Below are 55,487 nucleotides of genomic sequence, written 5' to 3' on the forward strand. Positions count from 1 at the left end.
TGGCCATACGGAAGGGACTCGAGACGCTACAATACCCAACCCCCACCCCCCCCCCCCCCCCCCCCCCCCCCCCCCCCCCCCCCCCCCCCCCCCCCCCCCCCCCCGCCTTCGGTACGGAAGACCGGAGCCTTACGGGTCAGTGCGCCCCGGTGCCGGTCAGGGAACGGACCTCCAGTTCGGCGTACTTCTTCACGTCCGGCTCCTCCTTGGACAGCAGCGAGCCCAGCCAGCCCAGCAGGAAGCCCAGCGGGATGGAGATCAGACCCGGGTTCTCCAGCGGGAAGAAGTGGAAGTCCACGCCGGGAAACATCGAGGTCGGCTTGCCGGAGACGACCGGCGAGAAGAGCACCAGCAGCACCGAGGAGGCCAGGCCGCCGTAGATGGACCACAGCGCGCCCTGGGTGGTGAACCGTTTCCAGAACAGGCTGTAGAGGATCGTCGGCAGGTTGGCGGAGGCCGCGACGGCGAAGGCGAGGGCCACCAGGCCCGCGACATTCAGGCCGCGCGCGAAGACGCCGAGGACGATGGCGACGGCGCCGATGCCCACGGTCGCCCAGCGGGCCGCGGCCACCTCCTCCTTCTCGGTCGCCTCGCCCCTGCGGATGACGTTGACGTACAGGTCGTGCGCGAAGGAGGAGGACGAGGCGAGGGTGAGCCCGGCGACGACGGCGAGGATGGTCGCGAAGGCCACCGCGGAGATCACCGCGAGCAGGATCGCGCCGCCGGTGGAGTCGGCGCCGCCGCCGATCTCCTGGGCGAGCAGCGGGGCGGCCGTGTTGCCCGCCTTGTTGGACGCGATGATCGTGGCGGGCTTGATCAGGGCGGCGGCGCCGAAGCCCAGTGCGATGGTCATCAGGTAGAAGACGCCGATGATGCCGATCGCCCAGTTCACGGATTTCCGGGCGGCCTTGGCCGTGGGCACGGTGTAGAAGCGGATGAGGATGTGCGGCAGGCCGGCCGTGCCCAGGACCAGCGCGATGCCCAGCGAGATGAAGTCGATCTTCGAGGTGGCGGTGACGCCGTACTTCAGGCCCGGCTCCAGGAAGGCGGCGCCCTTGCCGCTCTCCTCGGCGGCCCTGCCCAGCAGCGTGGAGATGTTGAAGTTGAACTTGAGCATCACCAGGAACGTGATGAGCAGGGTGCCCGCGATCAGCAGGACGGCCTTGACCATCTGCACCCAGGTGGTTCCCTTCATGCCGCCGATGGACACGTAGAGGATCATCACGACGCCGACCAGGACGACGACCAGGATCTTGCCGGTCTCGCTGGTGATGCCGAGCAGCAGCGTGACCAGGGCTCCCGCGCCCGCCATCTGGGCCAGCAGGTAGAAGATCGAGACGATGATCGTCGAGACGCCGGCGGCGGTGCGCACCGGGCGCTGGCGCATCCGGTACGCGAGCACGTCGCCCATGGTGAACCGGCCCGAGTTGCGCAGCGGTTCGGCCACCAGCAGCAGCGCCACGAGCCAGGCGACGAGGAAGCCGATGGAGTACAGGAAGCCGTCGTAGCCGAAGAGGGCGATGGCGCCGGCGATGCCGAGGAAGGACGCGGCGGACATGTAGTCGCCGGAGATCGCCAGGCCGTTCTGGAAGCCGCTGAACTGGCGGCCGCCCGCGTAGAAGTCCTCGGTGCCCTTGGTCTGCCGGCCGGCCCAGACGGTGATGCCCAGCGTCGCGGCGACGAAGACCGCGAACAGGGTGATGATCAGCGCCCGGTGCTCGCCCGCGCCGCCCGCGGCGAGCTGGGCCGCGCCGTCGGCGAGCCGCCCCGTACCGGTGGTGATCCGTTCGGTCGCGCTCATGCGTCACCCTCCACGCGGGACTTGATCGCCTCGGCCTTGGGGTCCAGCTTCGCGGCGGCGTGGCGGGCGTACCACCAGGCGATGACGAAGGTGGTCACGAACTGCGCGATGCCGAGCACGAAGGCGACGTTGACGTGGCCGAAGACCTTGGTGCCCATGAAGCCGCCGGCGTAGCTGGAGAGCAGCACGTACAGCAGGTACCAGAGGATGAAGGCGACGGTGAGCGGAAAGGCGAACGAACGGTGGGACCGGCGCAGTTCGCCGAACTCCCGGCTCGCCTGGACCTCGGTGAAGTCCGGCGGCCGGCGCGGCTCCGGGCCGGTGGGCGGTGGTGCGGTGCTCACGGAATCTCCTGGTGGCGTAGGGGCGGACGACGGAGCCCGGCGATAAAGGGTGCGTAAGTGATCCGGATCACGCATCGTAGAGGGGCGGCATCCGAAGTGACAGAGGTCGGTTGGTTGAATTCGGCAGGAAGCACGGGTGCCGGCCGCCACCGCGGCCGGGCCCGTTCGTTGGGCAAGGTGTGATGTCCACACCGCACACCGAGCCCCCGGGACCGGGCCGCCGCCCGTACGGAACGGTGCGGCTGGCCGCTCCCGTCACGGCGGCCCCGGCCCCCCGGCGGCCCGTACGGACGGCGCCGGGGCGCTGGTACGGCCACCGGCCGGTGCTGGCGCCGCTGAGCCTGGCGGCGCTGCGACGCCAGCCCTGAGGCCGGGCCGTACGCACCGGAACCGTGCGTACCGGTGCCGTGCATACCGGCGTCGGGGCGGCAGCGGGTCAGGTGACCCCGTGACCCGTCCGTGACCCCCGTGCCTGACGGGACGTCAATCCGCGGCTTGTGACAGGTTTTCTCCCTGATCCATTGATGTTCCGTGGTCGACACGGATAACTTCACGGGGACTTGCCGCGCGTGGGGGCCGTTCCCCCGGACGGCGGTATGCACCCGCCCCTGCGCAATCCGCGTACGGGCGGTCTCACGGATGATGTGGAGTACCCATGGCGCATCCCCGATCCAGACGGGTGCGGGCGCTTGCCGTGCCGCTCGGTCTGGCTCTGACGGCATCCCTCGGCTTCCTGCCGGCCGCGGCCACCGCCGCGTCCCAGGACGCGGCCCCGGCGGCCGCCGTCACCGCTGACGGACCGGAGCTCTCGTACGTCGTGAACGCCACGCCGGGCCACGCCTCGGTCGGCCGGGTCACGAAGGCGATCAAGGCGGCCGGCGGCAAGGTGGTCGTCGCCCACGAGAAGATAGGCGTGATCGTCGTCCATTCGGCGAATCCGCTGTTCGCGGCCACGATACGCAAGGCGCCGGGCGTGCAGTCCGCCGGCGCCACCCGTACGACACCGCTCAAGGCGTCCGCCACCACGGACGTCGGCAAGCCCCAGAAGGTCGAGAAGCTCACCGCCGACAAGGCGGCCAAGGCGGCCCGCGTGGCCAACGCCGCGGGCGACGACAAGGAGCCGCTGGAGCCGCTCCAGTGGGACATTCCCGCCATCAAGGCGGACCGGGCCGCGAAGATCGACGAGGGCAGCAAGAAGGTCACCGTCGCGGTCATCGACACCGGTGTGGACGACACCCACCCCGACCTGAAGCCCAACTTCGCCCCCAAGCAGTCGGCGAACTGCGTGGGCGGCGTGGCGGACACCTCACCCGGCGCCTGGCGCCCGTACGACCCGGCCGAGGACTACCACGGCACGCACGTCGCGGGCAGCATCGCCGCCGCGCGCAACGGTGTCGGCGTGGCCGGTGTGGCGCCGGGCGTCAAGCTCTCCGCCATCAAGGTCAGCGAGCCCACGACGAGCCTGTTCTACGCCGAGAGCGTGGTGTGCGCCTTCGTCTTCGCGGCCGACCACGGCGCCAAGGTGACGAACAACAGCTACTACGTCGACCCGTGGATGTTCAACTGCAAGGACGACCTGGACCAGGGCGCCATCGTGGACGCCGTCGGCCGGGCCGCCAAGTACGCCGAGGGCAAGGGCGTGGTGAACGTCGCCGCGGCCGGCAACTCCAACCTGGACCTGGCGGCGGCGCAGCTGACCGACACCTCCAGCCCGAACGACTCGACGCCGGTGACGCGCACCATCGACCCGAAGAAGTGCTGGGACGTGCCGACCCAGCTGCCGGGCACCGTCACGGTCGCCGCGACGGGCGTCAAGAACCTGAAGTCGTACTACTCGAACTACGGCAACGGCGTGATCGACGTGTCGGCGCCCGGCGGCGACTCCCGCCAGGTCCCGGAGCTGCCCGCCAAGAACGGCGGCATCCTGTCCACCATGCCCGGTGGTGACTACGGCTACCTCCAGGGCACCTCGATGGCCAGCCCGCACGTGGCCGGTGTCGTGGCGCTGCTGAAGAGCACCCACCCGAAGTCCAGCCCGCAGGAGATCCAGTGGCTCCTGAAGATGCAGGCCGACAACCCGGGCTGCCCGGCCGCCGACAAGACGTGCACCGGTACGCAGCACGTCAACGGCCACTTCGGTTACGGCATCGTGGACGCGCTGGACGCGGTCCAGGACTGACGCGGCCGACGGACCGGTGACGGTCCGCGGCAGGGGCCGGGCGGTGTGACCGCCCGGCCCCCACGCCGTTTCACCTGCCCAGGTAGGCGGCCAGCCGGTCCGCCCCGCCCGCCCCCTCGGGCGCGGGCCGCTCCGGGGCGAACGAACCGCCCTGCGTACGCGGTGCCGCCCCGTAGATGCCCTGGGCCGCTGCCAGCACCTCGTCGGCGACCTCCGGCGCCAGGTCCGTGGGCGCGCCGAGTGCGCGGGCCAGGTCCCAGCCGTGCGCGAGGAGTTCGACGGCGGCCTGCTGCGCGAAGAGCGCGCCGGGTGCGTCGTACGGGCCGTACGTGCCCTCCAGGATGCCGCTGCCGGTGAAGGCCGCGAGCAGGCCGTCCACCGATTCCCGGAAGGCGGCGGCGTGGTCGTCGTCCAGGTGGTCGGTGTCCGGGTCGGTGCGCGGCGCGTCCCGGGCGATCGAGGTGATCATCAGGTTTTCCCACGTCATGTGGTCGATGAGGTGCCGTACGGTCCAGTCGTCGCACGGCGTGGGCTCCGCCAGCGCTTCCTGCGGTACGGCGTCGACCAGCGCGGTGACATGCGCGGCCACCCGCTCGTACACGTACAGCGCGCGCTGCGCGTCCGGCGCGGGCGGCAGGACGAGGTCTGGGCCAGGCTCCGGATGGGCGCGCAGCGCGGCTGCGGTCCACGCGCCCGCTGCGTCCCAACGGGGCGGCTGGGGGCGGCCGGTGGCGGTGCACATCAGCTGCCAGTACCGCTCGATGTGCGGCTCGGTGGCGGCCTCCAGCTGCTTCAGCAGTCCGCGGCGCGCGCGGGCGCCGTCCCGATCGGGCGGGTCGGCCGTGCCGGCCTGGGTGGGCAGCCAGGCGGCGACCAGTTCGGCCACGACGGGTTCCGCCGCCGGGGAGTCGGCGGCGACACCGGCCGCGAGGGCCGCCTCGCCGCGCTCGCGCATCAGGTGGGCGACGCGTGCCGCGTCCTGCGCGGCCGTCGCGGACGGTACGGCGGGGGTGGTGCGGGCGCTGAATTCGGCCAGCCGCCGCAGCGCGGCCCGCACCTCGGGCCGCTGGACGTGCTCGGCCAGGTCGAGCCAGGCGCCGAGCCGGTCGGGCGCGGGGTCCTCGGGCAGGTCGGGGGTGGCGGCCAGCAGGCCGGCGCGGTAGGCGGGGGCGTCCACGCCGTCGAGGGCGTCGGTGACGAACTCCTCGATGACGCGGCGCCGTTCGGCGGCGGTCAGGCGGGCCAGTCGGTGCACGTCCGGTAGCTCCTCGGCTGCGGTCCCCCGCGCGGCCACCGCCCGCAGCACGGCGCGCCGCAGCCGCAGGGCGCGGATCTGCGCGTCCAGCGCGTCCGCCCAGTGCCGGGCGGTGTCGGCGACGGTGCGTTCGCTGCGCAGTACGGCGCGGATCTCCGCGGTGCCGATGCCGAGTTCGCGCAGGGTGCGCACGGTCTCCAGGCGGGCGGGCGCGTCGGGGCCGTACAGCCGGTAGCCCGCGGGGGTGCGGGCGGCGGGCGGCAGCAGGCCCTCGTCGGACCAGCGCCGGACCGTCTTCACCGTGACCCCGGTGAGCCGGGCCAGCGCGCCGATCGTCAGCAGGCCGCCGCCGTCCTCGTTCATGCCGTCCACTGTCGGGTCTCCCCCGGAGGGAGACTCAAGCCCCGGGACGTGCTCGCCGATCAGGGCTTGACCAGCACCTTCAGTGCGCTGCGGTCGTCCATCGCGCGGTAGCCGTCCGGGACGCCGTCGAGGTCCACCGCCAGGTCGAAGACCGGCGACGGGTCGACGGTGCCGTCCAGGACGTCCGGCAGCAGCTCGGGGATGTACGTACGGACGGGGGCGACGCCGCCGCGTACCGTGATGTTGTTCTGGAACAGCGCCCCCATGTCCAGGCCGTTGCCGCTGCCGTGCGGGACGCCGACCCAGCCGATCGCGCCGCCGGGCCGGGTGATGCCGACGGCGGTGGCCATGGACTGCTCGGTGCCGACGGCCTCGATGACGGCGTGCGCGCCCCGGCCGCCGGTCAGCTCGCGCACCGCCGCCACGGCCGCGTCGCCGCGCTCGGCGACCACGTCGGTGGCCCCGAAGGCGCGGGCGAGGTCGGTACGGGCGGTGTGCCGGCCGAGCGCGATGATCCGTTCGGCGCCCAGCCGCTGCGCGGCGAGCACACCGCACAGGCCGACCGCGCCGTCGCCGACGACCGCGACCGTCGCGCCGGGCCGCACGCCCGCGCCGACCGCCGCGTGGTGGCCGGTGCCGAGCACGTCGGAGAGCGAGAGCAGCGCGGTCAGCAGCCGGTCGTCGCCGGCCGCGTCGGCGGGCAGCTTGACGAGGGTGCCGTCGGCGTACGGGACGCGGACGGCCTCGGCCTGGCCACCGTCCGAGCCGGGCGTGCCGCCCCAGAAGCCGCCGTGTTCGCAGGAGGTCGTCAGGCCCTCGACGCAGAACTCGCACACGCCGTCGGACCAGGTGAAGGGCGCGACGACGAGGTCGCCCGGCCGGAAGCCGGACACCTCGGGGCCGGTCTCCTCGACCGTGCCGAGGAACTCGTGGCCGATCCGCTGTCCGCACTCGCGGTGGGTCTCGCCCCGGTAGGCCCACAGGTCGCTGCCGCAGATGCAGGCCCGCAGCACCCGCACCACCGCGTCCCCCGGTTCCCGGACCGCGGCGTCCGGTACCTCCTCGACGCGGATGTCACGGGGTGCGTGGATGGTGGTGGCGCGCATACGTACATTCCTTGCACTTCAGACGGTTGTACTACGCACCTCACCGTACGCCCGAGTGATACCGGCGACCCGGTCGCGTTCGCCTGCCGCGTACGTACGCCGTACGCCGTCGGCCAGCGCGTACTGGGCCGCCGCATACGTCAGCATCACCCAGAACTGGGCGGCGGGCGGCTGCTGCCAATGGGCCAGACCGGTGGCGAGCAGCGAGTCGGAGAGCAGGAAGAGCAGCCCGCCGAGCGCGGCCCGCGGCCCGAGCCGCAGGGCACCGAAGGCGGTCGCGGTGAGCAGCAGGCTGTACGCGGCGACCGGCGGCCGCAGGTCCGTGGCCAGGTCCGGCCACAGCAGGGCGACGAAGCCGAGCCAGGCGGCCGCGTAGCCGGCGGCGAGCGGTCCGCAGAGCCGGAGCCCGCCGGGGAAGGCGCCGCGCCGGGCGAAGAGCACCAGGTAGCAGACGTGTCCGGCGGCGAAGGAGCCCATGCCGACCAGGAAGAGCCCGTCGTCGCCGGTCTGCAGGAGGGTGTCGCCGCCGCAGCCGAGCAGCAGCGCGACGGCGAGCAGCCGGGGCGCGCCGGCGGCCAGCACGCAGGCGGCCAGCACCGGCATCAGCGCGGGTTTGGTCAGGTGCGCGACGGTGGTCGCGTCGGTGAGCAGGGCTCCGAGGTGGACCAGGGTCAGTGCGGCGAAAGCGCCGAGCAGGACCCGCGCGGTGCGCGCGGCGGTCGTCACGCTACGGGCTCCTTCGGGGTGGAGCCCTTCGAGGCGGAGTCCTTCGAGGCGGGCTTGGCGTTCTTGGCCGCTTTGGGCACCTTGGCGACCTTAGGCGGTTTCACCGTTTTGGGAGGCTTCACGGCTTTGGGCGCCTCGGACGCCTCGGTCCTCCCGGGGGCCTCGCCGCCCACGAGCCCCGCCGGCTGCCATCCCGGTCCCCGGAACACCCGCCCCGCCCGCTCGCTCCAACTGCCCGCGGCCCGTACGTCCCGCGCGATGGCCGCGTACTCGTGGGTGGCGACGCGCAGCGGGTTGAAGGTGTGGATGTTCTTGGTGAGGCCGTACACCGGACGTTCCGTCTCCGGGACGAACGAGCCGAACATCCGGTCCCAAATGATGAGGATGCCGCCGAAGTTGCGGTCCAGGTAGCCGCCCTGGGAGGCGTGGTGCACCCGGTGGTGGGAGGGCGTGTTCAGGACGTACTCGAAGGGCCTGGGCAGCCTGCCGACGCGCTCGGTGTGCACCCAGAACTGGTACACGAGGTTGGCTCCCGAGCAGAACGCGACCGCGGCCGGGTGCACGCCGAGCGCGATCATCGGCACGTAGAACGGCCAGACCGTCCAGGTCGTCCACGGCTGGCGCAGCGCGGTGGTGAAGTTGAACTTCTCGCTGGAGTGGTGCACCACGTGGCACGCCCACAGGACGCGGATGACGTGGTGCCCGCGGTGCGACCAGTAGTAGAAGAAGTCCTGTACGAGCAGCATCAGCGGCAGCGTCCACCACAGGACGGGCACGCGCAGCGGCGTCAGCGTGTAGACGGCCGAGTAGACGGCGACGATCGGGATCTTCCACAGCGCGTCGAAGACCAGGCTGCCCAGCCCCATGCCGACGCTCGTCGCGGCGTCCTTCGCCTCGTATCCGGCGGCGTCCTCGTCGGGATGGAGGCGGTAGCTCACCATCTCCACCACGGTCAGGACGACGAAAGCGGGCACGGACCACAGCACGACATCGGGCAGGTGCGGCATGTCGGCACCATAAAGGCGCCGACGGGGCCCTCGCTAGGGGTTGTTACCGAGAAGTATGTAAGAAGGAGTGTCAGCGACGAGTGCGCGCAGGCTCGTACACGCACAGGCCCGCACGCACACGGACTCGCACATCCCCACTCGCCCGAACCGGACCATTGCGACGTAACGCCACAGGAAGGGCCCGGCGGCAGCACGACACGGGGAGAGGACCGTGTACCGCCGCCTGACCGCGTCCCCCTTTCGGGGCCCAACCGGCGGCGGTCCGCGTGCCGTTCGCGCACGTCCGCACCGGTCCGTACGGTCACGGGCCGGGCCGGGGCGCCCGGCGGTACGGGGAGGGCGGTGGCGCTGTCAGTGGGGGCCCGTATCCTCAGTGACCATGCTCGAAGACCATATGGCAGCAGCCCGCCCGATCACCCCGGCGATCGGGCAGCAGCCGTCCCCTCCGGAGGCGGCCGCCTCCTGGCCGGCCGCGTACCCGAAGGGATACGCGGTCGTCGACGTGGAGACCACCGGCCTGGCCCGCGACGACCGGATAGTCTCCGCCGCCGTGTACCGCCTCGACACCCACGGCGAGGTCGAGGACCACTGGTACACCCTGGTCAACCCGGAGCGGGACCCGGGCCCGGTGTGGATCCACGGTCTGACGAGCGACATGCTCTCCGCCGCGCCGCTCTTCCCGGAGATCGTCCCCGAGCTGTCCGAGCGGCTGGAAGGGCGCGTCCTGGTCGCGCACAACGCGATGTTCGACTGGTCGATGATCGCCCGCGAGTACGCCCGCGCCGAGGCCGAGGCCCCCGTACGGCAGCGGCTGTGCACGATCGCGCTCTCCAAGGAGCTGCGGCTGCCACTGCCCAACCACAAGCTGGAATCCCTCGCCGCGCACTACGGCGTCACCCAGCAGCACGCCCACCACGCACTCGACGACGCCCGCGTGCTGGCCGAGGCGTTCCGCCCCAGTCTGCGGCTGGCCGCCCAGGCCAACCTGCGCCTGCCGCTGCTGGCCTGCCAGCCGCTCACGGAGTGGGCGGACGGCCCGGCGGCGCCCCGGCAGCGGACGGCCGCGTCCGCCTACCGCCCGACGACCTGGCGCCCGTCCCGCAAGCGGCCGGCCTGCCCGTACCCGAACCCGGGCCGGTACGAGCCGGGCGCCCGCCTGATGCAGGGCATGCGGGTGGCGTTCTCCGGTGACACCTCCGTCGACCGTGAGCTGCTGGAGGACCGTGCCATCGAGGCCGGCCTGCACGTGGCCACCAGCGTCTCGCGGCTGACCAGCCTGCTGGTCACCAACGATCCCGACGCGCGGACGTCCAAGACCGCCAAGGCCGCGTCCTTCGGCACGCCGGTGATCGACGAGGCGGCCTTCATGCAGCTCCTCCAGGACGTGGCCCCGGCGCCTGCGTCCGGGTGAAGCCCCACAACACGCCTCCCGCAGGCTCGCCCCACCGCCCGCCGCATGCGCACGCTGTGGCGCATGGCACGTTGTGAGGTCTGCGGAAACGAATACGGCATGACGTTCGAAGTGCACGCACAAGGCGCGGTGCACGTCTTCGACTGCTTCTCCTGCGCCATCCACCGCATGGCGCCGATCTGCGAGCACTGCCGGTGCCAGATCATCGGGCAGGGCGTGGAGGCCGCCGGGCGCTGGTTCTGCGGTGCCCACTGCGCCCGCGCGGAGGGCCAGGCGGGCATCGTCGACCGGGTCTGAGACCGACCCCGCCGCCCGGGTGCCGGATGCCTCGGTTGTACCTTCATGGGGTGTACCGCTTCCTGTTGTCCCGGCAGTGGGTGATCCTCACCCTCGTGGGCCTCGTCCTGATCCCAGTGATGATCAAGCTGGGGTTCTGGCAGTACCACCGCCACCAGCACCGGGTCGCGCAGAACCAGCTCATCGCGGGCAATCTCGCCGCCGACCCGGTACCGGTCACCGACCTGACCGCCCCCGGCCGGACGCTGCCCCGCGACGACATGTGGCGCCGGGTCACCGCCACCGGCACGTACGACACCGAGCACGAGGTCGTGGTCCGCCAGCGGACCGCCGCCGACGAGCAGACCATCGGCTACTACGTACTGACCCCGCTGGTCCTGGACCAGGGACCGCGCAAGGGCGCCGCCGTGCTGGTCAACCGCGGCTGGATCGCCGCCGGCAACGACCTCACCCGCTTCCCCGAGGTGCCCGCCGCCCCCGAGGGCAGGGTCACCGTCACCGGCCGGATGATGGCGGACGAGACCACCGAGGGCAGCGGCATCAAGGACAAGCGCGGCCTGCCCGAGCGCCAGGTCATGCTGATCAACAGCAAGCGGCAGGCCGAGGCCCTGCACCGGCCGGTCCTCGGCGGCTACATCGAGCAGACCGCCCCGAAGCCCGCCGACGGCAAGCCCGAACAGGTGCCCGAGCCGGACCACGACAGCATCGGCCCGCACATGGCCTACGCGGTCCAGTGGTGGCTGTTCGCCGCGGCCGTACCCGTCGGCTGGTTCGTCCTGGTCCGCCGGGAGCGCAAGGACCGGATCGCTGCCGCGAAGGACACCGAAACCGCGGGCGACGGCGGCGGAGACGGCGGCGCAGGCACCGACACCGCGGAATCCACCCCCTCCGGCCCCCTGAGTCGTACAGTCGCCAGCACCGACTAGGGCGTTTCTGATGGATCTCCGTGGAGGACACCGAGCGGCGTTCGGTGCTTGCGCTCGGAGTGCGGTGTGAAGGGTCATGTGGCGGAGCCACCTGTCCCTTCGCGCCGTGCGGCGAGGGTGCGTGCCGGGCGTCGCGAGGCCACGGAGATCCTTCAGAAACGCCCTAGCCGCCGGCCGTTGACGGAAGGGGCGCCGCATGCACGCACCCATCGAGGACTACGCGCTCATCGGCGACCTGCAGACCGCCGCCCTGGTCGGCCGGAACGGCTCGGTCGACTGGCTGTGCCTGCCCCACTTCGACTCCGCCGCCTGCTTCGCGGCGCTCCTCGGCGACCAGGAGAACGGGCACTGGCTGCTCGCCCCCACCGACCCCGACGCCCGGCCCGAACGCTCCTACCGCGGCGACTCCCTCGTCCTGGACACCGTCTGGCACACCGCCACCGGCTCGGTGAAGGTCACCGACTTCATGCCGCAGCGCGACCGCGCGCCCGACGTCATCCGCATCGTGGAGGGCCTGGAGGGCGACGTCCCCCTGCACGGGGTGCTGCGGCTGCGCTTCGACTACGGCCTGATCGTGCCCTGGGTGCGGCACGTCGGCCGGTGCCGGGTCGCGGTGGCCGGGCCCGACTCCGTGTGGCTGCGCACCGAGCCCGAGGTCAAGACGTACGGACAGGGGCTCAGCACCCGCTCGGACTTCGGCGTCGCCGCCGGCGAGCGGGTGGCGTTCATCCTGACCTGGCACCCCTCGCACGAGCCGCGCCCCGCCGAGATCGACCCGTACGAGGCGCTGGAGCACACCCTGGAGGACTGGCAGGCGTGGTCGGCGCACTGCCGTTATGACGGTCCGTACCGCGCGCAAGTGCTGCGCTCACTGATCACGCTCAAGGCCCTGACCTTCGCGCCCACCGGCGGCATCGTCGCGGCGCCCACCACCTCGCTGCCCGAGGAGCTGGGCGGCGTACGCAACTGGGACTACCGTTTCTGCTGGCTGCGCGACGCCACCTTGACCCTCAACTCCCTGGTCACCGCCGGATACACCGAAGAGGCCGCGGCCTGGCGCGACTGGCTGCTGCGCGCGGTGGCCGGAGCTCCCGCCGACCTCCAGATCATGTACGGCCTGGGCGGCGAGCGGCGGCTGCCGGAGACCGAACTGCCGTGGCTCGGCGGTTACGGCGGCTCCCTGCCCGTACGCATCGGCAACGCCGCCGTCGAGCAGCGGCAGCTCGACGTGTACGGCGGGGTGCTGGACTCCTTCCACATCGCGCGCGTCGCGGGCCTGCCGTCCAAGCCGCACGCCTGGAACATCCAGCGCTCGCTGCTGGACTTCCTGGAGTCCCACTGGCGCGAGCCGGACGAGGGGCTGTGGGAGGTGCGCGGGCCCCGCCGGCACTTCGTGCACTCCAAGATCATGGCGTGGGTCGCCGCGGACCGCGCCGTCAAGGCGGTCGAAGCCGACCCGGGCCTGGAGGGGGACGTCGACCGCTGGCGGGCGATGCGCGACGCGGTGCACCGCGAGGTCTGCGACAAGGGCTACGACGCCGGGCGCAACACCTTCACCCAGTCCTACGGCTCGGACCTGCTGGACGCTTCGACGCTGCTGATCCCGCGCCTGGGCTTCCTGCCCGCCGACGACCCGCGGGTGATCGGCACGGTCGATGCGGTCCGCGAGGAACTGGCACACGGCGGGCTGATACGGCGCTACAGCACCGGCACCGCCGCCGTCGACGGGCTGCCGGGCGACGAGGGCACCTTCCTGGTGTGCTCATTCTGGCTGGCCGAGGCCCTGCACCTGACCGGGCGGCGGAAGGAGGCCGGGGAACTGTTCGACCGGCTGCTCCGGCTGCCCAACGACGTGGGGCTGCTGGCCGAGGAGTACGACCCGGTCGCCGGCCGCCAGCTGGGCAACTTCCCGCAGGCGTTCAGTCACGTCGGCCTCATCGGTACCGCCTTCACCATGTTCGGGTGCGACGGGGCAGACTGACCCCCATGGATCTAGGACTCACCGACCGGACCTACATCGTCACCGGCGCCACCCGCGGCCTGGGCTTCGCCACCGCGCGGGAGCTGGTCGCCGACGGTGCGAACGTCGTCCTCAGCGGCCGCGGCGAGGAGAGCGCCCAGGCAGCCGCCGCCTCGCTCGGCGACCGCGCGTACGGCGTCGCCGCGGACAACGCCGACCCCGACGCCGCCGCCCGCCTGGTCGACGCCGCCCGCGCACGCTTCGGCCGCCTGGACGGCATCCTCGTCAGCGTCGGCGGCCCGCCGCCGGGAGCGCCCACCGGCAACACCGACGACCAGTGGCAGGCCGCGTTCGAATCGGTCTTCCTCGGCGCGGTACGGCTCGCCCGCACCGCGTCCGCCGCGCTCGGCGACGGCGGCGCGATCGGCTTCGTCCTGTCCGGCTCGGTCCACGAGCCCATCGACGGCCTGGCCATCTCCAACGGCCTGCGCCCCGGCCTCGCGGGCTACGCCAAGGCACTCGCCGACGAACTGGGCCCGCGCGGCATCCGCGTCTTCGGCGTCCTGCCGGGACGCATCGCCACGGACCGGATGACCCAGCTCGACGCCCTGTCCGGCGCCCCGGAGGAGTCCCGCGCCCGCAACAGCGCCTCCATCCCCCTGCGCCGCTACGGCGAACCGGAGGAGTTCGGCCGTACCGCGGCGTTCCTGCTGTCCCCCGCGGCGTCGTACGTCACGGGGGTGATGGTGCCGGTGGACGGCGGGGCGCGGCGGGGGTTCTGAAGGTGGGGTGCGGGGGCTGCTCCTGCGCGGCAGACGTCACCGGCGCCTGCCCGGGCCCCGCGCCCAGGGACTAACTCACCCGCTCCGCGCGGTGCTTGACCGCCCGCAGCCGTACCTCGGCGGGCAGCTTCTCCAGGCCGGCCGAGGTGCGGGCGTGGGCGATGGCCTCCGAGGAGAGGCGGGCGACCACGGCGCAGGGCTCGGCGTGCGGGGCGAGGGCCAGTCCGGCGCGCAGCCGGGGTTCCGTGCGGCGCCCGGTCAGCCGGACGCGGGCCCGGTCGACCCCGTCCAGCGACTCGGACTCGGCCGTCAGGGCGCTCTCCAACGCCCGGCCGCGCAGCTGGGCGCCCTCGCCGTCGCCGCTGTCCACGAGGATCTCGCGCAGCCGGTGCCGCCGGAACTGGGACAGCAGCCACCACAGCGCCAGCAGGACGAGGACGGCCAGTACCGCGATGACCACCGGCCACCACCAGCCGCTGTCCGTCCAGCGCGTCCGGTCCGCGTCCGTCAGCAGCACGTCGTCGGGACGGGACCAGCGCCAGCCGGACGGCATGCCGAGATTCCACTTGCGCGGCAGGTCGAAGCCGCCGAACAGCACCGTGCCGCCGGCGCCGATCAGGACCAGGCCCGTCAGGCCCAGCAGCACCCGGTTGACCGTTCGCAGCACCTTGCGCATCGCCGTGCTCACCTCTTCGCCGACCGGCGCACCCGCACGGACAGCGCGGGCCGCCGGGCGAGGCCCAGCTGCCGCAGCCCGTCGCCGAGCGCCGTGTCCAGGTCGCTCCGTACCTCGTCCAGTTCGCGGAAGTGCGAGACCGCGCGCGCCTTGGCCCGGCGGCGGCCGACGGCGACCCGTACGGACTGCACGCCCGGCACCTCCATGGCCCGGTCGCGCAGCACCAGCGCGGCCGCGGCGCGGTCCAGGCCGCCGCGTACGTCCGGCGTGGTGCGCCGCATCGGCAGCACGGCGCGCAGGCCGGGCGTGATCGCGAGGATCAGCAGCCAGAGGCCGAGGACCACGGCCACCGCGCCGCCCACCAGGACCCACCCGTCGTCCAGGTGACGGGAGGCCAGCTCCGCGGCGAGGCGTTTGCGCCAGGCCATGGCGGGGCGGTCGGCGCGCACCGCGGCCACGTCGTACAGCAGCAGCCCCGCGGCGCCGAGTACGACGAGCGCGACCAGCGTGGCGGGCACGCGCCGCGCCGCCCAGAAGCGCCGGGCCCGCCCGCCGCCGCCGTCCGTCTCCTCGCAGGGGGGCCGGCCGGTGTCCGCCGAGCCGGTGCGCCCGGAGTCCTCAGCGGAGCCGGAGCCGGGCGGTACCGCCGTGGCGCCCGCCGTCTTGTCGAGGGCGGGCAGCCGCTGGGTGCGCCGCAGATCGGGATCGTCGTCGTTCATCGCACCCTCCCCCGGCCGGACCGCTCCGTCTGGGGCGCGTGCAGCCGCTCGACCTGGACCGCGACCTCGGGCACCGACATGCCGGCCAGTTCCCGCACCCGCTGTGTCACCTGCCGGCGTACGGCGCCGCACTGGGCGCCGATGTCGGAGGGGTAGCCCAGTTCGACGGCCACCCGTACCCGGGCCTCGCCGAAGTCCCGCCGTCCGTCGCGCCGGCGCACCGTCACCGACGCGTGGGCGTCGGTGTGCGCGGCGGACGCGTCGCGCAGGGCCTCGCGCGCGGCCTGCGCGGCGATCTTGGCCACGACCCGGTCCGCGACCCGGGTGGCGCCCCGTTCACCGGCCGGTACGGCCGGCTGGGCGGCGCCGGGTGCCGCGGCCGCGGGGGACACGGTCGCCACCGGGCGTCACCTCCGCCGGTCGTCGCGGTCGCCCGTACGCGTCCGGAAGAACTCGCCGGCCTCCAGATCGCCGTCCACGAACTTCCCGACGATGAATCCGATGGCGCCCAACGCCGCCACCAGTACGAACGCGCCGAAACCGCCGAAGTATCCGGCGAAGCCCAGCGCCATTCCGGCCAACAGACCGACCACGGCCATGCTCATCCCGCGCTTCCCTTCGCTACCACCCCGGCCGGGTCCTGCGGAGCGAAGCCCCGGCGCGATTGTCTTGAAAACCGCCCCCCGGCTCTACTGGAGACGCGGCTCCTGGTCGTCCTCGTCGTCCTCGTCGTCGGGCAGTTTCACATCACTCACCGCGATGTTGACCTCGACGACCTCCAGGCCCGTCATCCGCTCCACGGCGGAGATGACGTTCTCCCGTACCTCCCGGGCGAGATCCGCGATGGACACGCCGTACTCGACGAGGATCTCCAGGTCCAGCGCGGTCTGCACCTCGCCGACCTCGGCCTTGACGCCGCGGGTCACCGACTTGCCGCCGCCGGGCACCCGGTCGCGCATCGCGCCGAGCGTGCGGGCGAAGCCGCTGCCCATCGCGTGCACGCCCATCACGTCGCGGGCGGCCATCCCGGCGATCTTCTCCACGACGCCGTCGGCGATGGTGGTACGCCCGCGGGTCGCGGGGTCGCCGCCGCCCCGCTTGGCCCCCAGCGTCTTGCCCTGCGCGTCTCCGGTCCGCGGCTCGGGCCGGTTACCTTGTTCGCTCTCGGTCATCGCCGATCGTCCCTTTCCGACAGGGGCGGAGCTCGAAGCCGCTCCGATTCCCACCGTAAGTCCGGTTCCCCGGGCCCGCTCCGGGGATGCGGCAGCAGGGTGGACCGATTACCGCCATTCGGGTCCGTGCCCCTGCCGCCCGGCCGGGCGTGCGGCAAGGTGGAAGGACCTTTCAGGAAAGAGGTGACGGCCGGTGGCCGGTGACCAGTTGGTGACGGCGGTACGGCGGCAGCTCGGGCTGGGCCGGCTGCTGCCGCTGGGCGGCCCGGCGGACGGGGCGTGGATCGCCGAACGGGCGGCCGCCGGCGTGCTGCGGGAGGCGGGCGACGCGCTGCCGGGGCTGCGCGTCGGTACGCTCCGGTTGTCCTTGGCGGACGCGGACGCCGCGCCCGAGCCGACGGTCCCGTCGCCGCCGAGCGCGCTGCCACCGGGACCGCTGCTGATCGAGGCGGACTTCGCGGCCACGGCCGGGCGCCCGGTCCCCGCCTCCGCGGGCATGCTGCGCGAAGCGCTGCTGGCGGGCGCGGCGGAGCGGCTGGGCCTGGAGGTGTCCACCGTGGACCTGCGGGTCACCGATCTGCTCGACGAGGGTGAGTGCGGGGAGAGCGGCGGCAAGGGCGAGGACGCGTCCCGGGATGCGTCCCCCGGCAGCACGCCGGGCACGGGCGGAGCCACCGCCGACGACGCCGGTCCCCTGGAGGCGGCCGTACTGCGCGTCCCGGGGGTCGTCGGGCTCGTACCGGCCCTGGGGGCGCTGTCCCGGCCGGTGCGCGAGGAGGACGGGCACGTACTCGTGCAGCTGGCCGCCGCGCCGGACCGGCGGGCGCTGGACGTGGCGCGGGCGGTACGCGGCGCTGTCGAGAGAGCGGCGGACGCCGGGCAGGCGGCGGGCGGGCAGCGGCCCACCGTCGCGGTGCTCGTCGCCGCCCTCGGACCGCCCGCCGCCTCCTGAGGTTGCGCTACGCGGTCACTCGCCCAGGCCCGCCAGGTCCCGCAGGCGGCGTGCCTGCGCGGCACGTTCGGCGGCCCGCTGCTCCTCGTACGTACGGGAAGCGGCGCCCGCCAGCAGGGCCTTGGTCTCGATGACGGCGTCCCGCGGGGCGGCGACGAGGGCCCCCGCCAGGTCCGCGACGGCGCCGTCCAGGTCCGCGGCGGGCACGACGAGGTTGGCCAGGCCGATGCGCTCGGCCTCGTCGGCGTGCACGAAGCGGCCCGTGGCGCAGATCTCCAGCGCGCGGGCGTAACCGACCAGGGAGACCAGGGGGTGGGTGCCGGTCAGGTCCGGCACCAGCCCGAGGCTGGTCTCGCGCATGGCGAACTGCGCGTCGTCGGCGCACACCCGCAGGTCGCAGGCGAGCGCGAGCTGGAAGCCGGCGCCGATCGCATGTCCCTGGACAGCGGCGATGGACACCACGTCGGTCCGCCGCCACCAGGTGAACGCTTCCTGGTACTCGGCGATCGTGGCGTCCAGTTCACTGTCCGGGCCGCGCGCCATGTCGAGGAACGACGGTTCGCCGTCGAAGCCTTCGGGCGTGAACGCCTGCCGGTCCAGGCCGGCGGAGAAGGACTTGCCCTCGCCGCGCAGCACCACGATCCGGACATCACCCGGCACCAGCGATCCGGCCTCGGCCAGCGCCCGCCACATGGCGGGCGACTGCGCGTTGCGTTTGGCCGGTTCGGCGAGGGTCACCGTGGCGATCACGTCGTCCACGGTGAGCCGCACACCGTCCTTGTCGAGCAGAGTCATGGGGCGCCTCCGAGTCAGCCGACCGCACTTGCGTGCTTAAGTGACTGAACAGTAACCACCCGGTCGCCTGCTCGACCGACCGGGTGGCACCGTAGCTCCCGGAGCGGAACGCCTCGGTCAGGCCGAGGCGGCCTTCTTGCCCCTGGTGGCTCCGCCACGACCACGCAGGGTCACACCGGATTCGCTGAGCATCCGGTGCACGAACCCGTAGGAGCGGCCGGTCTCTTCGGCCAGCGCCCGGATGCTCGCTCCGGAGTCGTACTTCTTCTTCAGGTCTGCCGCGAGCTTCTCGCGCGCGGCGCCGGTCACCCGGCTGCCCTTCTTCAGAGTCTCGGCCACCCGTGCCTCCTCGTGGGAAGTGCGCTCTGGACTCTCATGATCACCCCTCCCGGCCTTCCTGGCCACCCATTCAGCAAGGTCCGTGGGACATCCTTTGGCGCTGAAGGCGCCGTATTGACTCTTGGAATTAGGGATTCCGCTCTGAACTCCACTGCTCCATCCCCGGAATTCTCGGCGAACAAGCAGGTCAGAGGGGGCTGGTACGAAATGATGACGGCCGGGCCCACAGGGCCCGGCCGTCACAGGGAGGCTCGCCGATGTACGAGCCGCACTCACTCAGATGATGGATCACCCGTCGGCCGAATGATCCATACGTCCTTGATCCCTCCCGGCCCCGGAACACGTCCGGCGATCCGGCGGGCACGGACGGCGGGCGGCGGACGCGGGAAGGCACGGCCACGAGGCCCCGCCGTGGCCCGGACGCGAGCCTCGGCCGCGCGCCTCAAGCCAGCGCGACGAGGTCCGCGTAGTCCTGGCCCCACAGGTCCTCGACACCGTCGGGCAGCAGGATGATGCGCTCCGGCTGGAGGGCGTCCACCGCGCCCTCGTCGTGGGAGACCAGCACCACGGCGCCGGTGAAGGTGTGCAGCGCACCGAGGATCTCCTCGCGGCTGGCCGGGTCGAGGTTGTTGGTCGGCTCGTCCAGGAGCAGCACGTTGGCGGAGGAGACGACCAGGGTGGCCAGCGCCAGCCGGGTCTTCTCACCGCCGGAGAGCACACCCGCGGGCTTGTCGACGTCGTCACCGGAGAACAGGAACGAGCCGAGCGTCTTACGGATGTCGACCAGGTCCATGTCCGGCGCGGCCGAGCGCATGTTCTCCAGGACCGTGCGGTCCGGGTCCAGCGTCTCGTGCTCCTGGGCGTAGTAGCCCAGCTTCAGGCCGTGCCCGGGGCGCACCTCGCCGGTGTCCGGCTTCTCCACGCCCGCCAGCAGCCGCAGCAGCGTCGTCTTGCCCGCGCCGTTCAGGCCGAGGATGACGACCCGGGAGCCCTTGTCGATGGCCAGGTCGACGTCGGTGAAGATCTCCAGCGAGCCGTACGACTTCGACAGGCCCTCGGCGGTCAGCGGCGTCTTGCCGCAGGGCGCGGGGTCCGGGAAGCGCAGCTTGGCGACCTTGTCGGAAGCCCGCACCTCCTCCAGGCCCGCGAGGAGCTTGTCGGCACGCTTGGCCATGTTCTGCGCGGCAACGGTCTTGGTGGCCTTGGCGCGCATCTTGTCGGCCTGCGAGTGCAGCGCGGCGGCCTTCTTCTCGGCGTTGGCGCGCTCGCGCTTGCGGCGCTTCTCGTCGGCCTCGCGCTGCTGCTGGTACAGCTTCCAGCCCATGTTGTAGATGTCGATCTGGGACCGGTTGGCGTCCAGGTAGAACACCTTGTTGACCACGGTCTCGACCAGTTCGACGTCGTGGGAGATCACGATGAAGCCGCCGCGGTACGTCTTGAGGTAGTCGCGCAGCCAGGCGATCGAGTCGGCGTCGAGGTGGTTGGTCGGCTCGTCCAGGAGCAGGGTGTCGGCGTCCGAGAAGAGGATGCGGGCCAGCTCGACGCGGCGCCGCTGACCACCGGAGAGGGTGTGCAGGGGCTGGCCGAGAATCCGGTCCGGCAGGCCCAGGCTGGCCGCGATGGTGGCGGCCTCCGCCTCGGCCGCGTACCCGCCCTTGGTCAGGAACTCCGTCTCCAGGCGCTCGTACTTCTTCATCGCCTTCTCGCGGGTGGCGCCCTTGCCGTTGGACATCCGGTCCTCGTTCTCGCGCATCTTGCGCAGCACCGTGTCCAGGCCACGGGCGGACAGGATGCGGTCGCGGGCGAGCACGTCCAGGTCGCCGGTGCGCGGGTCCTGCGGCAGGTAGCCGACCTCGCCGGAGCGGGTGACCGTGCCGGCGGCCGGGATGCCCTCGCCCGCCAGGACCTTGGTGAGGGTCGTCTTGCCCGCGCCATTGCGGCCGACCAGTCCGATCCGGTCGCCCTTGGCGATACGGAAGGAGGCGGACTCGATGAGGACGCGGGCGCCGGCGCGCAGCTCCAGGCCGGAGGCGGTGATCACGGGGAAAGACTCCAGGGCAGATGAGGACAGCGGAAAGGACGGGGATGATCACAGCCGGGCGGCGCGCCCCGTGCACGGCACAAGCCGGTGCGGACGGGCGGCGGAAGCGGCGTGCGGCGCCGTCTAATGCACGAGGAGAATTGCCATACGGACCAGTCTAGCGGTGACGTGCAACCAGTTTTCGCGGGCTGCCGCCCGGGCCGGCGGCGCGGCGGCAGCGGTGGTTCCCGGCCCGGTCCCGCACGGGGTGGCAGGGCGCGCCGCGACACCTTCGGCTGAGCGGTCCCGCTCGGCTGCCGGGCTGGTCGGAGGGTGTTTCGGGGGCATTGTCAGACCCTGGTGCCACACTGTGATGTGGGTCTCGAAGCGGGGCTCGCAGGATCTGATCGCGGACAAGGGAAGGTGACCGTCATGACCGACGTGACGGCAGGCACGGCAGGGGCACCGACGTTCTGCCCCGCGTTGCAGTACCGCGACGCGAAGGCGGCGATCAAGCAGCTGACGGAGGCCTTCGGCTTCACGCGGACCGCGCTGTACGAGAGCGAGGACGGCGCGGTGCTGCACGCCGAGCTGTCCTTCGGCAACGGCGTGGTGATGCTGGGCTCGAAGGGCACCGGCGGCCCGTACGAGGAAGCGCTCGGGGCCGGCGGCCCGGTCGGGGTGTACGCGACCGTCACCGACCCGGACGCCCACCACCGGCGGGCCGAGCGGGCCGGGGTGGAGATAGTCATGCCGCTCACGGACCAGGACTACGGCTCCCGTGAGTACACGGCCCGCGATCTGGAGGGCAACCTCTGGACCTTCGGGACGTACGCGCCGGCGGTGCCGAAGGGCTGAGCGGGCGCCGAAGGGTCGAGCGGGCGGGGCGCCGGGCTCCGCGACCGGGCCGGGCGCCCGTTCCGGTCGCGGGAGCGTCAGGCGCCGCCGGTGTGCACCTGGAAGGCGGCGCGGCGGACGGCCTTGGCGAGGGCCGGGTCCGGGTGGGCGGCGGCCAGCGCGACCAGCACCTGCACGGTGCGCGGGTGGCCGACGGCCCGTACCTCCTCCAGCAGGCGCGGGATGGAGCCCTGGACGGCCGAGTCGAGGTGGCGGACCAGCAGCTGGCTCTCGCCGTGGTCGGCGACGGCCGCGGCGGTGTCCACCCACAGCCAGGTGGACTCCTCGCGGGTGAGCACGTCCTGCGCGGTCTCCGGGTCGCCGCCCTCGTGCTCGACCAGCCAGAGCAGGGCGTACGGGCGCAGGCCGGGCTCGGCGGCGGCGGCGCGCACGGCCGGCTCGGCGGGCGCGCCGACGGCGCGCAGCGCCTCGAAGGCGAGGCCGCGCAGCAGCGCGTCCTCGCCGCGGGCGACGTCGAGGAGCTCCTCGACCGCGCTGCCCGCGGACCGGGCGGCGAGCCAGGCACGGTATTCGGCGCGCGCCGGGCCCGGGGTCAGCCGGGCGCAGCCGCGCAGCATCGCCTCGGCGGACTGCTCGATGTTGCCCGCGGGGCTCTGCGCGGCGACACAGATCTGCTCCAGCTTGACCCAGACCGACCAGTTGCCGAGGGGGGTGAGCAGGGCTTCGCGTTCGGCGGGCACGCCGGTCCTGGCGCCGTCGCGCACGACGAGCGCCCCCACGGCGGCGAGGCCGTCCAGCGCCCAGTCCAGGAGCGCCGCCAGTGACACCCCCGCGGTGTCACCCGCCGCTCCGGCCCGGTCCGGTCCCGCGTCCGGCCCGGGGCCCGTGTCCGGGTCCGTCGCCGGGTCCATGGCCGCTTTCGGGTGCGCGCCCGACCCCGCATCCGGGCCCGCGTCCGGGCCCGCGTCCGGGCCACGGTCCGGTCCGTACGGCACCTCGCAGCGCTCGGTGCGGAGTTCGGCGACGCGCTGTTCCAGCATGTCCAGCAGGACCGGGAGGCGGACCGGGCCGGCCGACAGGTGCAGCAGGGACAGCAGTTGCGGCACGGCCTCGACGACCTCGGCGACGGCGGTCGGCCCGGCGCCGGGCGGCGCGGGGCGCGCCAGCGACCAGGCGTCGAAGAGCGCGACCCAGCCACGCAGCACGGCGGTGTCGTCGCGCTCCCAGGCGCGCAGCCGCCAGCCGGGGCGGGCCACGCCGCCGTGCAGTTCGACGAGTCCGGCCAGCCGGGCCAGGTCCCAGTCCGTACGGACCTGGTCCGGCGTCAGCCGCAGGTCGCGCGCCGCCTGTTCGACGACGTCCGCCGGGAGGGCGCCGTCCGTACCGGCCCGCAGCCCGGGGCCCGCGCCGTGCTCGCCGTCGGCCCAGCGGGCGAGCCGTACGGCACCGGCGAGGCCGGCGCGGGCCTGGCGCGCCAGTTCCGCGGGCGGCGGGGTGCCCTGTGGCGGCCGGGGCGCCGGGCGGGCGGCCCGGGTACTCACCGCTCGGCGGGCGGCGGCAATCGGTTGACGGGGGACAAGTCGGAGCCGGGAGTCGCGCGGAGTACGGGACGTCACAAGGTGCAGTCTTCCCGCTGACGGCCCGAAAGCCCAATCGGAACGGTCGGTACGTTCCGGCGGCCCGTCGTACAAGGGGCGCACGGGGTGCACGGGGCGGGCCCTAAGGGCGGGTCACCGGGGGCTGTACGGGGAGTGGCCGCAGGCCGTACGAGGGGGTCGTCCCGGGACGTGCGCAGTGCGGCCACCGGCCGTACGGACGGGTCGCCACGGGCCGTCCGGGTGCCGCGGCGCGCAAAGAGAGCGCAGACGGAGCGCGGACAGGCCGCCACAACACGGGCAAGTCGCCATGGCCACGCGGGCGCGAAGCCGCGAGCCATGCGGCGGAAGGCGTGCGGAGCCGGGCCGGAGGGCGCGCGGGGGCGCAGCCGCGAACGGCACCGCGGGAGGCGCACGGAGACAGACCGGAGGGCACGCAGGGCACGAAGCCGCGAACGATGCCGCAGAAAGCGCGCGAAGACGGACCGGAGGCCGCGCAGCCGCGAGCGGCGCCACGGTGGCCGTGCGGAATCGGACCGGAGGCCGCGCAGAGCAGCTCACATGAGAGGTGTGAGGAAGCGGCGCAGCGTCTCCTCGTAGGTGGCCGGGTCGGCGTTCCACATGGCGGCGTGCGGGGCGTGCGGCACAGGGTGAAGCGTGATCAGGTCGGGGCGCCGGGCGGCCAGTTCGCGGGAGGCCGCCCAGGGGGCGAGGGTGTCGTGCGGCCCGTGGATCAGCAGGGTCGGCACGGTGAGCAGTTCCGGGGCCCAGGCTTCGGCCAGCCGTCCGGCGTGCAGCCCGGTACTGCCCTCGGCGGCGCGTACGGCCAGCGGGAGCAGCGGGCGGGGGACGCGGCGGGCGGCGGCCAGGGCGCGGACGGTGGCCTGCCAGTCCAGGACCGGCGAGTCCAGGACGAGGCCGGCGATGCGGTCGCGCAGCGCGGAGCTGGCGGCGGCGTGCAGGGCCATGGACGCGCCGGTGGACCAGCCGTGCAGGACGACGCGTTCGGCACCGTACTGGACGGCGTAGCGGATCGCGGCGTCCACGTCGCGCCATTCGGAGTCGCCGAGGTGGCTGATGCCGTCGGCGGTGTGCGGGGCGCCGACGTCGTTGCGGTAGGCGGGGTCCAGGACGGGCAGCTGCTGGTCGCTGAGGAACGGCATGACCACCATGGGGTGTTCCCGGGTGGTGCCCAGGCCGTGCACGGTGATCACCCAGGTGTTCCGGGCGCCGGGCACGAACCAGGCGGGCAGGGCGCCCAGCTCCCCGGGGATGTCGACGTCGGCGCAGTCGATGTCCAGCGCGTCGCGCGGGTTGCCGATGTGCACCTGAGGGGTCAGGCGCATCCGGGCGCCCGGCTGAAGGGTGCCGTGGGTGACCCGCTCCAGGCGGCGGACGACCGTGTCCGCCGGGTGCGGGAAGCCGTCCAGGAGGGGGCCGACGACGGCGTGGCCGCCCGCGCCGGTGAGGCCGTAGGTGCCGGGCCGCAGCGAGGCGAGGCTGCGGGTGAGGGTGATCCGCCCGGGGCCGGTGGCGTGCACCGTGAGCCGGGGGTCGCCCGGCAGCGGCCGGTCGGGCGCGGGCTTGAGGACCATGTCGCTGGCGTACCGGCCGGCCGCCACCGCGGCCGCGCCGGTACCGATCACCGTGGTGGCGGCTGCTGCCGCGGTACCCAGACGCATCCTCCCCAGTGTGGGCGGGCGTCGCCGCCGCGGCCAGTGGGCGGGAGCGGCCGGGTGACGCCGGGAGCGACGGCGTGATGCGGGGAGCGGCGACGTCATGCCGGGAGCGGCCGGGCGGACCCGGCACGCGCCCGGGCGGGCACGCGGCGGCCGGACGAGCCTCGGCTGCCGTCCCCGGCGCCGTACGGGACCCGGCCGCTGTCCCCGGCGCCGTACGGGACCCGGCCACCGCCCCTCAGTGCCGAACGAGGTCCGACCACCGTTCCCGGCGCCGTACAGGACCCGACCGCCGCCCCGGCGCCGCCCGTCAGCCGCGCTGTCCGTAGCCGCGCAGTCGCTCGCCGGCCGCGTCGAGCTGTTCCGGTGTGAGCAGGGTGGGTTCGCGGCCGGGCAGTGAGTTGGCGGCGAGCCAGACGCGGCACATCCACTCCAGCTGGGCGGTGCGGTCGTACGCCTCGTCAAGGGTGTCGCCGTACACGATGGTGCCGTGGTTCCGCAGGAGGCAGCCGGTGCGGTCGCGCAGGGCGGCGAGCATGTTCCCGGCCAACTCCTCGGTGCCGTAGAGGGCGTAGGGCGCGACGCGGACGGGGCCGCCGAGGGCCGCGGTCATGTAGTGCACCGGCGGGAGTTCGGTGACGAGGGTGGAGACGGCGGTGGCGTGGGCGGCGTGGGTGTGCACGACCGCGGCGGCGCCGGTGGCGCGGTAGACGGCCAGGTGCATGGGGAGTTCGCTGGTGGGCCGCAGCGTGCCGCGGGCCCGGCGGCCTTCGAGGTCCACCGCGGTGAGGTCGCCGGGCCCGAGCCGGTCGTAGCGGACGCCGCTGGGGGTGACCAGCACGAGGTCGCCGACGCGGACGGAGACGTTGCCGGAGGTGCCGACGACGAGTCCGTCGGTGACCGTGCGGCGGGCGGTGGCGACCAGCTCGTCCCAGGCGCGGTCGAGGGCTTCCGGGTCCGTCATGCGTGTGCCTCCGGTGTGCGGTGCGGGCGGGGCCCGGTGGGCGCGCGGACGTGGTGCGCGCGGGGCTGCCGACACCGTACGGGTCTGGCGTGGCGCCGTGGGGCGGACTTCGGCCTTCCGGTATCCGCCATGTCGGACCGGCGGTGTATGGGCAGGGATTGACCGAGCATCGACCGTCTTGTACGTATCACTCGGTACGCTGCCGGAAATTTGTCATGCACGTAGCCATCCGGGGGAACTCCGGGGGGAACCATGGCCCGTGACCGCGATCACCTGCCCGGCCCACAGCACCTGCCCGGCCTGACCGCCGCGCAGCACCCACCCCACCGCCCGCCCGGCCGCCCGCGCCACCTGGCCGCCGGGGCCCTCGCGCTGGGCGTGCTCACCGGCGTCCTGTCCACCGCCCTGCCCGCGGCCCCCGCCGCCGAGGCCGCCGGCAAGCCGGCCGGGCACGACGTCTCCTCGCACCAGGGGAACGTCGACTGGAAGTCCGTACGGGCGAAGGGCGGCCGCTTCGTGTACGTGAAGGCCACCGAGTCGGCCTGGTACCGCAACCCGTACTTCCCCCGGCAGTACCGCGGCGCGCGCAAGGCGGGCCTGCTGCACGGCGCGTACCACTTCGGCGTACCGAACGCGTCCTCCGGCCGCGCGCAGGCCCGGTACTTCCTGCGGCACGGCGGCCGCTGGAAGGCGGACGGCTGGGCGCTGCCGCCGGCGCTCGACCTGGAGCACAACCCGTACGACCGGGAGCACGCCTGTTACGGGATGAGCGGCACCGCGCTGGTCCGGTGGATCCGGGGGTTCAGCAACGAGGTGCTGCGGCAGACCGGGCGGCGGCCGGTGATCTACACGACGGCCCGGTGGTGGAACGGCTGCACCGGTGGCAGCCGGGCGTTCGCCGCCACCCACCCCCTGTGGCTGGCCCACTGGCACAGCACCCCGGGCACGCTGCCCGCCGGCTGGGCGTACCCGAGCATCTGGCAGCACGCCGGGGCCGGGGCGCTGCCCGGCGACCAGAACAAGTGGAACGGCACGGCCGCGGGGCTACGGCGCTTCGCCCGGGGGTGAGGCCCGGCCCGGACGTGCGGAGGCCGGGCGCTGGTGCGCGTGGGACACTCGGTGCTTCCGTGCTGGTGCGGCCGGGAACCGGGTGACGGCAGGGGCGCCTCCGCGCCACCCCTGCGGGGGCGTCACTGCGGCGCCCGCCCCAGTTCACCTTCCGTTCACCCGTCGTCCGTACGGTCCCGAGCGTTACTGACCATCGAACTGATTGCCTGGGTGAATGGAACACATCACGCTTCTCATCGGGATCGTGATCGTCACGGCCTTGGTGTTCGACTTTACGAACGGCTTCCACGACACGGCCAACGCCATGGCCACCACCATTTCCACCGGGGCACTCAAGCCCAAGGCGGCGGTGGCGATGTCGGCGGCCCTCAACCTGCTGGGCGCGTTCCTGTCCGTGGAGGTCGCCAAGACCATCTCCGGCGGGATCATCGACGAGACCGCCGGCATCAGACCAGAGGTGATCTTCGCCGGGCTGGTCGGCGCCATCGTCTGGAACCTGGTCACCTGGCTGGCCGGACTCCCCTCCAGCTCCTCGCACGCCCTCTTCGGCGGCCTGATCGGCGCGACCCTGGTGTCCGTCGGTGCGAGCGGCGTGCACGGCGGCGCCGTGGTCATGAAGGTCCTCATCCCGGCCGTCGCCGCCCCGATCGTGGCCGGTCTGGCCTCGACGGCCGCGACCCGGCTGACCTACCGGCTGGCCCGCAACCGCGCCGAGGAGGACACCGCCAAGGGCTACCGCGCCGGGCAGATCGCCTCGGCCGCGCTGGTCTCCCTCGCCCACGGCACCAACGACGCCCAGAAGACGATGGGTGTGATCACCCTCGCGCTGATCACCGGCGGCGTCGTCGCCCCGCACGCCGACCCGCCACTGTGGGTCATCGCCTCGGCCGGCCTGGCCATCGCGCTCGGCACGTACCTGGGCGGCTGGCGGATCATCCGCACGATGGGCAAGGGCATCACCGACATCCAGCCGCCGCAGGGCTTCGCCGCCCAGACCGGCGCCGCGGCCACCATCCTGGCCTCCTCCCACCTCGGCTTCGCGCTCTCCACCACCCAGGTCTGCTCCGGCGCGGTGATGGGCTCGGGCCTGGGCCGCAAGGGCGGCGTGGTGCGCTGGTCCACGGCGGGCCGGATGGCCGCCGCCTGGGGCCTGACGCTGCCGGCCGCCGGGCTGGTCGCGGCGGGCGCCGCGCTCCTGGCCGGCCAGGGCGACTGGGGCATCGCGACCGTCGCCGTCCTGGCGCTCGCCGTCTGCGGCGTGATCTGGGCGGCCTCCCGGCGCAAGCCGGTGGACCACACCAACGTCAACGAGGGCCCGGCGGCGGAGCCCGCGGGTGTCGTCACCACCGCCCTGCAGGCCGTCTCCCCGCCGCCCGCGGGTCCGGTCGCGACCGGGCAGCCCGTGCCGGCCGCCGCCACGATCCCGGCGCCCGCGGTGGCCGGAGCGCCGCTCGCGAACCCGGTCGGCGCCGCCCCGGTGATCGCCGACCCGGTGACCGCCCACCCGCACGAGACGCACGCCCAGCGCCGCGCCAAGGCCGGCTCGGCCGTCGGCTGACCCGGCCGCAGGCTCCCACGGAGGAACGAGAACGCAATGAGCATCGACTGGGCAGCCCTCGGCCAGGTCTTCGGCGTCACGCTGTTCGTGACGGTCGGGATCGTAGGCCTGTTCACCCTCGGCATCGTCGGCACGTCCCGCAAGCCGCGGCAGGAGGGCACGCCGGTGACCGCCGGCGGGCCCGACGCGCCCGGCGGGGCGGCGCGGGCCGGGGCGTACGTCTGCTTCGCGCTGTGCGCGGCGGCCGTGGCGTACGGGATCTATCTGATCGTCGCCGCCTGAGACACGGCACGGCGCTCCGGGGCGCCCGGTGGCCGTGGCATCCCCGCCACGGCCACCGGGCGCCCCTTCGCCGTGTCCCGGCCACCGGACGCTGTCGCCGTCTCCCCGGTGCCGCGCGCCTGTGGCCTTGGACACAGCCGCCGCCACCGGCCCGCGCCGCAGGTCAAGCGCGAGTTGACGGGCTTCGCGGAGCGTGGTGGACTGCCGGAGCCAATCGGCGACAGATGAGGAAGTCCGGTGAGAATCCGGCGCGGTCCCGCCACTGTCACCGGGGAGCGCCCCTCCACCAAGGGCCACGGTCCGCGTCCCGCGACGCAGGTTCCCGTACGGACTGGAAGGCCGGGGGAAGCGCCGATCCGGGGAGCCAGGAGACTCTCGTCGCCGTATCCGTCGAACCAGGGCGCGGACCCTGAGTGAGGACCTACCGCCATGCCCGGCCGCAGTGCGAGATCTGCTGGACGTACCCCCACACTGCCCCTCCGAGGCGCGACGGCGGTCTGATCCGATGCGTGCCGAACACGCCGGCTACGCGTGCGGCGCGGCCCTCGGCTTCCTCGGCGACCTGGTCGTGGGCGATCCCCGGCGCGGTCACCCCGTGGCCGCCTTCGGGCGGGCCGCGGCCGCCGTGGAAAGCCGCCTGTGGCGCGACGACCGCCGTCGCGGCGCCCTGCACACCGCGCTGCTCGTGGGCGGCACCGCCGCCGGTGCCGCGCTGCTGGATCGCGCCGTGCGCCGCTCCCCCGCCGCCTTCCCCGCCTCCGTCGCGCTGAGCGCCGCCGCCACCTGGGCGGTCCTGGGCGGCACCTCGCTGGGCCGCGAGGCGCGGGCCGTCGGCGGTGCGCTCGCGGCGGGCGACCTGGACGTGGCGCGCGAGCGGCTGCCGCACCTGTGCGGGCGCGACCCGCAGGCCCTGGACGGGCAGCAGATGGCGCGCGCGGTGGTCGAGTCCGTCGCCGAGAACACCTCGGACGCGGTGGTCGGCGCCCTGGTGTGGGGCGCGGCCGCCGGTGTGCCGGGGCTGCTGGCCTTCCGGGCCGTCAACACGCTGGACGCGATGGTCGGGCACAAGTCGCCGCGCCACCGCCGCTTCGGGTGGGCTTCGGCCCGGCTCGACGACGTGGCGGGTTTTCCCGGCTCCCGGCTGACCGCCGCGCTGGCGGTGCTGGCCGGGCCGGACCGGCGGGGCGCGCTGCGCGCCTGGCGGCAGGACGGTCCGTCCCATCCGAGCCCCAACGCGGGCCCGGTGGAGGCGGCGTTCGCCGGGGCGCTGGGCGTACGGCTGGGCGGCACGCTGGCGTACGGCGGACGGGTCGAGCACCGGCCGGTGCTCAACGGCGACGCCGGGCGGCCCGTCGCGGTGCCGGACATCGAGCGGGCCGTGGCACTGTCACGCCGGGTGAGCGCGCTGGCGCTGGCGGCCACGGTCGCGGGCCGGCTGGCGGTGGGGGCGGTACGGCGGTCCCGTACGGCCGGTGCGGTACGAGGGTCCCGAACGGCCGGGACGGTACGGCGCTCCCGTACGGCCGCGGCGGTACAGCGGTTCCCAACTGCCGGGAGAGCCACATGAGCAGCAACGTACGGACGGCGAGGAGTGCCACGTGAACGGACCGGGTCGAACGCCGCTCGGCGGCGGGCTGCTGGTGGCGGGCACCACGTCCGACGCGGGCAAGAGCGTGGTGACGGCGGGCATCTGCCGCTGGCTGGCGCGCAAGGGCGTCAAGGTGGCGCCCTTCAAGGCGCAGAACATGTCGCTGAACTCGTTCGTGACGCGCGAGGGCGCGGAGATCGGGCGGGCGCAGGCCATGCAGGCCGCCGCGGCGCGCGTCGAACCGAGCGCGCTGATGAATCCGGTGCTGCTGAAGCCGGGCAGTGACCGCAGCAGCCAGGTCGTGCTGATGGGCAAGCCGGTGGGCGAGCTGAGCGCGCGCGGCTACCACGCGGGACGCCAGGAGCAGTTGCTCGGTACGGTCACGGACTGCCTCCAGGAGCTGCGCCGTACGCACGACGCGGTGATCTGCGAGGGCGCCGGCAGCCCCGCGGAGATCAACCTGCGGCGTACCGACATCGTGAACATGGGCATCGCGCGGGCCGCCCGCATCCCGGTCGTGGTGGTCGGCGACATCGACAGGGGCGGCGTGTTCGCCTCGTTCTTCGGCACCACGGCGCTGCTGTCCCGGGAGGACCAGGCGCTGGTCGCGGGCTATCTCGTCAACAAGTTCCGGGGCGATGTGACACTGCTGGAGCCGGGTCTGGACATGCTGAAGGACCTGAGCGGGCGGCCGACCCTCGGGGTGCTGCCGTTCGCACACGGCCTGGGCATCGACGAAGAGGACGGCCTCCGTGTGTCGCTGCGCGGCGCGGTCCGCGAGAGCGTCGTCGCGCCGCCGCACGGCGCCGACGTGCTGCGGGTCGCCGTGGCCGCCGTACCGCTGATGTCGAACTTCACGGACGTGGACGCGCTCGCCGCCGAACCGGGCGTCGTGGTGCGGTTCGTGGACCGGCCCGAGGAACTGGCCGACGCCGACCTCGTCGTGCTGCCCGGCACCCGCGGTACCGTCCGCGCGCTCCAGTGGCTGCGCGAGCGCGGCATCGCGGACGCGGTACGGCGGCGGGCCGCGGAAGGCCGCCCGGTGCTCGGCATCTGCGGCGGCTTCCAGATGCTCGGCGAACGCATCGAGGACGAGGTCGAGTCGAAGGCCGGGACGGTGGACGGGCTGGGCCTGCTGCCCGTACGCGTACGCTTCGCGGCGGACAAGACCCTGGCCCGGCCGTCCGGCGAGGCGCTGGGCGAGCCGGTCGAGGGGTACGAGATCCACCACGGCGTGGCCGAGGTCACCGGCGGGGAGCCCTTCCTGGAGGGCTGCCGCTCCGGGGCGGTCTGGGGCACCCACTGGCACGGCTCGCTGGAGAGCGACGGCTTCCGGCGGGCGTTCCTGCGGCGGGTGGCCGCCGACGCGGGCCGCGCGTTCGTCCCCGCGCCGGACACCAGCTTCGCCGCCCTGCGCGAGGAACAGCTCGACCGGCTCGGCGATCTGATCGAGGAGCACGCGGACACGGAGGCGCTGCTGCGGCTGATCGAGGACGGGGTGCCGCCGGGGCTGCCGTTCGTGCCGCCGGGGGCGCCGCCGATACCGCCGCCGCCCCGCACCCCGGCCGCGCCCGGCGCGGCCTCCCCCACGCCCGCACACCGCACGTCCCTCGAAGGGGGTACTCCTTAATGGCATCGGTCCCTTACCCGTTCACCGCGGTCGTCGGCATGTCCGACATGCGGCTGAGCCTGCTGCTCAACGCCATCTCGCCGGCCATCGGCGGGGTGCTCGTCCGCGGCGAGAAGGGCACCGCGAAGTCGACCATCGTGCGGGGCCTGACCGCGCTGATGCCGGACGTCCCGGTCGTGACCGGCTGCCGCTTCTCCTGCGACCCCGCCGCGCCGGACCCGGCGTGCCCGGACGGCCCGCACGAGGCGGCCGGCGCCGAGGAGCGCCCGGCCCGCATGGTCGAACTGCCCGTCGGCGCCTCCGAGGACCGGCTCGTGGGCGCGCTGGACATCGAGCGGGCCCTGTCGGAGGGCGTGAAGGCGTTCGAGCCGGGCCTGCTGGCGGACGCGCACCGCGGCATCCTGTACGTGGACGAGGTCAACCTCCTCCACGACCACCTCGTGGACCTGCTGCTGGACGCCGCCGCCATGGGCGCCTCGTACGTGGAGCGCGAAGGCGTCTCCGTACGGCACGCCGCGCGCTTCCTTCTCGTCGGCACCATGAACCCCGAAGAGGGCGAACTGCGGCCGCAGTTGCTGGACCGCTTCGGGCTGACGGTGGAGGTCGCCGCGTCCCGCGAGCCGGACCAGCGGGTCGAGGTCGTACGGCGCCGCCTGGCCTACGACGCGGACCCTGCGGGCTTCGCAGCGCGCTGGGCCGCCGAGGAGGGCGAGCTGCGGGAGCGGATCGCCGCCGCGCGGGCGCTGCTGCCCGGCGTGGTCCTCGGGGACGCGGTGCTGCGGCAGATCGCCGCGGTGTGTGCCGCGTTCGAGGTGGACGGTATGCGCGCGGACATCGTGATGGCGCGTACCGCCAGCGCGCTGGCCGCCTGGGCGGGCCGTACGGAGGTCCGCGAGGAGGACGTACGGCAGGCCGCCCTGCTGGCGCTCCCCCACCGGCGCCGCCGCAACCCCTTCGACGCTCCCGGCCTGGACGAGGACAAACTCGACCAGACACTGGAGGAGTTCGCCGCGGACGAGGACGACGACCCGGAACCCGACCCGGACCCGGACGGCGGCCCGGACGACGGCCCCGACGGCCCGGGCGGCGGGCATCCCCCGCAGGACGGCGACGGCGGCACGGACGGCCCGCAGGGAGAAGACGCCCAGGCACCGCACGACCAGCCGCAGCTTCCCGAGCAGTCGCAGGCCCCGGAGGCGGACCCGGCGCCCGCTGACCCGAAGGCGCAGTCCGAGAACGCGGAGGAGAACGCTCCGGGCGAGGGCGGCGAGAAGGCCGCCGTCGGCGCGGGCGAACCGTTCCGCACCCGGCGGCTGGACGTGCCGGGGCTCGGCGAAGGCGCGGACGGCCGCCGTTCGCGGGCCCGTACGGCACACGGCCGCACCACCGGCGCCCGCCGCCCGCAGGGCACCCTGACCAAGCTGCACCTGGCCGCGACCGTGCAGGCCGCGGCCCCGCACCAGGTCGCGCGCGGGCGAAGCGGCCCGGGGCTGGTCGTCCGCCGGGACGACCTGCGCGAGGCGGTGCGCGAGGGCCGCGAGGGCAACCTCGTGCTGTTCGTCGTGGACGCGTCCGGTTCGATGGCGGCGCGCAAGCGGATGAGCGCGGTCAAGGGCGCGGTGCTGTCGCTGCTCCTCGACGCCTACCAGCGGCGCGACAAGATCGGCATGATCACCTTCCGCGGCTCGGCGGCCGAACTGGCGCTGCCGCCCACCTCGTCGGTCGAGGCGGGCGCCGCCCGGCTGGAGACACTGCCCACCGGCGGCCGCACCCCGCTCTCCGCGGGCCTGCTCAAGGCCCACGAAGTGCTGCGCGTGGAACGGCTGCGGGACGCCTCACGCCGGCCGCTGCTGGTGGTCGTCACCGACGGCCGGTCCACCGGCGGCCCCGAGCCCCTGGTGCGCACCTCCCGCGCGGCACGGCTGCTGGGCGCCGAGGGCGTCGCCTCGGTGGTCGTGGACTGCGAGGCGGGTCCGGTGCGGCTGGGCCTGGCGGGCGAGCTGGCCCGGGACCTCCAGGGCACCGCCGTCACCCTCGACGAACTGCGCGCGGACAGCGTCTCCGCGCTCGTCCGCGACGTCCGCGGACAAGGCAGCCACCACACCACTCGAAGGGCCGCGTAATGCCTCAGGGACAGCCGTCCGTCGTCCCCGACGACGGACTCACCACACGCCAGCGCCGCAACCGCCCGCTGGTCCTCGTCCACACCGGCCCCGGCAAGGGCAAGTCCACCGCCGCCTTCGGGCTCGCGCTGCGGGCCTGGAACCAGGGCTGGCCGGTCGGGGTGTTCCAGTTCGTGAAATCGGCGAAGTGGAAGGTGGGTGAGGAGCGCGCGCTGCGGGTACTCGGCGGCACCGGCGAGGGCGGCACGGTCGCCTGGCACAAGATGGGCGAGGGCTGGTCGTGGGTCCAGCGCGACTCCCAGTTCAGCAACGAGGAGGCGGCCCGCGAGGGCTGGGAGCAGGTCAAGCGGGACCTGGCCGCCGAGACGTACAAGCTGTACGTCCTCGACGAGTTCGCCTACCCGATGCACTGGGGATGGGTGGACCCCGCCGAGGTCGTCTCCGTCCTGCGCGACCGCCCGGGCACCCAGCACGTCGTCATCACCGGCCGCAACGCGCCGCAGGAACTGTGCGACTTCGCGGATCTGGTGACCGAGATGACCAAGGTCAAGCACCCGATGGACGCGGGCCAGAAGGGCCAGCGCGGCATCGAGTGGTGACGGCACCACCGGGCACGACGGCAACGAGAACAGCAGGACCAGGAGCAGCCAGACCGTGAGCACGATCCCCCGGCTCGTCATCGCCGCGCCCGCCTCGGGCAGCGGCAAGACGACCGTCGCCACCGGCCTGATGGCGGCCTTCACCGAGGCCGGGCTCACGGTCTCCGCGCACAAGGTGGGTCCGGACTACATCGACCCGGGCTACCACGCCCTGGCCACCGGCCGCCCGGGCCGCAACCTGGACGCGTACCTGTGCGGCCCCGACCAGGTGGCGCCGCTGTTCCTGCACGGATCGGCCGGCGCCGACCTGGCGGTGGTCGAAGGCGTGATGGGGCTGTACGACGGCGCCTCCGGGCTCGGCGAACTGGCCTCCACCGCACAGGTCGCCAAACTGCTGCGGGCACCGGTCGTACTGGTCGTGGACGCCTCGGCACAGTCGAGGTCGGTGGCGGCGCTGGTGCACGGCTTCGCGTCCTGGGACCCGGAAGTACGGCTGGCCGGGGTCATCCTGAACAAGGTCGGCTCGGACCGGCACGAGGAACTGCTGCGCGCGGCGCTCGACGAGGCGGGCGTGCCGGTGCTGGGCGCGCTGCGCCGGGTCCCGCAGGTACGGACGCCGTCGCGGCACCTGGGGCTGATCCCGGTCGCCGAACGGCAGGCCGAGGCGGTGGAATCCGTACGGACACAGGCCGCCCAGGTACGGGAGGGCTGCGACCTCAAGGCACTGCTGGCGCTGGCGCACAGCGCCCCCGAACTGCCCGGCACGGCCTGGGACCCGGCGCTCGCCGTCGCGCGAAGCACTCCGCAGGGTAAGGAACCGGTCCCCGGCAAGCCCGTGATCGCCGTCGCGGGCGGCGCCGCGTTCACCTTCTCCTACGCCGAGCACCCCGAACTGCTGGCGGCCGCCGGAGCCGAGGTGGCCGTCTTCGACCCGCTGCACGACGAGCGGCTGCCCGCCGGGACGCAGGCGCTGGTGATCGGCGGCGGCTTCCCCGAGATGTACGCCGCCGAACTGTCGGCCAACGAGCCGCTGCGCCGGGCCGTGGTGGACCTGGCGGCCTCCGGCGCGCCGGTCGTCGCCGAGTGCGCCGGGCTGCTGTACCTGTCCCGGTCCCTCGACGGCAAGCCGATGTGCGGCGTCCTGCCCGCCGACGCGCGGATGTCGGAGCGGCTCACACTGGGCTACCGGGAGGCGGTGGCGCTGACCGACAACGCCCTTGCCGTGGCAGGCACACGGGTGCGCGGCCACGAGTTCCACCGTACGGTGCTGGAACCGGGCGCGGGCACGTCCCCCGCCTGGGGCATGACCCACCCCGCGCGCCGGGTGGAGGGCCACGTCCAGGACGGGGTGCACGCCTCGTACCTGCACGTCCACTGGGCGGCCGAGCCGTCACTGGCCCGCCGCCTGGCCGCGGGCGCCGCTGCCCGCCCGCCGCTGGAGGCCCACCGTGGCTGACGCCGTACTGGACCACCTGGTCCTCGCCACACCCGATCTGGAGGGCACCGCCGCCGAGGTCGCCGCGCTGACCGGCGTCCGGCCGGTGCCGGGCGGCGGCCACCCGGGCCGCGGCACCCGCAACGCCCTGCTGGGCCTGGGCGACGGCGCCTACCTGGAGATCATCGGCCCGGACCCCGCACAGCCCGCACCCGAGGCGCCGCGCTGGTTCGGCATCGACGCGCTGCACGGCCCCCGGCTGGCCCACTGGGCGGTCCGGGTGCACGGCATCGCCGGGCACGTCGCGCGGGCCCGCGCGCTGGGGTACGACCCGGGCGAGCCGGTGGCGATGTCCCGCCGCACCCCGGACGGCGGCACCCTCTCCTGGACGCTCACGCCCCCGCGGACCGGCGGCGGGCTGGTGCCGTTCCTGCTGGACTGGGGCGACACGCCGCACCCCGCCGCCGCGCCGGGACTCCCGGTCGTACCGCTGCGCTCGTTCTCCGGCACGCACCCCGACCCGTCCACGATCCACGCCGAGCTGGCCGCCCTGGGCGCCACGCTCACCGTCGGGAGAGGCGACGAGCCGGGGCTGACCGCCGTACTGGAAGGCCGCAACGGCCCGGTCTCCGTCGGTGTGGGAGCCGGAACGCCGTGACCGCCGTACCCGGTGCCGTGCACACCCGGCGCACCGGTTCAGCCCGCGAGGCCGACCACCAGCCAGATGAATCCCACGCCCGCCACCGTGCACAGCAGGGTGGACAGCGCGGGATGGTCGTGGTGTGCCTCCGGGAGAATGTCGGAGGTCGCCAGATAGAGCAGAACGCCGCCGAAGAAACCCAGGTAAATCCCGAGCCATTCCTCCGGAAGGGTGAACAGCAGCGTCGACGCCGCGCCGGCCAGCGGGGCGAGCGCGTCCGCGCCGAGCATGGTCAGCGCCCGGTTGCGGGCGTTCCCGTACAGGCTGGTGATCGTGTATGTGTTGAAGCCGTCCGCGAAGTCGTGGGCAATCACGGCGATCGCCACCGCCACCGCCATCTCCCGGCCCACCTGGTACGCCAGGCCGATGGCAAAGCCGTCCATGAAGCTGTGCACCACCATCGCGGCCGCGGCCGTCAGACCGACCTGCGGCACCCGCTCCTCCGGATCCATGCCGTGCGCCGCCTTGCGGACCGCCAGCAGCCGTTCCACCGCGTGCGCGGTCAGGAAACCCAGGACGAAGCAGAGCAGCGCGGCCGGAACACCGTGAACCTCCCCACCCGCCGCCTCCAGCGCCTCGGGCAGCAGGTCGAGACCGACCACGCCCAGCATCAGGCCCCCGGCCAGCCCCAGCACCAGGTGCCGGCGGTCGGTGACCCGATGGGCGACCCAGCCGCCGGCCAGGGTCATCAGGAACGCGCCCAGCGCGATGACCACCGGCACGGTCTCACCCCTTCCCCGGGGTTCCGGCACCCCTCACTCCTGCTTACTGACCGGCCGGACATCCCGCATGTCCAGGGCCCGGGACGGGCCCGGTGAGCGCGGCACCCGTCGTCGTCGGCGTCGGTGCCCGCCGGGGCGTCCCGGCCACCGAGGTACTGGCGCTGGTCATGGACTGTCTCACAGCCGCGGGCCTGGCCCCGGACACGGTCACCGCCCTCGCCACCGTGGACACCAAGGCGGCGGAGCCGGGGCTGACCGAGACGGCCGACCGGCTCGGCGTGCCGCTGCTGACATACCCGGCCGCCGTACTGGCCGCCGTGCCCGTACCCCACCCGTCCGCGGCACCACTGGCCGCCACCGGCACACCGAGCGTCGCGGAAGCCGCCGCGCTGGCGGGCGCCGGCGGCCTCCGTACGGACGGCGTCCCCGATACGGGTGACGGCGCGGCCGACCTCCTCGTCGGCAAACGCACATCCGCGCCCGCGGCCCGGGCCACCTGCGCCGTGGCCCGCGCCCGCGCCTCGCCCCCCCGCTGCACCAAGGAGACCTCGTGACCACCCCGCCGCCCGCCGCTCCCGGCGGCATACCCGGCCCCCACCCGCACGAACCCGACCTGCGCCACCACGGGGACGCCGAAGTGCGCGGCGCGCACGCCGGACTGACCGACCTCGCGGTCAATGTGCGCGCCGGTACACCGCCCGCCTGGCTCAAGGCCCGCATCGCGGCCTCACTGGACGGGCTCGCCGCGTACCCGGACGGCGGCCCGGCGCGCCGGGCGGTGGCGGCACGGCACGGACTCCCGCCGGAGCGGGTGCTGCTGACGGCGGGTGCGGCGGAGGCGTTCGTACTGATCGCCCGTGCCGTACGGGCCCGTCGGCCGCTCGTCGTGCACCCGCAGTTCACCGAGCCGGAGGCGGCACTGCGCGACGCCGGGCACGAAGTGGAGCGGGTACTCCTCACCGAGCGGAACGGCTTCCGGCTGACCCCGGACGCGGTCCCCGAGGAAGCCGACCTGGTCGTCATCGGCAACCCGACCAACCCCACCTCCGTCCTCCACCCCGCCGAGGAGATCGCCCGGCTGGCGCGGCCCGGCCGCACCTTGGTCGTGGACGAGGCGTTCATGGACGCGGTCCCCGGCGAGCACGCGTCACTGGCCTCCCGTACGGACGTACCGGGCCTGGTGGTACTGCGCAGCCTGACCAAGACGTGGGGACTGGCGGGCCTGCGGATCGGGTACGTCCTGGCCGCCCCGGAAACCATCGCGGACCTGGAGCAGGCCCAGCCGCTGTGGCCGGTCTCGGCACCCGCGCTGGCCGCGGCCGAAGCGTGCTGCGAACCCGCGGCGCTGGCGGAGGCGGCGGACGCGGCCCGGCAGATCGCGGCGGACCGGGACCACCTGCTGGCCCGGCTGGCGCAGGTGAACGGACCGGACGGCCAACGGGTCCGCGCCGTGACACCGGCCGAAGGCCCGTTCCTCCTCATCCGGCTGCCGGACGCGGCAGCCGTCCGCACCCGGCTGCGCACGCTGGGCTTCGCGGCCCGGCGCGGCGACACGTTTCCGGGGCTGGGCCCGGAGTGGCTGCGGCTGGCGGTACGGGACCGGTCCACGATGGACCGGTTCACGGAGGCCCTGGAGAAGGCCCTGACGGGCTGATCCGTACCCGGCTCCCGTCCACCATCCGAAACCCGTTGTCCCGTACACGCAGCCCGGCGCTAAGGTGCCGCCGTGCCGACCGAACAGCTGAGCCAGCGCCCCGCACCCGCCGGTGACCTGCCCGCCTCCGACCGGGCGGCGCGGCGGGCCGTGACCGTCTTCCCCCTGCTGGTGATCGCGGCCGGCGTGGCCGGGCTGCTGTGGCCCGCGCCGTTCACGGGCTGGGCGCCCGCGGTGCCGTGGCTGCTCGGCGTGGTGATGTTCTCGATGGGGCTGACGCTGACGCCACCGGACTTCGCGACGGTCGCCAAGCGCCCCTGGGCCGTGGGCCTGGGCCTGGTCGCCCACTACGTGATCATGCCGGGGCTGGGCTGGCTGATCGCGACCCTACTGCACCTGCCGCCGCAGCTCGCGGCCGGAGTCATCCTGGTCGGCTGCGCGCCCAGCGGCACCGCCTCCAACGTCGTGACCTACCTGGCCCGCGGCGACGTCGCACTGTCCGTCTCGGTCGCCACGGTCTCCACCGTCCTCGCACCCCTGATCACGCCACCACTGACGCTGCTGCTCGCCGGGCAGTTCCTGGACGTGGACGCCGGGGTGATGGTGACCGACATCCTCAAGACGGTGCTGCTGCCGGTGCTCGGCGGGCTGGTGGTCCGGCTCGTCGCGGGCCACTGGGTGGACCGGGCGCTGCGCGCACTGCCGTGGCTGTCCGCCGTGACGATCGCGGCGATCGTGCTCGTCGTGGTGTCCGGCAGCGCCGCGCGCATCAAGGACGCCGCGGCCCTGGTCGTCCTCGCCGTCGTCCTGCACAACGGGCTGGGCCTGGCCCTCGGTTACGCGGCGGGCCGGCTGGCCCGGTTGGGCAAACCGGCCGGACGGGCCATGGCCTTCGAAGTCGGCATGCAGAACTCCGGCCTCGCCGCATCCCTGGCCACCGCCCACTTCAGCCCGGCAGCGGCGCTCCCGGCAGCCGTCTTCTCCGTGTGGCACAACATCTCGGGCGCGGTGGTGGCCGCGTGGATGGCACGGGGCGCGCGCCGCGAACGCTGACGATGCCCCGTTCCGGGGCACGCGGCCGGTGGGGGCAGGCGTCCCCACCCACGCACGCGGCAGCCTGACACGTACGGGAGGGTGCGGGACCGGAGGACGAAGTCTGGAGGGCACGGGCCCGCACCCCCGCCGTACCGGGGAGTTTCGACGGCCGGTAGCAGACCAGCCGCCGTGGCCGACTTACTGCCCGTACCGGGCGGCGCTCCCCGTTCCCGGGCACGGGACCGGCCCTCCAGACTCCGTCCTACGGCCCGCCCCCTCCCGCCGTAGGTCGACCGACGGCCGGTGGGGGCAGGCGCCCCCCACCCACATACGTGGCAGCCTGACACGTACGGGAGGGTGCGGGACCGGAGGACGAAGTCCGCAGGGCCCGGGCCCGCGCCCCCGCCGTACCGGTGAGTTTCGACGGCCGGCGGCAGACCAGCCGCCGTGGCCGACTTGCTGCCCGTACCGGGCGGCGCTCCCCGTTCCCGGGTACGGGTCCGGTCCTCCAGACTCCGTCCTACGGCCCGCCCCCTCCCGCCGTAGGGCGACCGACGGCCGGTGGGGGCAGGCGCCCCCCACCCACGCACGCGGCAGCCGAGTACGTACGGGAGGGTCCGGGACCGGAGGACGAAGTCCGCAGGGCCCGGGCCCGCGCCGAACGGGGGTCGCGCCGCCACGGGCGGAAACCGGCTTCAGCCGACGATCCGCCCCCGCAGCACCACCCGCCGCGGCGCCGCCAGCACCCGTACGTCCGTGCGCGGGTCCCCCTCGTAGACGACGAGGTCCGCCGGGGCGCCCTCTTCCAGGCCCGGCCGGCCCAGCCACTTCCGGGCGCCCCATGTCGTCGCCGCGAGTGCGTCCACCGCGGGGATGCCGGCCTTGGTCAGCTCGGCGACCTCCTGCGCGATCAGGCCGTGTGCGAGTGAGCCGCCCGCGTCGGTACCGGCGAAGATGGGCACCCCGGCGTCGTACGCCGCGCGTACGGTGTCGTAGCGGCGCTCGTGCAGGCTGCGCATGTGGCTCGCCCAGGCGGGGAACTTCTTCTCACCACCGGCCGCCAGCGTCGGGAAGGTCGCGATGTTCACGAGGGTGGGGACGATCGCGACGCCGCGCTCGGCGAAGAGCGGGATGGTCTCCTCGGTGAGGCCGGTGGCGTGTTCGATGCAGTCGATGCCCGCTTCGACCAGTGGGGCGAGGGTTTCCTCGGCGAAGCAGTGGGCCGTGACCCGGGCCCCGAGGCGGTGTGCTTCGGCGATGGCCGCCTCGACGGCGCCGCGCGGCCAGCAGGCTCCCAGGTCGCCGGTCTCGCGGTCGATCCAGTCGCCGACCAGCTTGACCCAGCCGTCGCCGCGCCGGGCCTCCCGCGCGACGTAGGCGACCAGGTCCTCGGGCTCGATCTCGTGGGCGTAGTTGCGGATGTAGCGGCGGGTTCGGGCGATGTGCCGGCCGGCTCTGATGATCCGCGGCAGGTCTTCGCGGTCGTCGATCCAGCGGGTGTCGGACGGTGAGCCTGCGTCCCTGAGGAGGAGTGTGCCTGCCTCGCGCTCGGTCAGTGCCTGCTTCTCGCTGGTGGTCTCGTCGACCGGCCCGTGGGCGTCGAGTCCGACGTGGCAGTGGGCGTCGACCAGGCCGGGCAGTGCCCAGCCCTGAACGGTCGTCACCTCCCGTGCGGCTGTCGGCCGTTCGTAGGTGACCCGGCCGTCGACGACCCAGAGTTCGTCGCGCACGTCGTCCGGCCCGGTCAGGATCCTGCCTTTGATGTGCAGCACCACGCTCTCGCTCATGGCCGCACTGTATGACGTGCGGTATGCGGTGCGGCACGGGGGCGGGGGAGGCGGCCGATGCCGGGTGGGGCGGGGGTGTTTGCCCGCCTTGGGCACTCGCCGCGGGCCGGCCGCATGCCGGTCCTGCATCTCTGCGGCTTGCTGCGGTGACGTCTCTGCGGCCTCATGCGGCGATCCGCTCCCAGAAACATCGTGGACGCCCGGGCTTTTCTTGCGGTACACCTTTTACCGGCGAATTCCCAATTCTCCAGTGCGCAGCTTCCCGTATTCTTCTGCCCGCTTTTTCGCAGCTCAAACGCCAAGATTTCGCTAGCGTCGGAGCAGGTAATTCCGTCGGGTCACCAGGACGTTACGGAGCTGTGACCGACCCCACACCCTGTCCGCTTCACCCCGTATTTTCCGGGCAAACCCGTACATCGCGCAGTGGTTTCGCGCGCTCGTGCGCCCCCGCGCGATAACACAGGAACCCGTCCGTACGTAACCCCTCCTCGCGATGCATTTTCCTTTTTCCCTGGGTAAATTGAATTCGCATGACCGCCGCACAAGCAGACCATGCAGGTGCCCGAAGCGATATCAGAGAAATGCCGGAGGGTTTCAAGCTCGACACACCACGAGTGGAGGACGGAGCCGCGATCTGGCGCATCGCCCGCGACTCCCGGACGCTCGACCTCAACTCCTCCTACAGCTACCTGCTGTGGTGTCGCGACTTCGCCGCCACCTCCGCCGTCGCCCGCGACGGCGAGGGCGAGCCGGCCGCCTTCATCACCGGCTACCTCCGCCCCGAGTTCCCGGACACGCTCTTCGTCTGGCAGGTCGCCGTCGACGCGGCGCACCGCGGCCGCGGACTGGCCGCCGCCCTCCTGGACGGCCTGGTCGCGCGAGCCGCGGCGGAACTCGGCGTGTGTCGCATCGAGACCACGATCACCCCGGACAACGCGGCGTCCAACCGGCTGTTCGCGTCGTTCGCGGAGCGCCACGGCGCGCCCCTGACGCGCGAAGTCCTTCTCGACGCCGGGCTCTTCCCCGAACAGGGGCACGACCCGGAGGTGCTCCACCGCATCGGGCCGCTCGGTCCCCCTGCCGGGCACCGGCCCTGACCGGCCCCTTCGCAGCCCCCGCAGACTTCTCCCCGCTCACGCCACTCATCTCCCAGGAGCATGTTGTGACCATCACCCAGCCCGACCTGAGCGTCTTCGAGACCGTGGAGTCCGAGGTGCGCAGCTACTGCCGTGGTTGGCCTACGATCTTCGACCGCGCCCAGGGCAGCCACATGTACGACGAGGACGGGCACACCTACCTCGACTTCTTCGCCGGCGCCGGGTCGCTCAACTACGGGCACAACAACCCCGTACTCAAACGCGCCCTGCTCGACTACATCGAGCGGGACGGCGTCACCCACGGCCTGGACATGTCCACCACGGCCAAGCGCGCGTTCCTGGAGACCTTCCAGAACACCATCCTGCGCCCGCGCGATCTGCCCTACAAGGTCATGTTCCCCGGCCCGACGGGTGCCAACGCCGTGGAGGCCGCGCTCAAGCTGGCGCGCAAGGTCAAGGGGCGCGAGTCGATCGTCTCGTTCACCAACGCCTTCCACGGCATGTCGCTGGGCGCCCTCGCGGTGACCGGCAACGCCTTCAAGCGCGCCGGTGCCGGCATCCCGCTCGTGCACGGCACCCCCATGCCGTTCGACCACTATCTCGACGGCACCTACCCGGACTTCCTCTGGTTCGAGCGCCTGCTGGAGGACAGCGGCTCGGGCCTGAACACCCCGGCCGCCGTGATCGTCGAGACGGTGCAGGGCGAGGGCGGCATCAACGTGGCCCGCGCCGAGTGGCTGCGCGCGCTGTCCGACCTGTGCAAGCGCCGCGACATGCTGCTGATCGTCGACGACATCCAGATGGGCTGCGGCCGTACCGGCGCGTTCTTCTCCTTCGAGGAGGCGGGCATCGTGCCGGACATCGTCACCGTCTCGAAGTCCATCAGCGGTTACGGCCTGCCGCTCGCGCTCACCCTGTTCAAGCCGGAGCTGGACGTGTGGGAGCCGGGCGAGCACAACGGCACCTTCCGCGGCAACAATCCGGCCTTCGTCACCGCTGCCGCCGCCCTGGACACGTACTGGGCCGACGGGCAGATGGAGAAGCAGACGCTGGCCCGCGGCGAGATCATCGAGTCGCACCTGCGCGCCATCGTCGAGGAGCACCCCGACGTCATCGCCGAGTACCGCGGCCGCGGCATGGTCTGGGGCCTGGAGTGCTCCGACAAGCCGCTCGCCAACAAGATCGCCAAGCGCGCCTTCGAGCTGGGTCTGCTCATCGAGACCTCCGGCCCGGAGAGTGAGGTCGTCAAGCTGCTGCCGGCGCTGACGACCACCCCCGAGGAGCTGGACGAGGGTCTGCGCATCCTCGCCCGCGCGGTCCGCGACTGCGCCTGAGAGCACCGCGGAACCGCACACTCCTTGTCCGCACCACAGAAAGGTACGAGAACACCGTGATCGTCCGATCCTTCAAGGACATCGAAGGCACCGACCGCCACGTCAAGGCCAAGTCGGGCACCTGGGAGAGCAAGCGCATCATCCTCGCCAAGGAGCGCGTCGGCTTCTCGCTGCACGAGACCACGCTGTACGCGGGCACCGAGACGTCGATGTGGTACGCCAACCACGTCGAGGCCGTGCTGTGCGTGGAGGGCGAGGCCGAGCTCACCAATGACGAGACCGGTGAGAAGCACACCATCACCCCGGGCACGATGTACCTGCTCGACGGGCATGAGAAGCACACCATGCGGATCAAGGAGGACTTCCGCTGCGTGTGTGTCTTCAACCCGCCGGTGACGGGCCGCGAGGACCACGACGAGAACGGCGTGTACCCGCTGCTCACCGAGCCCGAGCCGGAGCCGTCGGCCTAGTACGGCCGGCATCCGGCGCGGTCCCCTGCCCCGTCCGGCAGCTGAGGAAGGCGCGAGAAGGAAAGCACGTACGAGAGGAGAGGAAGGCAACACCATGACCACCGCACCCGAGCGCACCGCCGACCTGTACCCGACCCGGGGGACCACCGAGGTGATGACCCCGCGGCAGGACCCGGTGGTGTGGTCGCAGCCCGGCACGGAGGGACCTTTCCGGCCGGCCGAGCTGAGCGACTTCGAACGCGACGGTTTCTTCGCCATGGAGGAACTCCTGACGGCGGATGAAGTCGCGGTGTACCGCGCCGAACTGGACCGGCTGGTCAACGACCCGGAGATGCGGGCGGATGACCGCTCCATCGTCGAGCCGCGGTCCCAGGAGATCAGGTCCGTCTTCGAGGTGCACAAGATCAGCGAGGTGTTCGCCAGGCTGGTCGCCGACCCGCGCGTGGTGGGACGCGCCCGGCAGATCCTCGGCTCGGACGTGTACGTCCACCAGTCCAGGATCAACGTCAAGCCGGGCTTCGGTGCCTCCGGGTTCTACTGGCACTCCGACTTCGAGACCTGGCACGCCGAGGACGGCCTGCCGAACATGCGGACCGTGTCGGTCTCGATCGCGCTGACGGAGAACCACGACACCAACGGCGGCCTGATGATCATGCCGGGTTCGCACCGGCACTTCCTCGGGTGCGCCGGTGAGACGCCGCGGGACAACTACAAGAAGTCGCTGCAGATGCAGGACGCGGGCACGCCCTCGGACGAGGCGCTGACCAAGCTGGCCGACGCGCACGGCATCAAGCTGTTCACCGGCAAGGCCGGTTCGGCCACCTGGTTCGACTGCAACTGCATGCACGGTTCCGGCGACAACATCACGCCGTACCCGCGCAGCAACGTCTTCATCGTGTTCAACAGCGTGGAGAACACCGCGGTGGAGCCCTTCGCGGCGCCGGTCCGGCGCCCGGAGTACATCGGTGCGCGTGACTTCACTCCCGTGAAGTAACACCTCTGCCGTATGGTGCCGACGGGGCACCACGGCACAGGCTCTTACAGCCAGGCCAACGACGTGGCCGTCTCCAGCAGCCGCTGCGAGGCGGCCGCGTCGCCTGCCTGGCCTCGCGCGATCTCCTCCGGGTCCTGCCGCCCGCCGATGAGCAGGAGGAACTCGGTGGCTTCCAGGACGAGTTCGGCGGCGATCGGTTCGGCGTCCGAGCCGAGCACCCAGTCGCCGCCCGCCTCGCCCTCCACCGACAGCAGCACCGGCCGCGCCTCCGGGCCCAGCGCGAGGTCGAGGATGCGTACCGCCAGCCCCAGGAAGCGTTGCAGGTGCACCGGCAGCGGCGGCGGTACGGTGCGGCCCAGCGCCCGCCCGATGTCGCGGGTGTGCACCCACGTCTCGAACGCGCGGATCACGTAGTGGTCGGCGACCGGCAGCCGCAGGCCCATCAGCGTCGTGGCCGTGGCGGCCAGCTGCTCGTCGCCCGCCTCGGGCAGCGCGAGCAGTCCGTGTGCCTGGGTCCGCCACGCCTCCCGCGTCTCGGCGGGCGGCCGCGTGTGTTCGTACGCGACCACCTCGTGCGTACGGGCCGCCCAGCGCAGCTCCCAGGGGGCGCCCGCCCCGGCCGCCCGACCCGCTGACAGCGCGCCCGGGTCCGTACCGGCCCGCGGCCCGAAGCCCTCTTCCGGCCGGGCCCCGGGCAGCGGTCCCAGGCCGGTGCCCGCCTCCGTCACCGGCGCCAGCCCCAGCCGCTCGGCCAGCACTTCGTCGGCCGCGACCAGGTGGGCGACGGTGCCCTGGACGTCCCAGTCGTGGACGACGGGGGTGCCCCAGCGGGCGGGCGCCCGGTCCAGTTCCCGCAGCAGCGCGTCCAGGCTGGCCACCGCCCCCGCGTACGGAGCGGCGTGCGCGGCCAGGGGCACCTGGCCGGGTCGCGCGGCGCGGGCCGCGGCCATCAGCCGCCCGCGCGCCAGGCCCGTGTTCGCCTTGCGCCCGGCTCCGCGGCCCGTGCCGCCGGGCGCCGGCTCGTCCAGCAGCCGTACGGTCTCCCGCAGCCGCCGCGCCTCGGCCGCGCAGGGCGCGCAGTCGCGCAGGTGGCCGCGGACCCGCGCGTCGTCGCCCGGCATGTCCGCGCCAAGCGCCCAGGCCGCGAGCAGCGCGCTGACTTCCTTGTGCACAGCGGACGGGCCGTCCGCGCCGCCGGGCTCACCGAGGCCGTCCGGCCCGTCCTGGCCTTCCGGGTCCTGCGGCCCGCCGCTCCCGCCCGGGTCCCCCGGACCACCCGTGCCACCCGGACCACCCGTGCCACCCCGGCCGTTCCTGCCTCCCGCACCCATCGCGCGCCCCTTTCCGCTGTTCCACCGCCCGGCATGCCCGCGCGCACACCTGTCGTCTCCCTTGCTGCCCGTGGTCACCGCCCGGCATTCAGCACTCGTCCCGTGCCTCGTCGGCCGGGCTGCCCGGACCGGCCGCCGGACCGGCGAGCCGGTCGGCCAGACCGCCCAGGGCGTTCCGCAGCCGTACGGTGGCCGCCGCCTCCGGGATGCCCAGCTCCACCGCGACCTGCCGGTACGTACGCCCGGCGAAGCACGCCAGGTGCAGTGCCTCCCGTTCCGGCAGGGGCAGCTCGGTGAGCGCGGTGTGCAGCGCCACCCGCGCCTCCTCGACGGGCTCGCGCCCCGCCTCCGGCTCCGTACCGCCCGCCCCGCGCTCCGTCTCCGCCTCCCTCGACCGGGCCACCGCGCCGTGGTGCCCGCGGATGCTCAGCCACGCGCGCAGCGAGCCGTGGCCGGGCTCGAAGGCGTACGGGCACGTCCACAGGTCGATGAAGACGCGGTGCGTCACCTCGTCGGCGACCGCCGTACTGCCGGTCACCCGGCGGGCCACCGTCCTGACCAGCGCGCTGTAGGCGTCGTACGCCTCACCCAGCGCGGATTCGTCGCCGTACACCAGCCGCCGGTGCAGCTCCCGGTCGCGCGGCGGGTACCTGGTTGTCCCGTCCACCGGCACCACCTCGTGAGTGTGTGGTCACATTCCTAGCCTTTCGGCCTCCTCCGCGATAGCCGTCCGCCCGGCCGAATTGCGCGGCGCCCGGCGGGTGCCGCACGATCCGGAGGGCGCCGGAGGGGCGCGGGGACGAAGAGGACCGAGGAGCGTACATGAGTGCCGACCGGCTGCCCGGTGTCGTACTGACCGACCACTTCCTGGACGTGCCGCTGGACCACGCCGTGCCGGACGGCGAGCGGCTGACGGCCTACGGGCGCGAGGCCGTGGCGCCCGGCCGGGAGCACGAGGAACTGCCCTGGCTGGTCTACCTCCAGGGCGGCCCCGGCTGCGCGTCACCGCGCCCGCTGGGCCGGGACTCCTGGCTGGTGCGCGCGCTGGACCACTACCGGGTGCTGCTGCTGGACCAGCGGGGCACCGGCCGTTCCGCCCCGGCCAACCGGCAGACCCTCGCGCTGCGCGGCGGCCCGCGCGAACAGGCCGCGTACCTGGCGCATTTCCGCGCCGACGCGATCGTGCGGGACGCCGAGCTGTTCCGCCGCGAGCTGGCGGGTCCCGGTGAGCGGTGGAGCGTCCTGGGGCAGAGCTTCGGCGGCTTCTGCGCCACGACCTACCTCTCGTACGCGCCCGAGGGCCTGCGCGAAGTCATGATCACGGGCGGTCTGCCGGGGCTCCGCGCCACCGCGGAGGACGTCTACCGGGCCGCGTACCCGAGGGTGGCCCGCAAGAACGCCGCGCACTACGCGCGTTATCCGCAGGACATCGAGCGCGTCCGCCGGATCGCCGCGCACCTGCGGGAACACCCGGTGCGGCTGCCCGGCGGCGGGCACCTGACGGCGGAGGCGTTCCAGGCGCTGGGCATCCTGCTGGGCACCGGCACCGGCTCGTACGTCCTGCACTACCTGGTCGAGGACGCGTGGGTGACCGGCCCCGCCGGACCCGAACTGGCGGATTCCTTTCTCCAGGCCGTACAGGGACACCTCTCCTACGCCGCTACCCCGCTGTACGCCGTCCTGCACGAAGCGATCTACGCCCAGCGGTCGGTGGCGTCCAAGGGCACCGGCTGGGCCGCCCGGCACGTCCGCGCCGAATTCCCCGAGTTCGACGTGGACACGGCGCTGGAGGGCGGGCGGCCGGTCCACTTCACCGGCGAGATGGTCTACCCGTGGCTCTTCGACACCGACCCGTCGCTGCGCCCCCTCAAGGAGACCGCGCAGGCCCTGGCCGAACGCGCCGACTGGCCCGATCTGTACGACGCCGACCGCCTCGCGGCCAACGAGGTCCCGGCCGCGGCCGCCGTGTACGCCGACGACATGTACGTCGACGCCGCCCACTCCCTTCAGACCGCGGAGGAGATCCGCGGTCTGCGGACCTGGGTGACCAACGAGTGGGAGCACGACGGACTGCGGGTCAGCGACGGCGCGGTGCTGGAGCGCCTGGTCCGGATGGTGCGCGGGGAGGTCTGAGGCGGGGGTGGCGGGGCAAAAGCCTCCGCCCCGGAGCCGTGGACCGTGCCGCCGTCCCTACTTCCGCCCCTCCCCCACCACCTCCAGCACCCGGTCCACGTCGTCCGACGAGTTGTACAGGTGGAAGGCGGCCCGGAGGTTGCCCGCGCGCACGGAGGCCCGTACGCCCGCCGCCTCCAGCCGGTCCGCCGCGTCCGCGAGACCCGGTACGGACACGATCGCCGAGCCGGGGGCGGACAGCGGGGTGTGGCCGAGCGCCGTGATCCCTTCGCGGTACCGGTCGGCGAGCGCGGCGTCGTGCGCGTAGATGGTCTCCACACCGATCTCGTTCAGCAGGGCGAGGGACTGCGCGGCGGCGACGTACGAGTAGTGGGCGTGCGGCTCGTCGTAACGGCGCGCGCCCGCCGCGAGTTCCCGGATCGGCCCGTAGTTGGACGCCATCGGGTCCGCGCCCGCCACCCACCCGGCGTGCAGCGCCTCCAGCGCGTCGTCCCCGCACACCAGGAAGGAGGCACCGCGCGGGCACAGCAGCCACTTGAACGCCCCGCACACCACATAGTCGAAGTCACCACCCCGCAGCGGCAGCCAGCCGGCGGCCTGCGTGACGTCCACGAGGGTGCGCGCTCCGTGGGCGCCGGCGGCGGCCCGTACCGCCGCCATGTCGGCGATCCGCCCGTCCAGGGCCTGGACCGCGCTGAACGCGACGAGTGCCGTGCCCGGCCGGACGGCGTCGGCCAGCTCCGCGAGCGGCGCGGTACGGAGCTTGAGCCCGGGCCGGGCGGCGAACGGGTTGACCAGCGAACTGAACTCCCCCTCGGGAACCAGCACTTCGGCCCCGTTCGGGAGCGACCCGGCGATCAGCGCGGCGTGCACCGCGACCGCGCCGCCGATCGCGACCCGCTCCGGCGGTACGCGCGTCAGTCGGGCGAAGGCGGCCCGGGAGGCGTCCGCCGGTCCGAAGTAGTCCTGGCCCATGGTCCCGTAGGAGACGGACTCCTCGACGGCCGCGCGCAGGGCGGCGGCCGAACGGGCCGGGAGCAGGCCGCTGGACGCGGTGTTCACGTACGTCGTCAGGGGCGCGAATTCGTCCCCGCCGAGTGGCTCAATTCGCTGCATGTCCCCACTGTGGCCGCCCGGCCGCCCGCCGTCCATCGCGAATTCCTTTGGAGCGGCGCCAAGCGGCTCTTATTCCCGCAGCTCAGCGCCTTGCCGCGGTGCGGGTCCCGGTCGAAGTCAGTGCCCCGTGCCGGGCCGGCACACGTCCCCCTCGCACCCCGGCGCGTCCGCCGTGTCCCCGTCACCGTCCGGTACGGCCGTCTCCCCTGCGCCCCACGCCTGCTCCAGCGCCTGCCGGAACACCTCGGCGGGCTGGCCGCCGGAGATGCCGTACCGCCGGTCGATGACGAAGAACGGCACGCTCCGCGCCCCCAGTTCCGCCGCCTCCCGCTCGTCGGCCCGCACCGCTTGCGCGTACGCGGTCCCGTCCGCCAGCACCCGGCGCACTTCCTCCTCGTCCAGCCCCGCGGCCACCGCGATCCCGGTCAGCGTGTCCGCGTCCCCCAGCGGCCGCGCCTCCGCGAAGTTGGCCCGGTACAGCGCGGCGAGCAGCGCGTCCTGCACGCCCCGCTCCTTGGCCAGGTGCAGCAGCCGGTGCAGGTCGAAGGTGTTCCCGTGGATCCGGTCGGACCGGTACCCGAGCCCCTCTTCCGCCGCCGCCTCGGCCACCCGTGCCTCCATGGCCTCGGCCTGCTCCCGCGACACCCCGTACTTCCGGGCGAGCATCTCCAGCACCGGCACGTCCCCCGCCGGCGCCGCCTCCGGGTCCAGCTCGAAGGACCGGTGGACGATCTCCACCTCGTCCCGGTGCGCGAACCCGGCCAGCCCCTTCTCGAAGCGGGCCTTGCCGATGTAGCACCAGGGGCAGGCGATGTCCGCCCAGATCTCGACGCGCATGTCAGGTGTTTCCTCAGATGATCGGTACGAAAGGGGACAGTGGCGGACAACCTTCCGGGGGTGGCGGCTATTCCCCGGCGCGGTGGCGCACGCGCGTGTGCGGCGTCACAGGGTGGTACGGCCGCCGGGGCGTGGCGGCGCCCCGCCACCCCGTTGCGGGGACGGCGGGGCGCGTGGGCCGGTCGGCCGAGGTCAGACGGCGGTCCGCCGGGCGAACTGGATCAACCCGGCGAAGGCGTCACCGGTGAACGTCAGGTGGGGACCCTCCGGGGACTTGCTGTCCCGGATCAGGAACTCCCCGGTGGCCGCCGCGTGCTCCGGCGCCCACTCTATGCACTGGCCGCCTTCGCCGCCGCTGTAACTGCTCTTGACCCACTGCGTAGCGCGTACAGGGCCTGGGGTGACGCTCATCTGGTGTATTCCTCCGCAATGCTCCGGAAGAGAGCCATGGATTCGTCGGGTGATGACGCAGCAGCACGAAGGCGTTCGTACGCTGCCCGTGCGCTGCCTACCGCTGTCACCGAATCGGATACGTGACCCTGTTCCCTGGTCTCCGAGTACAGGACGGTTGCCCCCTCGTCTGGCGTAAGCAGCGTAAAGGGTGAGGAGGACGCGGGGGCACCCGCCTTGAAGCGCAGGACCTGCAACGTGATGTGTGGGCTCGACGCGGCTTCCGTAAGGTGGCGCATCTGCGCTGCCATGACAGCGCGGTTCCCGACGACTGTGCGGAGTGCCGCCTCATGCAAGATCACCCACAGCAGTGGCGGTGACTCGCGTTCCATCACATCCCGACGGCGCAAGCGCGCGTCCACGAGCGTCCTGATCTGTTCGTGGGTGGCACGCGGATGAACGGCCCGGAACGTACCTTCGGCGTACTCCGGGGTCTGCAATATGCCCATGAGCAACGAGGTGCAGAAGTCCTCGATCTGCACCGCTGCCGATTCGAGGTCGAGGTACGGCGCGAACCAGTCAGGGACACCACGCTTGCTGAGCGTGGCGCGTAGGCGGGCGTACACGCCCGGCGTGCCCGCTACACGGTCCATGGCATCGGCGAACGGTGCTGACGCCAGTACGGCCCCGCTCTCGGCCTTGCTCGCCTGGGCCTGTTTGTAATGCAGTTGGTCGGCAAACCCCTGCTGCGAGAGCCCCAGTGCTTCCCGAAGTGCTTTGACCTCATCCCCGAAGTACTTGGCGGCATTCGAGGACCGGTCCCCGAGCTTCGCCGACTCGCTCACGCGTTCAACCCCCAGTTATTCCAGTCGCGTTGGAATGGCTCCGAGAGTGTTGATCCTACGCCCAGCGCGGCAGTCTGTAAGCAGACAGTCACGCACCGGATGAACGGCTCGCCGCATGCGACCGATCCGCCGCCGGTTCGACACGATCACTTCCAGAAACGGTGACCACAAGTGACCAGCCCCGGCCGGGAACACTTCTCCCGCCTCATGCGCTCGCACGGACACGGCGGCGTGCTCCATATGCGTACCGGTGAAGGCAGTGACGCCGCCTTCGACACCCCACCACGTGAAGGCAAGTCCATGACAAACCCCGCGCCCACGCCCGTGGAAATCCAGATCACCGGTATCCGGAAGCACGTCGCCGTATGCGTCACCGAAACCGGCGGCAAAGCATGCGGCATCCGCTCCAGCGCCTGGGACGCCCCCACGCAGTTGAACAATTGGATTCGTGCGCACGCGGACGAGACCGGACACACGAAGTACCTGAAGCACACGGAAGAGCCCATCAGCACCTTCTCGAAATGCGGTCGCTGAATCGCTGAATCACCAAACCCCCGGCTCCTTCCTCGCGCCACCGGCCCCCGGATGCGGCAGGCAGCCGAAATGAGCGGCCACCCGCCGCTTCCGCGGTAACGTCCGCTCATGGAGATGCGGCAGGAAGCGCGGGGGTTCTGGGAGCGTGCCGGGGCCGCCAAGACGTTCACCCACCCGCTGGATACGGGGTTGCTGGACGCGTATGTGCCACGTGACGTGCCGGTGCTGGACTACGGATGCGGGTACGGGCGGCTGACCGCCGAGCTGGTGGCGTCCGGGTACCCGGACGTGCGCGGGGTGGACGTGTCGCGGGCACTGGTGGAGCGGGGCGGCCGGGAGCATCCGGAAGTCCGGATCGAGCACTGCCCGGGGCTGCCGCTGCCGTTCGAGGACGGGAGTTTCGGGGCCGCGCTGCTGTTCGCCGTCCTGACGAGTGTGCCCGATTCCGGGGCGCAGCGGGAGATCGTCGCGGAGCTGGCCCGGCTGGTGCGGCCGGGCGGGGTGCTGTACGTCAGCGACATGCCGTTGCAGCGCGACCGGCGGAACGTGGCGCGGTACGAGGAGTACGCGGACCGGTACGGGACGTACGGGGTGTTCGGGACGCCCGACGGCGGCGTGTTCCGGCACCACGAGCCGGACCGGCTGCGCGGGCTGGTCCGGGCGCACGGCTTCACGCTGGAGGCCGAGCGCACGGACACGGTCGCGACGCTGGACGGTCACACCGCCGAGCGGCTGCAGATCATCGGGCGGCGGCAGGGCTGAGCGGCAGCACGAGGTCGAGGTGGGTGGCGTCCGGGACGGGCCGGCGGGCCGCGTCCGGCAGCCAGCCGTGCCGGGTGTAGAAAGCGCGGGCGCGCTGGTTGTGCCAGTACACCTCCAGGCAGGCGGTGGTGACGCCCGCCCCCCGCCAGGCCGCGACGCAGGCGCGGTGCAGCTCGCTGCCGATGCCCTCGCGCCAGCGGTCGGGGTCCACGTGGAGCTGGAAGAGCTTGACGGTGTCCTCGGGTGCGCCGTCCTCGCGCCGGTACGAGGCGACGCCGACGACCGCGCCGTCCCGTTCGGCGCACAGCACGGTGGCGTCCGGGCGGGCGATCGCCTGCCCCCAGCCTGCGCGCCAGCGCTCGCGCTCGGCCGGGTCGTCCAGCTGCGCGTCGGGGACCCGGCCGCGGTAGTACGTCGCGCGGGCGCGGGTGTGCAGGTCCACCACGACGTCGAGGTCGGCGGCCGTGGCGTCACGGACGACGGTGGCGGCGGGGGTGGATGCGGCAGGGGTTGTCGCGGGCGCGTCCGGGGCGTGGGTCATGTGCGCGTACATCACCTTTCGGCCCGGCCGTCGACGCGGCGGGGCAGTTTCAGCGGATTGTCCTCGCGCAGTTCCGGCGGGAGCAGCGCGGGCGGGGTGTCCTGGTAGGCGACCGGCCGCAGCCAGCGTTCGATCGCCGTGCCGCCGACGGAGGTGGCGGTGGAGGTGGTGGCCGGGTAGGGGCCGCCGTGGTGCTGGGCGGGGGCCACGGCGACGCCGGTCGGCCAGCCGTTGACGAGCACCCGGCCGGCCAGCGGGGTGAGCGCGGCCAGCAGTCGCGCGCCGCGCCCCGTACCGTCCCCGCCGTCCTCGCCCGCGCATTCCGCGGCGCTGAGCTGGAGCGTCGCGGTGAGGTTGCCGGGCAGACGGGCCAGTACGGCGCCGATCTCGGCGTCGTCGGTGTAGCGCGCGAGAACGGTGACCGGCCCGAAGCACTCCTCCAGGAGCAGGTCGTGGCTGCCGCCGTCCGCGGCGAGCCGGGCTGCGGGCACGGTGAGGAAGCCCGCGCTGACGGTGTGCTTGCCGCCCGCGCCGGGTGTCACGGGTGCCTGCACGTCCGGCAGGGCGGCACGTTCCCGTACGCCGTCGAGGAAGGCGTCGCGCATGCGGTGGTCCAGGAGCACCCCGGCCTCGGTGTCGCTGACGGCCTCCGTGAGGGAGTGTTCCAGGCGGTCGCCGGCCGGGCCGTGCGGCGCGAGGACCAGGCCGGGCTTGACGCAGAACTGGCCGGTGCCGAGGGTCATCGAGCCGGCCAGGCCGGTGCCGATCCGCTCGGCGCGCTCCTCGGCGGCGGCCTCGGTGACCACGACCGGGTTGAGGCTGCCGAGTTCGCCGTGGAAGGGGATCGGGTGCGGGCGGGCGGCGGCCGCGTCGTACAGGGCGCGTCCGCCGCGTACCGATCCGGTGAAGCCGGCGGCGGCGACGAGCGGGTGCCGGACCAGCTCGACTCCTGCTTCGAAGCCGTGCACCAGGCCGATCACGTCTGCGGGCAGGCCG

54 protein-coding genes, 1 pseudogene and 1 riboswitch (1 of these 56 running past the window's edge) are annotated in these 55,487 nt (G+C 73.5%); of the genes and pseudogenes, 28 read left to right on the forward strand and 27 right to left on the reverse strand.

The window, feature by feature from the left end; genetic code table 11:
- Positions 1-136 precede the first annotated feature (136 nt).
- Both ACZ4Z1_RS19975 and ACZ4Z1_RS19980 read right to left on the reverse strand, forming a co-directional pair.
- A complete protein-coding gene (locus ACZ4Z1_RS19975; protein WP_468487921.1) occupies positions 137-1,801 on the reverse strand; it encodes a solute symporter family protein in 1,665 nt (554 codons plus the stop codon).
- Entirely contained in the window at positions 1,798-2,145 is a 348-nt protein-coding gene (locus ACZ4Z1_RS19980) for a DUF485 domain-containing protein (protein WP_468487922.1), read from the reverse strand. The genes ACZ4Z1_RS19975 and ACZ4Z1_RS19980 overlap by 4 nt, the downstream gene beginning before the upstream one ends.
- A gap of 182 nt (positions 2,146-2,327) precedes the next feature.
- Here ACZ4Z1_RS19980 and ACZ4Z1_RS19985 point away from each other — a divergent pair, with 182 nt between their 5' ends.
- The gene (locus tag ACZ4Z1_RS19985; RefSeq protein ID WP_468487923.1) at positions 2,328-2,513 is read left to right on the forward strand and encodes a hypothetical protein; all 186 of its coding nucleotides are present in this window, start codon (positions 2,328-2,330) and stop codon (positions 2,511-2,513) included.
- 287 nt (positions 2,514-2,800) lie between these two features.
- Complete coding sequence (locus ACZ4Z1_RS19990) at positions 2,801-4,324, forward strand: S8 family peptidase (RefSeq protein WP_468487924.1); 1,524 nt, start codon at positions 2,801-2,803, stop codon at positions 4,322-4,324.
- A gap of 70 nt (positions 4,325-4,394) precedes the next feature.
- On the opposite strand, the gene ACZ4Z1_RS19995 is transcribed toward ACZ4Z1_RS19990, so the two are convergent.
- The 4 genes from ACZ4Z1_RS19995 to ACZ4Z1_RS20010 are packed head-to-tail and all read right to left on the reverse strand — an operon-like array spanning position 4,395 to position 8,781.
- The gene (locus tag ACZ4Z1_RS19995; RefSeq protein WP_468487925.1) at positions 4,395-5,942 is read right to left on the reverse strand and encodes a TIGR03086 family metal-binding protein; all 1,548 of its coding nucleotides are present in this window, start codon (positions 5,940-5,942) and stop codon (positions 4,395-4,397) included.
- A 59-nt stretch (positions 5,943-6,001) separates the two neighbouring features.
- Positions 6,002-7,048, reverse strand: coding sequence for a zinc-dependent alcohol dehydrogenase family protein (locus tag ACZ4Z1_RS20000; RefSeq protein WP_468487926.1), 1,047 nt, complete (start codon positions 7,046-7,048; stop codon positions 6,002-6,004).
- Positions 7,049-7,066: 18 nt separating this feature from the next.
- Entirely contained in the window at positions 7,067-7,774 is a 708-nt protein-coding gene (locus tag ACZ4Z1_RS20005; RefSeq protein ID WP_468487927.1) for a lysoplasmalogenase, read from the reverse strand.
- Entirely contained in the window at positions 7,771-8,781 is a 1,011-nt protein-coding gene (locus ACZ4Z1_RS20010; RefSeq protein ID WP_468487928.1) for a sterol desaturase family protein, read from the reverse strand. The genes ACZ4Z1_RS20005 and ACZ4Z1_RS20010 overlap by 4 nt, the downstream gene beginning before the upstream one ends.
- 379 nt (positions 8,782-9,160) lie before the next feature.
- Between ACZ4Z1_RS20010 and ACZ4Z1_RS20015 the strand changes: the two genes are divergently transcribed.
- The 5 genes from ACZ4Z1_RS20015 to ACZ4Z1_RS20035 all read left to right on the forward strand — a co-directional run bounded on the left by ACZ4Z1_RS20015 (position 9,161) and on the right by ACZ4Z1_RS20035 (position 14,157).
- A complete protein-coding gene (locus ACZ4Z1_RS20015) occupies positions 9,161-10,192 on the forward strand; it encodes a DEDDh family exonuclease (RefSeq protein ID WP_468487929.1) in 1,032 nt (343 codons plus the stop codon).
- A gap of 63 nt (positions 10,193-10,255) precedes the next feature.
- Complete coding sequence (locus ACZ4Z1_RS20020; protein ID WP_063726112.1) at positions 10,256-10,489, forward strand: hypothetical protein; 234 nt, start codon at positions 10,256-10,258, stop codon at positions 10,487-10,489.
- A gap of 50 nt (positions 10,490-10,539) precedes the next feature.
- Positions 10,540-11,415 carry an SURF1 family cytochrome oxidase biogenesis protein gene (locus ACZ4Z1_RS20025; protein ID WP_468487930.1) on the forward strand — a complete coding sequence of 292 codons (876 nt, stop codon included), beginning with the start codon at positions 10,540-10,542 and terminating at the stop codon, positions 11,413-11,415.
- 196 nt (positions 11,416-11,611) lie between these two features.
- Complete coding sequence (locus ACZ4Z1_RS20030; protein WP_468487931.1) at positions 11,612-13,396, forward strand: glycoside hydrolase family 15 protein; 1,785 nt, start codon at positions 11,612-11,614, stop codon at positions 13,394-13,396.
- A 5-nt stretch (positions 13,397-13,401) separates the two neighbouring features.
- Complete coding sequence (locus ACZ4Z1_RS20035) at positions 13,402-14,157, forward strand: SDR family oxidoreductase (RefSeq protein ID WP_468487932.1); 756 nt, start codon at positions 13,402-13,404, stop codon at positions 14,155-14,157.
- A 70-nt stretch (positions 14,158-14,227) separates the two neighbouring features.
- Here ACZ4Z1_RS20035 and amaP read toward each other — a convergent pair whose 3' ends face one another.
- The 5 genes from amaP to ACZ4Z1_RS20060 all read right to left on the reverse strand — a co-directional run bounded on the left by amaP (position 14,228) and on the right by ACZ4Z1_RS20060 (position 16,724).
- Positions 14,228-14,833: an alkaline shock response membrane anchor protein AmaP gene (amaP, locus tag ACZ4Z1_RS20040; RefSeq protein ID WP_468487933.1), complete on the reverse strand. Its 606-nt coding sequence runs from the start codon at positions 14,831-14,833 to the stop codon at positions 14,228-14,230.
- Between the two features lie 8 nt (positions 14,834-14,841).
- Positions 14,842-15,552, reverse strand: coding sequence for a DUF6286 domain-containing protein (locus ACZ4Z1_RS20045; protein WP_468487934.1), 711 nt, complete (start codon positions 15,550-15,552; stop codon positions 14,842-14,844).
- Positions 15,549-15,953: an Asp23/Gls24 family envelope stress response protein gene (locus ACZ4Z1_RS20050; protein ID WP_468487935.1), complete on the reverse strand. Its 405-nt coding sequence runs from the start codon at positions 15,951-15,953 to the stop codon at positions 15,549-15,551. Before ACZ4Z1_RS20050 ends, ACZ4Z1_RS20045 begins: the two co-directional genes overlap by 4 nt.
- Positions 15,954-15,959: 6 nt before the next feature.
- Positions 15,960-16,157: a hypothetical protein gene (locus ACZ4Z1_RS20055; protein WP_030021351.1), complete on the reverse strand. Its 198-nt coding sequence runs from the start codon at positions 16,155-16,157 to the stop codon at positions 15,960-15,962.
- A gap of 84 nt (positions 16,158-16,241) precedes the next feature.
- On the reverse strand, positions 16,242-16,724 hold the full coding sequence (locus ACZ4Z1_RS20060; RefSeq protein WP_468487936.1) for an Asp23/Gls24 family envelope stress response protein: 483 nt from the start codon (positions 16,722-16,724) through the stop codon (positions 16,242-16,244).
- Between the two features lie 193 nt (positions 16,725-16,917).
- Here ACZ4Z1_RS20060 and ACZ4Z1_RS20065 point away from each other — a divergent pair, with 193 nt between their 5' ends.
- Complete coding sequence (locus ACZ4Z1_RS20065) at positions 16,918-17,676, forward strand: hypothetical protein (RefSeq protein ID WP_468487937.1); 759 nt, start codon at positions 16,918-16,920, stop codon at positions 17,674-17,676.
- A gap of 15 nt (positions 17,677-17,691) precedes the next feature.
- Here the strand turns inward: ACZ4Z1_RS20065 and ACZ4Z1_RS20070 are convergent, their stop codons facing one another.
- The 3 genes from ACZ4Z1_RS20070 to ACZ4Z1_RS20080 all read right to left on the reverse strand — a co-directional run bounded on the left by ACZ4Z1_RS20070 (position 17,692) and on the right by ACZ4Z1_RS20080 (position 20,851).
- The gene (locus ACZ4Z1_RS20070) at positions 17,692-18,471 is read right to left on the reverse strand and encodes an enoyl-CoA hydratase/isomerase family protein (RefSeq protein WP_468487938.1); all 780 of its coding nucleotides are present in this window, start codon (positions 18,469-18,471) and stop codon (positions 17,692-17,694) included.
- Between the two features lie 117 nt (positions 18,472-18,588).
- The gene (locus ACZ4Z1_RS20075; RefSeq protein WP_030021347.1) at positions 18,589-18,810 is read right to left on the reverse strand and encodes a helix-turn-helix domain-containing protein; all 222 of its coding nucleotides are present in this window, start codon (positions 18,808-18,810) and stop codon (positions 18,589-18,591) included.
- 442 nt (positions 18,811-19,252) lie between these two features.
- Entirely contained in the window at positions 19,253-20,851 is a 1,599-nt protein-coding gene (locus ACZ4Z1_RS20080) for an ABC-F family ATP-binding cassette domain-containing protein (protein WP_468487939.1), read from the reverse strand.
- A gap of 411 nt (positions 20,852-21,262) precedes the next feature.
- Between ACZ4Z1_RS20080 and ACZ4Z1_RS20085 the strand changes: the two genes are divergently transcribed.
- Entirely contained in the window at positions 21,263-21,688 is a 426-nt protein-coding gene (locus ACZ4Z1_RS20085; RefSeq protein ID WP_468487940.1) for a VOC family protein, read from the forward strand.
- 77 nt (positions 21,689-21,765) lie between these two features.
- Here the strand turns inward: ACZ4Z1_RS20085 and ACZ4Z1_RS20090 are convergent, their stop codons facing one another.
- From ACZ4Z1_RS20090 to ACZ4Z1_RS20100, 3 genes are all read right to left on the reverse strand, one after another.
- On the reverse strand, positions 21,766-23,304 hold the full coding sequence (locus ACZ4Z1_RS20090; RefSeq protein ID WP_468487941.1) for a hypothetical protein: 1,539 nt from the start codon (positions 23,302-23,304) through the stop codon (positions 21,766-21,768).
- Between the two features lie 536 nt (positions 23,305-23,840).
- A complete protein-coding gene (locus tag ACZ4Z1_RS20095; RefSeq protein WP_468487942.1) occupies positions 23,841-24,965 on the reverse strand; it encodes an alpha/beta hydrolase in 1,125 nt (374 codons plus the stop codon).
- 307 nt (positions 24,966-25,272) lie between these two features.
- Complete coding sequence (locus ACZ4Z1_RS20100; protein WP_468487943.1) at positions 25,273-25,926, reverse strand: class II aldolase/adducin family protein; 654 nt, start codon at positions 25,924-25,926, stop codon at positions 25,273-25,275.
- A 252-nt stretch (positions 25,927-26,178) separates the two neighbouring features.
- Between ACZ4Z1_RS20100 and ACZ4Z1_RS20105 the strand changes: the two genes are divergently transcribed.
- The 9 genes from ACZ4Z1_RS20105 to ACZ4Z1_RS20145 all read left to right on the forward strand — a co-directional run bounded on the left by ACZ4Z1_RS20105 (position 26,179) and on the right by ACZ4Z1_RS20145 (position 36,867).
- A complete protein-coding gene (locus tag ACZ4Z1_RS20105; RefSeq protein WP_468487944.1) occupies positions 26,179-26,994 on the forward strand; it encodes a lysozyme in 816 nt (271 codons plus the stop codon).
- Positions 26,995-27,208: 214 nt separating this feature from the next.
- Positions 27,209-28,552, forward strand: coding sequence for an inorganic phosphate transporter (locus tag ACZ4Z1_RS20110; RefSeq protein WP_468487945.1), 1,344 nt, complete (start codon positions 27,209-27,211; stop codon positions 28,550-28,552).
- A gap of 36 nt (positions 28,553-28,588) precedes the next feature.
- Complete coding sequence (locus tag ACZ4Z1_RS20115) at positions 28,589-28,834, forward strand: hypothetical protein (protein WP_468487946.1); 246 nt, start codon at positions 28,589-28,591, stop codon at positions 28,832-28,834.
- 227 nt (positions 28,835-29,061) lie between these two features.
- Positions 29,062-29,208, forward strand: a riboswitch (cobalamin riboswitch).
- Between the two features lie 131 nt (positions 29,209-29,339).
- On the forward strand, positions 29,340-30,401 hold the full coding sequence (locus tag ACZ4Z1_RS20120; RefSeq protein ID WP_468487947.1) for a cobalamin biosynthesis protein: 1,062 nt from the start codon (positions 29,340-29,342) through the stop codon (positions 30,399-30,401).
- A gap of 31 nt (positions 30,402-30,432) precedes the next feature.
- The gene (locus ACZ4Z1_RS20125; RefSeq protein ID WP_468487948.1) at positions 30,433-32,052 is read left to right on the forward strand and encodes a cobyric acid synthase; all 1,620 of its coding nucleotides are present in this window, start codon (positions 30,433-30,435) and stop codon (positions 32,050-32,052) included.
- Positions 32,052-34,175, forward strand: a complete 2,124-nt coding sequence (locus ACZ4Z1_RS20130) for a putative cobaltochelatase (protein WP_468487949.1) — start codon at positions 32,052-32,054, stop codon at positions 34,173-34,175. The genes ACZ4Z1_RS20125 and ACZ4Z1_RS20130 overlap by 1 nt, the downstream gene beginning before the upstream one ends.
- Positions 34,175-34,774 carry a cob(I)yrinic acid a,c-diamide adenosyltransferase gene (gene cobO, locus ACZ4Z1_RS20135; RefSeq protein WP_468487950.1) on the forward strand — a complete coding sequence of 200 codons (600 nt, stop codon included), beginning with the start codon at positions 34,175-34,177 and terminating at the stop codon, positions 34,772-34,774. Before ACZ4Z1_RS20130 ends, cobO begins: the two co-directional genes overlap by 1 nt.
- Before the next feature lie 55 nt (positions 34,775-34,829).
- A complete protein-coding gene (locus ACZ4Z1_RS20140) occupies positions 34,830-36,230 on the forward strand; it encodes a cobyrinate a,c-diamide synthase (protein ID WP_468487951.1) in 1,401 nt (466 codons plus the stop codon).
- Positions 36,223-36,867, forward strand: coding sequence for a VOC family protein (locus ACZ4Z1_RS20145; protein ID WP_468487952.1), 645 nt, complete (start codon positions 36,223-36,225; stop codon positions 36,865-36,867). The genes ACZ4Z1_RS20140 and ACZ4Z1_RS20145 overlap by 8 nt, the downstream gene beginning before the upstream one ends.
- 38 nt (positions 36,868-36,905) lie before the next feature.
- Here the strand turns inward: ACZ4Z1_RS20145 and ACZ4Z1_RS20150 are convergent, their stop codons facing one another.
- A complete protein-coding gene (locus ACZ4Z1_RS20150) occupies positions 36,906-37,631 on the reverse strand; it encodes a ZIP family metal transporter (protein WP_468487953.1) in 726 nt (241 codons plus the stop codon).
- Between the two features lie 92 nt (positions 37,632-37,723).
- On the opposite strand from ACZ4Z1_RS20150, the pseudogene ACZ4Z1_RS20155 reads away from it, so the two are divergent.
- The 3 genes and pseudogenes from ACZ4Z1_RS20155 to ACZ4Z1_RS20165 form a co-directional block, all read left to right on the forward strand.
- A pseudogene (locus ACZ4Z1_RS20155) lies at positions 37,724-38,149 on the forward strand (cobalamin biosynthesis protein); the annotation flags it as partial.
- A gap of 32 nt (positions 38,150-38,181) precedes the next feature.
- Positions 38,182-39,285 carry an Rv2231c family pyridoxal phosphate-dependent protein CobC gene (gene cobC, locus ACZ4Z1_RS20160; protein ID WP_468487954.1) on the forward strand — a complete coding sequence of 368 codons (1,104 nt, stop codon included), beginning with the start codon at positions 38,182-38,184 and terminating at the stop codon, positions 39,283-39,285.
- A 72-nt stretch (positions 39,286-39,357) separates the two neighbouring features.
- On the forward strand, positions 39,358-40,338 hold the full coding sequence (locus tag ACZ4Z1_RS20165) for a bile acid:sodium symporter family protein (RefSeq protein ID WP_468487955.1): 981 nt from the start codon (positions 39,358-39,360) through the stop codon (positions 40,336-40,338).
- Positions 40,339-41,015: 677 nt separating this feature from the next.
- Here the strand turns inward: ACZ4Z1_RS20165 and ACZ4Z1_RS20170 are convergent.
- Positions 41,016-42,107 carry an amidohydrolase family protein gene (locus tag ACZ4Z1_RS20170; RefSeq protein ID WP_468487956.1) on the reverse strand — a complete coding sequence of 364 codons (1,092 nt, stop codon included), beginning with the start codon at positions 42,105-42,107 and terminating at the stop codon, positions 41,016-41,018.
- Positions 42,108-42,688: 581 nt separating this feature from the next.
- Between ACZ4Z1_RS20170 and ectA the strand changes: the two genes are divergently transcribed.
- From ectA to thpD, 4 genes are all read left to right on the forward strand, one after another.
- Positions 42,689-43,204 (forward strand): diaminobutyrate acetyltransferase, encoded by a 516-nt coding sequence (gene ectA, locus ACZ4Z1_RS20175; RefSeq protein ID WP_468487957.1) that lies wholly within the window; start codon positions 42,689-42,691, stop codon positions 43,202-43,204.
- A gap of 65 nt (positions 43,205-43,269) precedes the next feature.
- Positions 43,270-44,538 (forward strand): diaminobutyrate--2-oxoglutarate transaminase, encoded by a 1,269-nt coding sequence (ectB, locus tag ACZ4Z1_RS20180; RefSeq protein WP_468487958.1) that lies wholly within the window; start codon positions 43,270-43,272, stop codon positions 44,536-44,538.
- 56 nt (positions 44,539-44,594) lie between these two features.
- Positions 44,595-45,008 (forward strand): ectoine synthase, encoded by a 414-nt coding sequence (locus tag ACZ4Z1_RS20185; protein ID WP_468487959.1) that lies wholly within the window; start codon positions 44,595-44,597, stop codon positions 45,006-45,008.
- A gap of 94 nt (positions 45,009-45,102) precedes the next feature.
- Positions 45,103-46,002: an ectoine hydroxylase gene (thpD, locus tag ACZ4Z1_RS20190; RefSeq protein ID WP_468487960.1), complete on the forward strand. Its 900-nt coding sequence runs from the start codon at positions 45,103-45,105 to the stop codon at positions 46,000-46,002.
- Positions 46,003-46,046: 44 nt separating this feature from the next.
- Here the strand turns inward: thpD and ACZ4Z1_RS20195 are convergent, their stop codons facing one another.
- Both ACZ4Z1_RS20195 and ACZ4Z1_RS20200 read right to left on the reverse strand, forming a co-directional pair.
- Positions 46,047-47,333 (reverse strand): maleylpyruvate isomerase mycothiol-dependent enzyme family protein, encoded by a 1,287-nt coding sequence (locus ACZ4Z1_RS20195; RefSeq protein WP_468487961.1) that lies wholly within the window; start codon positions 47,331-47,333, stop codon positions 46,047-46,049.
- Positions 47,334-47,421: 88 nt separating this feature from the next.
- Positions 47,422-48,000 carry an RNA polymerase sigma factor gene (locus tag ACZ4Z1_RS20200; RefSeq protein WP_468487962.1) on the reverse strand — a complete coding sequence of 193 codons (579 nt, stop codon included), beginning with the start codon at positions 47,998-48,000 and terminating at the stop codon, positions 47,422-47,424.
- A gap of 155 nt (positions 48,001-48,155) precedes the next feature.
- Here ACZ4Z1_RS20200 and ACZ4Z1_RS20205 point away from each other — a divergent pair, with 155 nt between their 5' ends.
- Complete coding sequence (locus ACZ4Z1_RS20205; RefSeq protein ID WP_468487963.1) at positions 48,156-49,466, forward strand: alpha/beta fold hydrolase; 1,311 nt, start codon at positions 48,156-48,158, stop codon at positions 49,464-49,466.
- A 57-nt stretch (positions 49,467-49,523) separates the two neighbouring features.
- Here the strand turns inward: ACZ4Z1_RS20205 and ACZ4Z1_RS20210 are convergent, their stop codons facing one another.
- The 4 genes from ACZ4Z1_RS20210 to ACZ4Z1_RS20225 all read right to left on the reverse strand — a co-directional run bounded on the left by ACZ4Z1_RS20210 (position 49,524) and on the right by ACZ4Z1_RS20225 (position 52,654).
- Complete coding sequence (locus ACZ4Z1_RS20210) at positions 49,524-50,582, reverse strand: aminotransferase class V-fold PLP-dependent enzyme (RefSeq protein ID WP_468487964.1); 1,059 nt, start codon at positions 50,580-50,582, stop codon at positions 49,524-49,526.
- A gap of 117 nt (positions 50,583-50,699) precedes the next feature.
- Positions 50,700-51,419, reverse strand: a complete 720-nt coding sequence (locus ACZ4Z1_RS20215; RefSeq protein WP_468487965.1) for a DsbA family oxidoreductase — start codon at positions 51,417-51,419, stop codon at positions 50,700-50,702.
- 192 nt (positions 51,420-51,611) lie between these two features.
- The gene (locus ACZ4Z1_RS20220; RefSeq protein ID WP_468487966.1) at positions 51,612-51,830 is read right to left on the reverse strand and encodes a DUF397 domain-containing protein; all 219 of its coding nucleotides are present in this window, start codon (positions 51,828-51,830) and stop codon (positions 51,612-51,614) included.
- On the reverse strand, positions 51,827-52,654 hold the full coding sequence (locus tag ACZ4Z1_RS20225; RefSeq protein WP_468487967.1) for a helix-turn-helix domain-containing protein: 828 nt from the start codon (positions 52,652-52,654) through the stop codon (positions 51,827-51,829). The genes ACZ4Z1_RS20220 and ACZ4Z1_RS20225 overlap by 4 nt, the downstream gene beginning before the upstream one ends.
- A gap of 171 nt (positions 52,655-52,825) precedes the next feature.
- Here ACZ4Z1_RS20225 and ACZ4Z1_RS20230 point away from each other — a divergent pair, with 171 nt between their 5' ends.
- Positions 52,826-53,188: a hypothetical protein gene (locus ACZ4Z1_RS20230; protein ID WP_468487968.1), complete on the forward strand. Its 363-nt coding sequence runs from the start codon at positions 52,826-52,828 to the stop codon at positions 53,186-53,188.
- Positions 53,189-53,296: 108 nt separating this feature from the next.
- Positions 53,297-53,950, forward strand: a complete 654-nt coding sequence (locus ACZ4Z1_RS20235; RefSeq protein ID WP_468487969.1) for a class I SAM-dependent methyltransferase — start codon at positions 53,297-53,299, stop codon at positions 53,948-53,950.
- Here ACZ4Z1_RS20235 and ACZ4Z1_RS20240 read toward each other — a convergent pair.
- Positions 53,928-54,491, reverse strand: coding sequence for a GNAT family N-acetyltransferase (locus ACZ4Z1_RS20240; protein ID WP_468487970.1), 564 nt, complete (start codon positions 54,489-54,491; stop codon positions 53,928-53,930). The genes ACZ4Z1_RS20235 and ACZ4Z1_RS20240 overlap by 23 nt on opposite strands.
- An 11-nt stretch (positions 54,492-54,502) precedes the next feature.
- Positions 54,503-55,487, reverse strand: partial view of an aldehyde dehydrogenase (NADP(+)) gene (locus ACZ4Z1_RS20245; RefSeq protein WP_468487971.1) — the 3' portion only. The gene runs 566 nt beyond the window's last position; the window shows 985 of its 1,551 coding nt (coding positions 567-1,551); its start codon lies beyond the right edge, outside the window — the gene reads right to left on this strand; it ends in the stop codon at positions 54,503-54,505.

The sequence above is a fragment of the Streptomyces sp. NPDC030165 genome, assembly GCF_055573595.1.

Coding starts and splice junctions, on each gene's coding strand:
- ACZ4Z1_RS20210 (WP_468487964.1), bottom strand. CDS start 50,582: ATGCAGCGAATTGAGCCACTCGGCGGGGACGAATTCGCGCCCCTGACG.
- ectA (WP_468487957.1), top strand. CDS start 42,689: ATGCCGGAGGGTTTCAAGCTCGACACACCACGAGTGGAGGACGGAGCC.
- ACZ4Z1_RS20220 (WP_468487966.1), bottom strand. CDS start 51,830: ATGAGCGTCACCCCAGGCCCTGTACGCGCTACGCAGTGGGTCAAGAGC.
- ACZ4Z1_RS20110 (WP_468487945.1), top strand. CDS start 27,209: ATGGAACACATCACGCTTCTCATCGGGATCGTGATCGTCACGGCCTTG.
- ACZ4Z1_RS20070 (WP_468487938.1), bottom strand. CDS start 18,471: ATGACTCTGCTCGACAAGGACGGTGTGCGGCTCACCGTGGACGACGTG.
- ACZ4Z1_RS20215 (WP_468487965.1), bottom strand. CDS start 51,419: ATGCGCGTCGAGATCTGGGCGGACATCGCCTGCCCCTGGTGCTACATC.
- ACZ4Z1_RS20055 (WP_030021351.1), bottom strand. CDS start 16,157: ATGAGCATGGCCGTGGTCGGTCTGTTGGCCGGAATGGCGCTGGGCTTC.
- amaP (WP_468487933.1), bottom strand. CDS start 14,833: ATGCGCAAGGTGCTGCGAACGGTCAACCGGGTGCTGCTGGGCCTGACG.
- ACZ4Z1_RS20100 (WP_468487943.1), bottom strand. CDS start 25,926: ATGACGGACCCGGAAGCCCTCGACCGCGCCTGGGACGAGCTGGTCGCC.
- cobO (WP_468487950.1), top strand. CDS start 34,175: ATGCCTCAGGGACAGCCGTCCGTCGTCCCCGACGACGGACTCACCACA.
- ACZ4Z1_RS19985 (WP_468487923.1), top strand. CDS start 2,328: ATGTCCACACCGCACACCGAGCCCCCGGGACCGGGCCGCCGCCCGTAC.
- ACZ4Z1_RS20095 (WP_468487942.1), bottom strand. CDS start 24,965: ATGCGTCTGGGTACCGCGGCAGCAGCCGCCACCACGGTGATCGGTACC.
- ACZ4Z1_RS20010 (WP_468487928.1), bottom strand. CDS start 8,781: ATGCCGCACCTGCCCGATGTCGTGCTGTGGTCCGTGCCCGCTTTCGTC.
- ACZ4Z1_RS20085 (WP_468487940.1), top strand. CDS start 21,263: ATGACCGACGTGACGGCAGGCACGGCAGGGGCACCGACGTTCTGCCCC.
- ACZ4Z1_RS20130 (WP_468487949.1), top strand. CDS start 32,052: ATGGCATCGGTCCCTTACCCGTTCACCGCGGTCGTCGGCATGTCCGAC.
- ACZ4Z1_RS19995 (WP_468487925.1), bottom strand. CDS start 5,942: ATGAACGAGGACGGCGGCGGCCTGCTGACGATCGGCGCGCTGGCCCGG.
- ACZ4Z1_RS20020 (WP_063726112.1), top strand. CDS start 10,256: ATGGCACGTTGTGAGGTCTGCGGAAACGAATACGGCATGACGTTCGAA.
- ACZ4Z1_RS20195 (WP_468487961.1), bottom strand. CDS start 47,333: ATGGGTGCGGGAGGCAGGAACGGCCGGGGTGGCACGGGTGGTCCGGGT.
- ACZ4Z1_RS20045 (WP_468487934.1), bottom strand. CDS start 15,552: ATGAACGACGACGATCCCGATCTGCGGCGCACCCAGCGGCTGCCCGCC.
- ACZ4Z1_RS20035 (WP_468487932.1), top strand. CDS start 13,402: ATGGATCTAGGACTCACCGACCGGACCTACATCGTCACCGGCGCCACC.
- ACZ4Z1_RS20120 (WP_468487947.1), top strand. CDS start 29,340: ATGCGTGCCGAACACGCCGGCTACGCGTGCGGCGCGGCCCTCGGCTTC.
- ACZ4Z1_RS19975 (WP_468487921.1), bottom strand. CDS start 1,801: ATGAGCGCGACCGAACGGATCACCACCGGTACGGGGCGGCTCGCCGAC.
- ACZ4Z1_RS20170 (WP_468487956.1), bottom strand. CDS start 42,107: ATGAGCGAGAGCGTGGTGCTGCACATCAAAGGCAGGATCCTGACCGGG.
- ACZ4Z1_RS20240 (WP_468487970.1), bottom strand. CDS start 54,491: ATGACCCACGCCCCGGACGCGCCCGCGACAACCCCTGCCGCATCCACC.
- ACZ4Z1_RS20000 (WP_468487926.1), bottom strand. CDS start 7,048: ATGCGCGCCACCACCATCCACGCACCCCGTGACATCCGCGTCGAGGAG.
- ACZ4Z1_RS20105 (WP_468487944.1), top strand. CDS start 26,179: ATGGCCCGTGACCGCGATCACCTGCCCGGCCCACAGCACCTGCCCGGC.
- ACZ4Z1_RS20235 (WP_468487969.1), top strand. CDS start 53,297: ATGGAGATGCGGCAGGAAGCGCGGGGGTTCTGGGAGCGTGCCGGGGCC.
- ACZ4Z1_RS20060 (WP_468487936.1), bottom strand. CDS start 16,724: ATGACCGAGAGCGAACAAGGTAACCGGCCCGAGCCGCGGACCGGAGAC.
- thpD (WP_468487960.1), top strand. CDS start 45,103: ATGACCACCGCACCCGAGCGCACCGCCGACCTGTACCCGACCCGGGGG.
- ACZ4Z1_RS20205 (WP_468487963.1), top strand. CDS start 48,156: ATGAGTGCCGACCGGCTGCCCGGTGTCGTACTGACCGACCACTTCCTG.
- ACZ4Z1_RS20030 (WP_468487931.1), top strand. CDS start 11,612: ATGCACGCACCCATCGAGGACTACGCGCTCATCGGCGACCTGCAGACC.
- ACZ4Z1_RS20015 (WP_468487929.1), top strand. CDS start 9,161: ATGCTCGAAGACCATATGGCAGCAGCCCGCCCGATCACCCCGGCGATC.
- ACZ4Z1_RS20115 (WP_468487946.1), top strand. CDS start 28,589: ATGAGCATCGACTGGGCAGCCCTCGGCCAGGTCTTCGGCGTCACGCTG.
- ACZ4Z1_RS19990 (WP_468487924.1), top strand. CDS start 2,801: ATGGCGCATCCCCGATCCAGACGGGTGCGGGCGCTTGCCGTGCCGCTC.